Below are 55,039 nucleotides of genomic sequence, written 5' to 3'. Positions count from 1 at the left end.
CTCGCCTTCCTCGATGCGCTCGGCAAACCAGTCCGCGATCGCGTCCCGCACGGATCCGATGCGGCCCAGGCCGGGCTGCATCTCTGGCGGCAGGTGCCTGACCGTCTGCGGCTTGAGGTTCGCCAGCAGCGCCAGTTCAAAGGTCGCGACGCTGGCCGGGTCGACCAGAACCGCCCGCCAGGGACGGACGATCAGCCGCTCGGTCTCGAAACCAGAAATCTCCATTTCGCCTTCCTGACTTTCCATGCGGCCGCCGGATGACGTTGCGCGCCGGTCTTTTCCCAGAACAGATTTCACGCTAAAGACACCAACTGCATCACCTTACCGCAAGGCTCGCCATGTCTGACGATTTTACCCGCCCCGTCCTGACGGCGCCCGATGACGCCAAGAAGGTGCTGCTGCACAGCTGTTGCGCACCCTGTTCGGGTGAGGTGATGGAGGCAATGACCGCCTCAGGGATCGACTACACCATCTTCTTTTACAACCCGAACATTCATCCTGAAAGAGAGTATCTTCTGCGCAAGGATGAAAACATCCGCTTCGCCGAAACCCATAACGTGCCCTTCGTCGATGCCGATTACGACAGCGACAACTGGTTCTCGCGGGCAAAGGGGATGGAGTGGGAGCCCGAGCGCGGCATCCGCTGCACCATGTGCTTCGACATGCGCTTCGAGCGCACGGCGCTTTACGCGCATGAGAACGGTTTCCCGGTGATGACCTCCAGCCTCGGCATCTCGCGCTGGAAGGACATGAAGCAGATCAATGGCTGCGGCGAACGCGCGGTGAAGCCCTATGACGGCCTCGAATACTGGGATTACAACTGGCGCAAGGGCGGCGGTGCCAGCCGCATGATCGAGATTTCCAAGCGCGAGGAATTCTACATGCAGGAATATTGCGGCTGCGTCTATTCCCTGCGCGACACCAATCGCCACCGCCGCGAGGTCGGGCGCGGTCAGATCGAGATCGGGACCATGTATTACGGCAGGGATTCCGAGGAATAGGGCGCGAAACCCGTCCGCCCCGGCTGGGCGGCGATTGGCTGGCCGATCATCGGGAAGGCGCGCTGCGGGCAGGCCGGTCGGTCGCACAGCTTGCAGCCCGGCCCGATCGGGGTCGCGGCATCCGGCCCCAGCAGGTCCAGCCCCTCGGCATAGACCAGCCGTTCCGCCTGGGCGATGTCGCAGCCAAGCGCCACGGCGAAATTCTTCACCGGCGCGCCGAAGCGCCCGCCGCCATGGCTGACGGTGCGCGCCACCCACAGGTAACGCCGTCCGTCGGGCATCTGGGCGACCTGCCGCAGGACCTCTCCGGGCCGGGAAAACGCGTCATAGATGGTCCAGAGCGGGCATGAGCCCCCGAAGCGCGAGAAGTGGAAATCCGTCGCCGATTGCCGTTTCGAGATATTGCCGGCCCGGTCGACGCGGATGAAGAAGAAGGGCACGCCGCTTTCGCCGCTGCGTTGCAGGGTCGAAAGCCGGTGGCAGGTGGTCTCGAAGCCGACGCCGAAGCGGCGGGCCAGCAGTTCGATATCGTAACGCGTGGCCTCGGCGGCACTCAGGAACTCGGCATAGGGCAGGATCAGCGCGCCGGCATAGTAATTGGCCAACCCGATCCTGAGCAGCGGCTGATCCTCGGGCGACATGCCGGATTTCTGGCACAGCCGGTCGATGGTCGCGGCCTCCTCCAGCAAGGCAAGCTGGGTGCCGATCTGGAAGGCCTGCTGGGCGTCGCTCAGATGACTGGCGACATGCAGGATCCGCGTCTGCGGATCGAAGCGACGCAGGGTGCCGGCTTCGGCATTCATCTCGACCCGGATGCGGTGGCGGTCGGCCAGATAGGTCGTCAGTGCGTCCGCCCGGCCGGCGATGGGCAGCAGCGTGCCCAGCGGCTCGGCGGCGCGGTCCAATTCGTCGATATGGTTGCGGCGGGTATAGAAATAATCCCGCACGGCCTCGAACGCCGTCGGCGCGGCAGGCGCGTCGGGCTGGCCCGAGACCTGTTCGGCCAGCAGGTCGGCGCGTTCGGTCGCATTGCGCAACCGCCGCCGCATGTCCAGAATCACCTTCGCCAGGGCGGGCGAGTTATCGGCCAGATCGTGCAGTTCCGCCGTGCTGATCGTCACCCCCTGATCGGCAAGCGCCGCGCGCAGCCGAGAGGTCAGGCGCCCGTCGCCGGCCTCGTGGAAGGGCAGGGCCTCGGTTCCGAACAGCTCATCCAGCCGCGCCAGAACGGTCAGGGTCAGGGGCCGCTGGTTGCGCTCGATCTGGTTCAGATAGCTGGGCGAAAGCTCCAGCGCGCGCGCCAGTGCCGCCTGCGTCATGCCGTGATTTTCGCGCAGCCGCCGCAATTGACGGCCGAGATAGGCGTTTTTCATGCCCGCTCCTTTGCAATATTCGCAAAGACCCAAGCGCGCCTTTGCAACTCTGTGCAACTTCATTCTTTACGGTGAATGCGGCGATATGGGAATATCCGGCAGCAAATCTTGCGAAGGACCACGATGCAGGACGCCCCGCAGACGGTGATGGAAACGACCCAATTGGTTCTGCCCGCGCAGGCCAATCATTACGGGACGCTTTTCGCCGGGGACGCGCTGTCGCTGATGACCGGCGCCGCCTATGCGGTCGCCGCGCGCCACGCCCGGGGCAATGTCGTTCTGGCCTCGGTGGCCGAGGCGCGTTTCACCGCCCCGGTCCCGGTCGGCAGCCTGCTGATCCTGCGCGCCGAGATCCTGAAGACCGGGCGCAGCGCCATCCTGGTCGAGGTCACGGCGCAAGGCGAAGACCCGCAGACCGGCCACCGCATTCTGGCCGCCCAAGGACAGTTCAACATGGTCGCCGTGAATGATCGCGGCAGGCCCCGGAAGATCAACGCAGAGGAGAAGCTGCCATGAACAAGCACGAAGTCCGCACCTATAAATCGGCCGAGAATCTGGCCCGCGAAGACCAGCTTGCCTGGAAGATCGCCGAGGTCGCCGCCGATCCCGTCGCGGTCGAACCCGCCGTGACCGAGATGATCATCAACCGCATCATCGACAATGCCTCGGTCGCCGCCGCCTCGGTCGCGCGCCGCCCCGTCGCCTCGGCCCGCGCGCAGGCGATGGCGCATGGCTTCAAGCCCGGCGCGACCGTCTTCGGCGTCGACAGCGCCACCCGGGTCTCGCCGGAATGGGCGGCCTACGCCAATGGCGTCGCGGTCCGCGAGCTTGATTTCCATGACACCTATCTGGCCGCCGATTACTCGCATCCCGGCGACAATATCCCGCCGATCCTGGCGGTCGCCCAGCATACCGGCAAATCCGGCGCCGATCTGGTGCGGGGCCTCGCCACCGGCTATGAAATCCAGGTCGATCTGGTCACCGGCATCTGCCTGCACGAACACAAGATCGACCATATCGCCCATCTCGGCCCGTCGGCGGCTGCCGGCATCGGCACGCTTCTGGGCCTGCCGACCGAGGTGATCTTCCAGGCCGTCCAGCAGGCCCTGCACATCACCACCACCACCCGCCAGTCGCGCAAGGGCGAGATTTCCTCGTGGAAAGCCTATGCCCCGGCCTTCGCCGGCAAGATGGCGATCGAGGCCGTGGACCGGGTGATGCGCGGCGAAGGCGCTCCGTCGCCGGCATGGGAAGGCGAAGACGGCTTCATCGCCTATCTGCTGTCCGGCCCCGAGGCGCGCTATACCGTGCCGCTGCCCGGCAAGGGAGAGGCCAAGCGCGCCATTCTCAGCACCTATACCAAGGAACATTCGGCGGAATATCAAAGCCAGGCGCTGATCGACCTCGCCCGCCGCATGGGGCCGAAGATCGGCGACCTGTCGCAGATCGACAATATCGTCATCCATACCAGCCATCACACCCATTACGTGATCGGCACCGGCGCGGGCGACCCGCAGAAGATGGACCCGAAGGCCTCGCGCGAGACGCTGGATCATTCGATCATGTATATCTTCGCCGTGGCGCTGGAAGACGGTGGCTGGCATCACGAGAAATCCTATGCCCCCGAACGCGCCGGCCGGCCCGAGACCGTGGCGCTCTGGCACAAGATCTCGACCACCGAGGACCCGGAATGGACGCGCCGCTATCATTCGCGCGACCCGAAGGAAAAGGCCTTCGGTGGCCGCGTCGTGGTGACGCTGAAGAACGGCACCGTGATCGAGGATGAACTGGCCCTGGCCGACGCCCATCCCGACGGCGCCCGCCCCTTCGTGCGCGAGAATTACAAGCAGAAGTTCCTGACGCTCTCGGATGGCATCATCGCGCCTGCCGAACAGACCCGCTTCCTGCAGGCGGCGGAATCGCTGCTGGACCTGAAGGCGGGCGATCTGGCGGCGCTGAACTTCGTCGTCGAAGCCGGCAAGCTCGGCGCGGCGCGTCCGTCCGGCATTTTCGACTTCAAGGGATAAGGAGGCCCGCAAATGGCACCGAAACCGAAGAAATCCGTGGCGCTGTCGGGGGTAGAGGCGGGCAATTCCGCCCTCTGCACCGTCGGCCAGACCGGCAACGACCTGCATTATCGCGGCTATGACATCCTCGACATTGCCGAGGCCGCGACGTTCGAGGAAATCGCCCATCTTCTGGTCCATGGCGCATTGCCGACGAAGGCCCAGCTGGCGGCTTACGAGGCCAAGCTCGCGCGTCTGCGCGGGCTGCCCGCGCCGGTCAAGGCGGCGCTGGAACAGCTTCCGGCGGGTTCGCACCCGATGGATGTGATGCGCACCGGGGTTTCCGTCCTTGGCTGCACGCTGCCGGAGGCCCCGGCCCATGACAATGCCGGCGCGCGCGACATCATCGACCGGCTGATGGCCTCGATGGGTTCGATGCTGCTCTACTGGTATCACTACAGCCATAATGGCCGCCGGATCGAAGTCGAGGGCGACGAGACCACGATTGCCGAACATTTCCTGCGCCTGCTGCATGGCAGGACGCCGTCGGCGGAACATATCCGGGCGATGCAGACCTCGCTGATCCTTTACGCGGAGCACGAGTTCAACGCCTCGACCTTCACCGCGCGCATGGTCGCGGGGACCGGGTCGGACATGTATTCGGCGATCACGGCGGCCATCGGCGCGCTGCGCGGCCCGAAACATGGCGGCGCGAACGAGGCCGCCTTCGAGGTCCAGTCGCGCTACGCCTCGCCCGATGACGCAGCCGAGGATATCCGTGCCCGCGTCGCCGAAAAGCAGATCGTCATCGGCTTCGGCCATCCGGTCTATACCATCGCCGATCCGCGCAATGTGGTCATCAAGCGGGTGGCGCAGAAGCTGTCGCGCGATGCCGGCGATACCCGGCTTTACGACATTGCCGAGCGGATCGAGACGGTCATGGACGAGGAACGCAAGATGTTCCCCAATCTCGACTGGTTCAGCGCGGTATCCTACTACCAGATGGGGGTGCCGACGGCGATGTTCACGCCGCTTTTCGTGATCTCGCGCACCTCGGGCTGGGGCGCGCATGTGATCGAACAGCGCGAGGACGGCAAGATCATCCGCCCCTCGGCCCATTACACCGGCCCGGAAAACCGCAAATTCGTGCCGCTTTCGGAACGCGGCCAGGAGTGAATCATGCCCTATCTCATCGGTTCTGAAACCCCCGACCGCCCGGCGGGTGAACGCTTCCAGCAGATGCTGGACGCGCCCGGCATCCTGCGCCTGCCCGGCGCCCATAATGGTCAGGCGGCCCTGCAGGCCAAGGCTGCGGGCTTCGAGGCGCTGTATCTCTCGGGCGCAGCCATGACCGCATCCATGGGTCTGCCCGATCTCGGCATCATCACCGTGGACGAGGTCGCCTTCTTCATCCGCCAGATCGCGCGGGCCACCGGCCTGCCGCTCCTGGTCGATGGCGATACCGGTTACGGCGAGGCGCTGAACGTCATGCACATGGTGCGCACCTTCGAAGACGCCGGCGCGGGCGCGGTGCATCTGGAAGACCAGTTGCTGCCGAAGAAATGCGGCCATCTGAACGACAAGAAGCTGGCCACGGCGGCGGATATGGCCGCCAAGGTCGCGGCGGCGGCCAAGGCGCGCCGGCACCTGCGCATCATCGCCCGCACCGATGCCGCCGCCAGCGAGGGGCTGGAAGGCGCCATCGCCCGCGCGAAGCTTTATGTCGAGGCCGGGGCAGATGCGATCTTCCCCGAAGCCCTGACCTCGGTCGAGATGTTCAAGGAAGTTCGCGCGGCGCTGCCGGGCGTGAAGCTTCTGGCCAATATGACCGAATTCGGCCGCACCCCGGCGCTGACCGCGCAGGAATTCGAGGATCTTGGTTATGACATGGTGATCTGGCCGGTCTCCTCGCTCAGGGTGGCGAACAAGGCGCAGGAAAAGCTCTATGCGACCCTGGCGCGCGACGGCGCGACCACCGCCATGCTGCCCGAGATGCAGACCCGGCAGGAGCTTTACGACACCATCGGGCTGAACGCTTTCGAGGCGCTGGATGCCTCGATCGCCGCCTCGATCGCGCCGGACTGGAAAGCCTGAGCGCATTCGCATTCCGAAGCAGAACAGCGGCGTCCGGGCACCGTCCCGGGCGCCGCGTTCAATTTGCGGGCGGGGGATCGGGTGGCGCAGCAGGGTGGAACCGAATCGCATGATCCGACCCTAGAGGCGGCGGGTTAAGCAATGGTTCATGCCTGACCGAATTGCCGGGTCAAGATTGACAATCCCGCCAGGGCTTTCTAGCTGTGGGTCATTCTCAGGGCGGGGTGAAACTCCCCACCGGCGGTTACAGCCCGCGAGCGCCATCCTTCGGGATGGGTCAGCAGATCCGGTGGAATTCCGGGGCCGACGGTCATAGTCCGGATGGTAGAGAATGGGGCGAACAGGGGTTTTCCTGTGCGCTTCTGACGCTCTGGGATCTTGTCATGTTGAAAGGAACCAGAGCTGTGACAAAATCCCCCAAATTCGCTTTCATCAAGGCCGGCTGGCATGCCGAAATCGTCGATCAGGCGCTTGTCGGCTTTCGGGCGCGGCTGGCCGAACTTTCCCCCGGCGCCGAGGTCGAGGTCTTCGACGTCCCCGGCGCCTTCGAGATGCCGTTGCTGGCGCAGAAACTGGCCGAGACCGGCGAATATGACGCGGTCGCGGCGGCGGCCCTGGTCGTCGATGGCGGCATCTACCGGCACGATTTCGTGGCCCAGGCGGTTGTCTCGGGACTGATGGAGGCGGGGTTGAAGACCGGCGTTCCGGTCCTGTCCGTCTCGCTGACGCCGCATCACTTCCAGCCGACCGTGGAGCATATAGGCTTCTTCCGCGCGCATTTCGTGAAGAAGGGCCACGAGGCCGCCGAGGCTGCGGTTTCGGTCGCGCAAAGCCATGCCGGGCTGGCACCGGCCGTCAGGTCCGCAGCCTGATCCGCTGACGGACCAGTTCCGTATCGCCAAGCTAGGCCCGCCGGCTTCGGCGGGTCTTTTGCTGTGGGTCCGACTATCGACCTGGCCGGGCCGGGCCAATGTCGGGCGCCTTCGGATTGCCCAGACCGCTGCTGCGCCGCGTAAAACCTGTGCATCGCCTGCGTGTATTGACGGGGTATGTACGAAATATGCACGCGATATGAACGGGATATGACCTGCGACATCTTCGTCATGAGGGGAGGTCACACTTGACCTTTCTCAAGTCCTGTCTCACCTTTTGTTGATCTCGGGACGGGTGCGACTCGCTGCTCTCTCTCTGCTCCCCGGCCCTCATGACGACCTGATTAACCTGTCTTGACTCGGGGGATTCGCATGACCGACTTCTTTTCTGATCGCCGCCAGGTGAGTTGGTTTCTCAAGCTGATCGGGCTTGTTCTGATCGCCACAGGATTGGCCCTGCTCGGCGGCGGTGCGTATCTCGCTTCGCTCGGCGGCAGCTGGTATTATGTGCTGGCCGGCATCGGGCTGGCCGTGTCGGGCTGGCGGGTCTTTCAGGGCCGGATCGACGGGCTTTACATCTATCTGATCGTCTTCATCTTCACCATTCTGTGGAATTTCTACGAGGTCGGATTCCGCTTCTGGGCCTCGGTCCCGCGACTGGCCGCGCCGATGGTCATCGGCATGGTGCTGTTGCTGGCGGCACCGCTTTTCCGTCGCGATGATGGTCGTCAGGGCGGCAGGGGGCTGCAACTTGCCGGCCTTGCTCTTCTCGGGGCTTTCGCGGCCTATATCGGGGCGATGTTCTTCCCGCATGGGATCGTGCGCAACGATGTCCCGGTGACCGCCGGCACCGAGACCGAGCGGACGCTGGCCATGGGCGGTGAATGGCGCGAATACGGCCGCACCGGCGAGGGCGTGCGCTATTCGCCGCTCGATCAGATCACCCCGGCCAATGTCGGCGAGCTGGAGGTCCTCTGGACCGCGCAGCACGGCCAGGTGCCCAACGCGTTGCAGGGCAATGCCGACCAGAACACCCCGATCTATGTCGATGGCACGGTCTATCACTGCGCCTATAACAACGTCGTCACCGCGCTTGACGGTGCCACCGGCGAAATCAAGTGGCAGTTCAACCCGCAGGCCTCGGCGCCGATCTGGATGCGCTGCCGCTCCATCGCCTATGTCGATCCGGCGCTGCTGCCGGCCGGCACGAACGAGACCGATATGCCGGCCAATGACCCCGGCGCCTCTACCGCAGCCGAGGAAGCGGCAGCCGTCATCGACCCGGTTGCCGATGCGGTCGCCACCAATACCGAAAACGCCGGCGGCACCGAGATCGCCGATGCCAATGCCATGACCACCAATGCCGGGGTGCCGGATTACAACCAGACCGCCGTCGCCAATGAGGATTGCGGCCCGCGCATCGTCATGGCGACCGCCGATGGGCGGCTGACCAGCATCCGCACCTCGGACGGCAAGGTCTGCACCAGTTTCGGCAAGGACGGTTTCGTCGACCTGCACGAAGGGATGGGCAGCTATCCCGCCGGTCAATACATGCCGACCACCGGGGCGACACTGGCGCGTGACAAGATCGTCATCGGCGGCTGGGTCATGGACAACCAGTCCGTGGGCGAGGCCCCCGGCGTGGTCCGCGCCTTCGACGCCCTGACCGGCGAGCTGGCATGGGCCTGGGACATGGGCAATGTGGCCATCGAAAAACTGCCGCCCGAGGGCGAGACCTATACCCGTGGCACCCCGAATGTCTGGGCGCCGCTGTCCTATGATCCCGACCTGAACATGGTCTATCTGCCGACCGGCAACGCCACCCCGGATTACTGGGGCGGGCATCGCCGCGATTTCGACGACGAATACAGCTCGTCGGTGGTGGCGCTGGATCTCGATACCGGCAAGCCGGTCTGGCATTTCCAGACCGTGCATCATGACCTGTGGGATTACGACGTGCCGGCCCAGCCGGGGCTGATCGACTTCCCGAAAGCCGATGGCACCGTGGTGCCTGCCGTGGTCCAGATCACCAAGCGCGGCCAGATCTTCGTGCTGGACCGCCGCGACGGCACGCCCCTGACCGAGGTGACCGAGCAGGAGGTGCCGCAGGGCAATATCCCGGGCGAGCGTTATTCGCCGACGCAGCCCTTCTCGACCGGGATGCCGCAGATCGGGGTCGATGACAGCATTCTGGACCAGCAGCACACCTGGGGCATGACGCCGCTGGATCATCTGTACTGCCGGATCCGGACCATGAAGACCAAATGGGACGGGCTGATGACGCCGCCCTCGACGGATGTCTATTTCGAATATCCGGCCCAGACCGGCGGCATGAACTGGGGCAGCGTGTCCTTCGACCAGAGCCGCAATCTGCTGCTGGTCAATGACATGCGCTGGATCAACCGCTCGCACCTGATCCCCGAGGAAACCACCGGCGGTCAGGACATGAGCGGCGGCAGCGAAGGCGGGCCGATGCGCGGCACCCCCTATCAGATGTTCATCGACTACAACACGCTGAAGTATCTGGGCACGCCCTGCTATGAGCCGCCCTATGGCACGGTCACCGCCATCGACATGGCGACCCAGCAGGTGAAATGGCAGATCCCGATGGGCACGACCCGCGACATCGGCCCCTTCGGCCTGTCGACGAAACTGCCCTTCGACACCGGGATGCCGACGCTTGGCGGGCTGCTGACGACGAAATCCGGTCTCAGCTTCTTTGCCGCGACGCAGGATTTCTATCTGCGCGCCATCGACACCGAGACCGGCAAGACCCTGTGGAAGGACCGCCTGCCGGTGGGCAGCCAGTCGGTGCCGATCACCTATACCGACAGGAACGGCCGCCAGATCATCCTCGTTCAGGCCGCCGGCGCGCGCCATAACGTCAAGGTGCGCGGCGATTACCTGATCGCCTATGCGCTGAAGCAATAGCCGGCACAAGAAAGCGCCCCGGGCTACAACAGCCCGGGGCGCTTTTGCTTTTCCGAAGATCCTTTCCCGGATCAGATATCCATCAGCAGCCGGCGCGGGTCTTCCAGCGCTTCCTTGACGCGCACGAGGAAGGTCACCGCGCCCTTGCCGTCGACGATGCGGTGGTCATAGCTCAGCGCCAGATACATCATCGGGCGGATGACGATCTCGCCACCCACAACCATCGGACGATCCTGGATCTTGTGCATCCCGAGGATGCCCGATTGCGGTGGGTTCAGGATCGGCGAGGACATGAGCGAGCCATAAACGCCGCCATTCGAGATGGTGAAGGTGCCGCCCTGCATCTCGTCCATCGTCAGCTTGCCGTCGCGGCCTTTCTTTCCAAGCTCGGCGATCTCTTTCTCTATCTCGGCGAAGCTCTTCTGGTCGGCGTCGCGCACGACCGGCACGACCAGACCCGAGGGGGTGCCGACGGCCACGCCCATATTGACGAAGTTCTTGTAGACCACGTCGGTGCCGTCGATTTCCGCGTTCACTTCCGGCACTTCGCGCAGCGCGTGGCAGCAGGCTTTCACGAAGAAGGACATGAAGCCAAGCTTGACGCCGTGCTTCTTCTCGAACTGGTCCTTGTATTCGTTGCGCAGCTCCATGATGCCCAGCATGTCCGCCTCGTTATAGGTGGTCAGCATGGCGGCGGTGTTCTGCGCGTCCTTCAGGCGCCGCGCGATGGTCTGGCGCAGGCGGGTCATCTTCACGCGCTCCTCGCGCGCTGCATCCTGCGGGGCAGAAGGCGCGCGCGGTGCGGCGGGGGCCGGGGCAGGGGCCGCAGCGGCGCGGGCCACGTCTTCCTTCATAACCCGTCCATCCTTGCCCGAGCCCTGCACGGCGTCGCGGCTGATGCCAGCCTCGGCCATGGCTTTCTTGGCCGAGGGCGCATCCTCGACATCCTTGCCCGAGGCGGCAGGGGCCGCCGCAGCGGCAGCCGGGGCAGGGGCTGCGGCAGCAGGTGCCGAAGCCGAGGCGACACCGCCTTCGGTGATCACTGCGAGGCGTGCCTTGGCATCGACGGTCGCACCTTCCTCGGCCAGGATTTCGGCCAGCACGCCAGCGGCGGGGGAGGGCACCTCGACCGAGACCTTGTCGGTTTCCAACTCGCACAGCATCTCGTCCTGAGCGACGGCATCGCCGACCTTCTTGAACCAGGTCGCGACCGTCGCTTCGGTCACCGATTCGCCCAGGGTGGGCACCATCACATCAACTGCCTTACCGCTCATCTTCGTCTGTCCTTCCTGAGCATTCTTGGCCGGGCTTTCGGCGGCCGGTTTTTGTTCTGCAGCCTGATCGGCAGCTTGTTTCGGGGCGGCGGCGGGCGCGGAGACCGCGCCCTTGCCGGTTTCGTCGATCTGCGCCAGCAGCGCATTGGGGGCGACCGTCTCGCCCTCGGCGGCGACGATCTCGGCCAGCACGCCGGCGGCGGGGGCAGGCACTTCGACCGTCACCTTGTCGGTTTCAAGCTCGCACAGCATCTCGTCGACCGCGACCGCGTCGCCCGGTTTCTTGAACCAGGTGGCGACGGTGGCCTCGGTGACGGATTCGCCCAGTGCGGGCACGCGGACTTCGGTGGTCATGTCACTTTCCTTCGATGGTCAGCGCGTCACTGACGAGCGCTTCCTGCTCGGCCTTGTGGCGCGAGCCGAGGCCGGTCGCGATCGAGGCTGCCGCTGCCCGGCCCGCATAGCGCGCGCGCTTGGCCTTGTGGCCCAGCTTGTCCAGCACCCATTCCAGATTCGGCTCGACAAAGTTCCAGCCGCCCTGGTTCTTGGGCTCTTCCTGACACCAGACCAGATCGGCATTCTTGAACCGGCCCAATTCCTTCAGCAGCGATTGCTGCGGGAAGGGATAGAACTGTTCCAGACGCATCAGATAGACATCGGTGATGCCACGCTCGTCACGCTCTTTCAGCAGGTCGAAATAGACCTTGCCGGAACACAGCACGACGCGCTTGATCTTGTCGTCCTTGACCAGCTTGGTATCCGAATTGCCGCGCTGCGCGTCGTCATGCAGCACACGGTGGAAGATCGAACCGGTCTGGAACTCTTCCGCCGTCGAGATCGCCATCGGGTGACGCAGCAGCGATTTCGGGGTCATGATGACCAGCGGCTTGCGGAAGCTGCGATGCAGCTGGCGGCGCAGCAGGTGGAAATAGTTCGCCGGCGTGGTCACATTGGCGACGATCCAGTTGTCTTCGGCGCACATCTGCAGGAAGCGTTCCGGCCGGGCCGAGGAGTGTTCGGGCCCCTGACCTTCATAGCCATGCGGCAGCAGCATCACCAGGCCGGACATGCGCAGCCATTTCTTCTCGCCCGAGGAGATGAACTGGTCGAACATGATCTGCGCGCCATTGGCGAAGTCGCCGAACTGCGCTTCCCACAGCGTGAGTGCATTGGGTTCAGCCATCGAATAGCCGTATTCGAAGCCCAGCACCGCATATTCCGAGAGCATGGAGTCATGCACCTCGTAACGGGCCTGCCCCTCGCGGATATTGTTCAGCGGATAGTAACGCTGCTCGGTCATCTGGTCGATGAAGGCCGAATGGCGATGGCTGAAGGTGCCGCGCGTCGAATCCTGCCCGGTCAGGCGGACCCGGCTGCCTTCCACCAGCAGCGAACCGAAGGCAAGCGCCTCGCCCGTGGACCAGTCGAAGCCGCGCCCGGTCTCGAACATCTGCTTCTTGGCGTCGATGAGGCGACCGACGGTCTTGTGCAGGTTGAAATCCTTGGGCGGCGTGGTCAGGGCGCGACCGATTTCGGCCATGGTTTCAGGCGCGATGCCGGTATCGCCGGGCGTGTATTCGGCGCCTTCCTTTTCCAGCCCCGTCCATTTGCCATCCAGCCAGTCGGCCTTGTTCGGCTTGAAGTTCTTGCCGATCTCGAACTCTTCGTTCAGATGCGCCTGGAAGGCGGCCTTCATATCCTCGATCTCGCCTTCGGGGATCAGCCCGTCGGCGACCAGCCGTTCGGTGTAAAGCTGAAGGGTCGTCTTGTGACCCTTGATTTCCTTGTACATGAGCGGGTTGGTGAACATCGGCTCGTCGCCTTCGTTGTGACCGAAGCGGCGATAGCAGAAGATGTCCAGAACCACGTCCTTGTGGAATTTCTGCCGGAACTCGGTCGCGACCTTGGCGGCGTGAACGACGGCCTCGGGGTCGTCGCCGTTGACGTGGAAGATCGGCGCTTCCACCATCAGCGCGATATCGGTCGGATAGGGCGAGGTGCGGCTGAAATGCGGCGCCGTGGTAAAGCCGATCTGGTTGTTCACGACGATATGGATGGTGCCGCCGGTGCGGTGGCCGCGAATGCCCGAAAGCTGCAGACATTCCGCGACGATGCCCTGACCGGCGAAGGCCGCATCGCCATGCAGCAGGACCGGCAACACCTTGGTGCGGTCGGGCGTGTCATGCAACTGGTCGCCCTTGGCGCGGGCCTTGCCCAGCACGACCGGGTTCACCGCTTCCAGGTGCGAGGGGTTCGCGGTTAGCGACAGGTGAACGACGTTCTCATCGAACTCGCGATCCGACGAGGCGCCGAGATGGTATTTCACATCGCCCGAGCCGTCGACCTCATCGGGCTTGAAGCTGCCGCCCTGGAATTCGTGGAAGATGGCGCGGTAGGGCTTGTTCATCACATTGGCCAGCACCGAGAGGCGGCCCCGGTGGGGCATGCCGAAGACGATTTCCTGCACACCTAGCGCGCCGCCGCGCTTGATGATCTGCTCCATCGCCGGGATCAGCGATTCACCGCCATCGAGGCCGAAACGCTTGGTGCCCATGTATTTCACATGCAGGAACTTCTCGAAGCCCTCGGCCTCGACCAGCTTGTTCAGAATGGCGCGGCGGCCATTCTGGGTGAACTGGATCTCCTTGCCGTAACCCTCGATCCGCTCTTTCAGCCAGGCGGCTTCCTCGGGGTTGGAGATATGCATGTATTGCAGCGCGAAGGTGCCGCAATAGGTGCGCTTCATCAGCTCGACGATCTGCCGGATCGAGGCGATTTCGAGGCCAAGCACATTGTCGATGAAGATCGGGCGGTCCAGATCGGCCTCGCTGAAGCCATAGCTTGTCGGATCGAGTTCGCCATGATCGGGCACTTCGCGCAGCCGCAGCGGGTCAAGCTCGGCATGAAGGTGGCCACGGATACGGAAGGCGCGGATGATCATCAGCGCGCGGATCGAATCGAGCACCGCCTGGCGCATGGCGGCAGGGTCGACCTGCTTGCCCTTCTCCTCGGCCTTGGCGGCGATCTTTTCCATCGCGGCCTTGGCCTCGGGCTTGGTCGATTGCGGCCATTCGCCGGTCAGCGCCGAGATATTGTCGCCCACCGGCATCGGCGGCCAGTCGGCGCGTTTCCAACTCGGCCCGGCGGCCTCGGCCACCGCGTCCTGGGCACTGTCGCCGAGCGCCGCGAAATAGCGGTCCCAGGCGGCATCGACCGCCTGCGGGTCGCGCGCCCATTGGCCGTAAAGCTGTTCGACATAGGTCGCGTTATGGCCCTGCAGGAAGGAGGAATCGTGGAAGTCGGCGTTCTTGGGTTGGTCGTTCATGATTGAACCTCGGAAAGAAAGGGGCCGTATCTGTCGGAAAGGGTGCGGGTCGTGAAGGGGATGTTCATGTCCGCCTCACGCACAGTAGATGTCGATCATGCGGCTGCCGGGATCGTCCAGCGGCGAGACCTGCATGGCTTGCTCGACCCGGCCCACGCGGCGGCTTTCCAGCCCGCAAAGCGCGGCAGCGGCGCGATGATCGGCATCGGCGGGGGCAGAGGCGGGATGATAGATCACGCGCCAGCCGTAATCGCGGCGCGCGACGGTGCGCACGGATTCAGGTGGCAAGGCGCTGGCATGGGGCAGGTTGGTCCGCGCCGGCACACCGCCGCGCAGGACTTCGTCGGTATTGCGTGGTCCGCAGGCGGAAAGTGTCAGCGCCGCGATCACCGCCGACGGCGCAAGCAGCCGTCCCGCAGAGGCGGGGGCGCTGTTATCTCGGGCGTGGCTGGCCTCGGTCATGTCAACCTGCTGCACAAAGATTCCGCATCCCCATAGTTGGTACGGGGATGCGGTATGTCAAACATTCAGCCCTTGATGGCTTTCAGCACGGCCTCGCCCAGCTGGGCGGGGCTGTCGGCGACGATGATGCCGGCCTTCTTCATGGCCTCGATCTTCGATTCCGCATCGCCCTTGCCACCCGAGACGATGGCACCGGCATGGCCCATGCGCCGGCCCGGAGGTGCCGTGCGACCGGCGATGAAGCCGGCGGTGGGTTTCCAGACGCCTTTCTTCTTCATCTCGGCCAGGAATTCCGCGGCCTCTTCCTCGGCCGAGCCGCCGATTTCGCCGATCATGATGATCGATTCGGTTTCCGGGTCCTCAAGGAACATGCGCAGCACGTCGATATGCTCCATCCCCTTGATCGGGTCGCCGCCGATGCCGACCGCCGAGGACTGGCCGAGGCCGACATCCGAGGTCTGCTTGACGGCCTCATAGGTCAGCGTGCCCGAACGCGAGACGACGCCGACCGAGCCGCGACGGAAGATCGAGCCCGGCATGATGCCGATCTTGCATTCGTCCGGTGTCATGATGCCGGGGCAGTTCGGCCCGATCAGGATCGAGGGCGAATCCATCAGCGCGCGCTTGACGCGCATCATGTCCAGCACCGGGATGCCTTCGGTGATCGCCACGATCAGCGGGATCTGGGCGTCGATGGCCTCCAGGATCGAATCCGCCGCGAAGGGCGGGGGGACGTAGATCGCGGTCGCGGTCGCGCCGGTTTTCGCCACGGCCTCGTGGACCGAGTTGAAGACCGGCAGGCCGAGATGCTCGGACCCGCCCTTGCCCGGCGTCACGCCGCCGACCATCTTGGTGCCGTAAGCGATCGCCTGTTCGGTGTGGAAGGTGCCCTGGGATCCGGTGATGCCCTGGGTGATGACCTTGGTGTTCTTGTCTACGAGGATGGCCATTGGTGATTATCCTTTCACCGCTTTAACGATCTTTTCGGCGCCGTCTTTCAGGTCATCTGCGGCGATGACGTTCAGCCCGCTTTCATTGATGATCTTCTTGCCCAGATCGACATTGGTGCCTTCCAGACGCACGACCAGCGGAACCTGCAGGCCCACTTCCTTCACGGCGGCGACGATGCCTTCCGCGATGATGTCGCAGCGCATGATGCCGCCGAAGATGTTGACGAGAATGCCTTTGACGTTGGGGTCCGAGGTGATGATCTTGAAGGCCTCGGTCACCTTTTCCTTGGTGGCGCCGCCGCCCACGTCGAGGAAGTTCGCAGGCTCCGCCCCGTAAAGCTTGATGATGTCCATCGTGGCCATCGCAAGACCGGCGCCGTTGACCATGCAGCCGATCTCGCCATCCAGCGCGATATAGTTCAGGTCGTATTTCGAGGCTTCGAGTTCCTTCGGATCTTCCTCGGTCTCGTCGCGCAGCGCGAAGATGTCGCTGTGGCGATAAAGCGCGTTATTGTCGAAGCCCATCTTGGCGTCGAGCGCCTTGAGATTGCCCTCGGTGGTGACGATCAGCGGGTTGATCTCCAGCATCTCCATGTCCTTGTCGAGGAACAGGCGATAGAGGTCTTTCACCAGCTTCACGCATTGCTTCACCTGCTGGCCGGTCAGGCCAAGGGCGAAGGCGACGCGGCGGCCGTGGAAATCGCTGAGGCCCGAGGCCGGATCGACGCTGAAGGAGACGATCTTTTCCGGGGTGGAGGCCGCGACTTCCTCGATATCCATGCCGCCTTCGGTCGAGGCGACGAAGCTGACCCGCGACGAGCCGCGATCGACCAGCAGGGCCAGATAAAGCTCGGTCTCGATGTCCGAGCCGTCTTCGATATAGATGCGGTTCACCTGCTTGCCGGCTGCACCGGTCTGATGGGTGACCAGCGTGCGGCCGAGCATCTGGCGGGTCATTTCCTCGGCTTCCGAGGTCGACTTGGCCAGGCGCACACCGCCCTTTTCGCCGGCTTCGGCTTCCTTGAACTTGCCCTTGCCGCGACCACCGGCATGGATCTGGGCCTTGACCACCCAGAGCGGGCCGTCGAGTTCGCCGGCGGCGCGCTTGGCGTCTTCGGCACGGGTCACGACGCGACCGTCGCTGACCGGAACGCCATAATCGCGCAGCAGCGACTTGGCCTGGTATTCGTGGATGTTCATGGCAAACCTCTTTTTGATACGGTTTGCAGGAGTTTCTGGCACATTCGAATGCAGGGATGAACCTTTTTTGTGCGCTGTTCGATGGAATTGGCAAAAAACCTTCCATTGTGATCACGCCTAGAAATCATGTGATCACAAAGCCTCGTCTTATGCGGCGATCCGAATGTGCGGTTGCATCCGCCGGCCCGTGCAGGAAGGATCATGGCGAGGAAAAACGCAGCAGGAGCACGCATTGCCCGACGATGATTCCCCGCCGACGCAGCCACCGCGTTGGGGCGTGGTGGCGACGGTGGACGAGCCTGCGGCGCTTCTGGCCGCCTGGGTCGCGCATCACCTGGCCATCGGGGCGAGCGAGTTGCACCTGTTCCTCGACCGCCCGAACCCTGAGGTCGAACTGCTGCTGACCGGCATTCCGAAGGTAATCCTGCACCGATCCGGCGAGGATGGCTGGAAGGACAGGGGCGGCAAGCGTCCCGACCGGCACCAGGCGCGGCAGAGCTATAACGCGACGCGGATTCTGGGGGAAACGACGCTCGACTGGCTGATCCATTGCGATGCGGACGAGTTTCTGCGCCTCGACGCCTCTTTCGAGGACGAGTTGGCGCGGGTGCCCGAGGGCATCGAATGGCTGCTGCTGACGGTTGAGGAGCGGGTCTGGACCGGCGGTGACATCGGTGCCGATATCTTCGCCGGTGCCTTCCGGCTGCCGCTGAGCGATTTTGGCCTGATCGGGCCGGCGCTTTACGGGGCCGAACGGGCCGAGCGGTTGAATTCCGGGCTCAGCGGTCACGATGTCGGCAAGGCCTGTGTGCGGGCCGGGCGCGGCTATGTGCTGAACATCCACCGCCCGGCCAGCAGCCGCAAGGCCACAGGCTGCGACCTGCGGTCCCGGCGCAGCGAGGCGGTGCGGCTGCTGCATTTCAACGGAATGACCCGGCTGCAATATATCATGAAGATGCTGCGGCGGGGCTTGGTGGTGTTGGATGGGCTCTCCTCTCCTTCATCCAAGGCGCGCAAGCTGCAATTCGGGCATGCCATCGCAAATGCGCGGGATCCCGAGGCGATGACGACGCTCTGGCGCGACATGCAGGCCGTCAGTGCCGAAGAACTGCTGATGCTGGAGGAGTTGGGCGGCATAACCTATGCCGGGACCTCGATTCAGGCCGAGACGCAAGCGTTATTTGGCGACCGGGTCGACCTGAGCCCGGCGGCTTTCGACCGTGCTCTGGTTGCGCATGAGGCCGACGCATTGGCGCTGTTGGATCAGCGGATCGGGTTCGATCCTCGTCCCCTGATGGCGCGGTAGAAAAGAAAAACGGCGCAACCCGGGGGGCGCGCCGTTCTCGATTTTCCGTGCGAGGACGCGATCAGGCCAGCGACGGGTCGATCTGCTTGCAGGCCTCGACCAGGCCCTTCACGGCGTCGACGGACTTGTCGAACATCACCTGTTCGTCCTTGTCCAGCTTGATGTCGATGACCTTCTCGATGCCGCCGGCACCGATCACGGTCGGCACGCCGACATAGAGGTTCTTCAAGCCATAGGCATTGTCGACATGGGCGGCGCAGGGCAGGACGCGCTTCTGATCCTTCAGATAGGCTTCCGCCATCTCGATGGCCGAGGTCGCCGGCGCATAGAAGGCCGAGCCGGTCTTCAGCAGGCCGACGATCTCGGCACCGCCGTCACGGGTGCGCTGCACGATGGCGTCGAGCTTGTCCTGCGTGGTCCAGCCCATCTTGACCAGATCGGGCAGCGGGATGCCGGCGACGGTCGAATAGCGGGCCAGCGGCACCATGGTATCGCCATGGCCGCCCAGCACGAAGGCGGTGACATCCTTCATCGAGACGCCGAATTCCAGCGACAGGAAGTGGCGGAAACGCGCCGAATCGAGCACGCCGGCCATGCCGCAGACTTTCTCGGCCGGCAGGCCGCTGAACTTCTGCAGCGCCCAGACCATCGCGTCGAGTGGGTTGGTGATGCAGATCACGAAGGCGTTCGGAGCATGGGCCTTGATGCCTTCGCCGACCGATTTCATGACTTTCAGGTTGATGCCCAGCAGGTCGTCGCGCGACATGCCCGGCTTGCGCGGCACGCCTGCGGTGACGATGCAGACATCGGCGCCGGCGATATCGGCGTAATCGTTGGTCCCCTTCAGGGTGGCGTCAAAGCCCTCGGCCGGGCCGGATTCGGCGATATCCAGCGCCTTGCCCTGCGGCGTGCCTTCGGCGATGTCGAACATGACGACATCGCCCAGTTCCTTCATCGCGGCCAGATGAGCCAGCGTGCCGCCGATCTGGCCGGCGCCGATAAGAGCGATCTTGGGACGAGCCATGGTTTCCTCCGGGAAATGGTCTAATGGTCGTGGCATGGGTTAGACGGTCGCCAACGCGCTTTCAAGGCGCGATTCGCGGCTTGAGGGGGAAGAAGGGTGGAGTTATCGCAAACATCGTGGCTTCTGGCGATCCTGGCGGCACTTGCCGTCGGCATGTCCAAGGGCGGGCTGAGCATGGTCGGCACCATGGCGGTGCCGATGATGGCGCTGACCATGTCGCCGGTGGTGGCGGCGGGGATCATGCTGCCGATCTATGTCGTCTCCGACATCGGCGGGCTGATCGCCTTCCGGCGCAGCTTCGACCGGCGGGTGCTGATGACGCTGCTGCCCGGGGCGATGGCGGGGATCGGGCTGGGCTGGGCAACGGCGCATCTGGTCAATGACGACGTGGTCATGCTGATCGTCGGCCTGATCGGGCTGGCCTTCGCGCTGAACGCGCTGATCCGGCGCGATGCCGGTGTCGCCCGCGCGCCCGACCCGGTGGCGGGGAATTTCTGGGGCGGTGTCGCCGGTTACACCAGTTTCGTCAGCCATTCCGGGGCGCCGCCCTATCAGGTCTATGCCCAGCCCCTGCGGATGAGCAGCACGCTCTATGCCGGCACTACCACTGTCTTTTTCGCCATCGTCAACGCGGTGAAGCTGATCCCCTATGCGGCCCTTGGGCAGTTGAACCCGTCAAACCTGAAGGTCTCGGCCATGTTGATCCTGCCGGCGGTGCTGGGGGGCTGGCTGGGGCTGAAACTGCTGCGAATCATCCCGCAGGACCTGTTCTACAAGCTGATCACCTGGGCGCTGCTTCTGGTCTCGATCCGGCTGATCTGGAGCAGCGTCGCCGCCCTGACCGGCGCATGAGCAGAGATTGCCGCCAGCCCGGAATGATGCCACAAAAGCCGCCGAACCGATCCAGCGCGGAGTAGCCAGATGTTCCTTCTGATCCTCGGTCTTGCCCTGTGGTGGGGCGCCCATCTGTTCAAGCGCCTCGCCCCGCAGGCCCGAAAGAGCATGGGCGATGCCGGCAAAGGCGCCGTCGCTGCGGCGCTGATCCTGTCGGTGGTGCTGATGGTCTGGGGCTATCGGGCCGCGCCGATGGACGATGTCTGGTGGGGGCCTTCGGCAATGATGAAGGGAATCAACAACCTGCTGGTGCTGATCGCCTTCTATCTTTACGCCGCCTCGGGGATGAAGGCCGGTATCACCCGGCACATGCGCCACCCGCAACTGCTGGGCTTCGCGCTCTGGTCTTTTGCGCATCTGCTGGTCAATGGCGACCTGCCTTCGCTGGTGCTGTTCGGCGGGCTGCTGGCCTGGGCCATGACCGAGATCGTCGTCATCAACCGTGCCACGCCCGGCTGGACGCCGCCCGCCCATCCGGTTCCCATCCGAAAGGAGGGGATTGCCGTCCTCGCCACGCTGGTTGTCTATGGCGTCGTGGCGCTGATCCACATCTGGCTCGGCTACAATCCCTTTGGCGCCTGAAGGAGGGCCGGCATGGCGATGATTTACCGTTTCCTGTCCGAGGACGACACCTCGGCATTCTGCCACAAGATCAGCGCGGCACTGGCGAAAGGCTGGCAATTGCATGGCCCTGCCACCATGGCCTTCGATTCGGCGCGCGGCGTGATGCGCTGCGGGCAGGCCGTCACCAAGGAGATCGAGGGCGCGTATCACCCGGACATGAAACTGGGCGAGCAATAGCATCCGCCATGTCGACGCAGACACTGAAGCTGCCGCCCTTTCCGGCGATCTACATGCCACCCGACGAAACCGAGGCCGTTTGCGAGGCTTATCGCAAGGCCCGCGTCATCGGTGAATACGGCTCTGGCGGTTCTACCGCCTTTGCCGCGACCGATTGCAGCGCCCGGTTGCGCAGCGTCGAAGCCGATGCCGTTTGGCTTGAGAAAATGCGCCTCTGGCTCGATGAAAACACCCCGCAATGGCAGGCAAGGCTGACGCTCGTGCATTGCGATATAGGCCCCACGGCGCGTTGGAGCATGCCGAGCGATATGGGGAACTGGCAGAAATTCTGGACCTATCCGCAGGCGCTCTGGACCGACAAGGATTTTGCGCCGGATCTGGTGCTGATTGACGGCCGCTTTCGCATGGGCTGCCTTGCCGCATGTCTGCTGAACTGCCAGGCGCCGATGGTCGTGATGATGGACGATTACCTGGTCCGACCGGAATATCACGCTGTCGAGGAGGTGGTCGGCAGACCCGAACTCATCGGTCGACTGGCAAGATTCGAGCTTCGTCCGGGGGCGTTCGACCGAGATCAGATTCTGAAGATGATCCCGTGGTTCTTCAACGTCATGTAGGCGTAGAAGCTGTGAGAGGTATTTGTGATCACACCTGTTCGATGCGTGATCACAAAGCTAAAAATTCGCCCTGTTTCGTTGAAACTCTGGACAACTAGGCGTGACAGCGGTGTAAAACGCCTTATGAAAGTGCCAACTAGCCAGCCCGCGTGCCAGCTGCCGCCGTGGGCCCGCAATGACCGAAGGGGAATAACATGGCTGATGTGAACCGGGGCAACCGGCCGCTTTCACCTCATCTGCAGGTCTATCGTCTGCCACTGCCGGCGATCACCTCGATCGTGAACCGTGCCGCCGGGCACGCCATGGTTGCAGGCCTGCTGCTGCTCTCCTTCTGGCTGGTCGGCGCCGCTGCCGGCGGCGGCCTCTGGGACTGCGCCGACTGGCTGACCCGCAGCTGGTTCGGCTTCCTCGTCCTGCTCGGCTCCGCCTGGGCGCTCTGGTATCACTTCCTCGCCGGGATCCGTCACTTCTTCTATGACGCAGGCGAAGGGCTGGAAATCGAGACCGCCCGCAAGAGCAGCATCGCCATCGTCGCCGGCTCGGTCGTTCTGACCCTGCTCAGCCTCATCATCTATCTTCTGTAAGGGGAAGCCATGCGTTACGTCACCCCTCGTAAAGCCGCCATCGGAATGGGCGCCTCGCATAGCGGGACCGCGCATCACTGGTGGATGACGGTCAGTTCTGTCGCATTGGCGCTGCTGACGCCGTCCTTCCTGATGGTCATGGGCACCGCCCTGCAATTGCCCGAACGGGCCGAGATCCTGATGTATTTCACCCGGCCCTATCCGGCCATCGTCGTGGCGCTGTTCATGACGCTCGGGATGATGCATTTCATCAAGGGCACGCGGATCATGATCGACGATTATTTCGAACATACCGCCCGCAAGGTCGCAATCATCCTGTCCACCGCTTTTGGCTGGGTGGTCATCGCCATGACACTTTTCGCGTTGGCGCGCGTCCAGCTTGCCTTCGCACAGGCCGTCTGAGGTTCCCATGTCCGAGAATACCGAAAACCAAGCGACCGAAACGGCCGGCACGAAATATCCCTATGAGGTGCATGACTACGACGTGGTCGTGGTCGGTGCCGGCGGCGCGGGCCTGCGCGCCACGCTCGGCATGGCCGAGCAGGGGCTGCGCACCGCCTGCGTGACCAAGGTCTTCCCGACGCGTTCGCATACCGTGGCGGCGCAGGGTGGCATCGCCGCCTCGCTGTCGAACATGGGCCCGGACAGCTGGCAGTGGCACATGTATGACACCGTCAAGGGCTCGGACTGGCTGGGCGATACCGACGCGATGGAATATCTGGCGCGCGAGGCCCCAAAGGCGGTCTATGAGCTGGAACATTACGGCGTGCCGTTCTCGCGCACCGAAGAGGGCAAGATCTATCAGCGCCCCTTCGGCGGCCATACCACCGAATTCGGCGAAGGCCCGCCGGTGCAGCGCACCTGCGCCGCCGCCGACCGCACCGGCCACGCCATCCTGCACACGCTTTACGGCCAGTCGCTGAAGAACAACGCGGAATTCTTCATCGAGTATTTCGCGCTCGACCTGATCATCACCGATGGCAAATGCACCGGCGTCGTCTGCTGGAAGCTCGACGACGGCACCATGCATGTCTTCAACGCCAAGATGGTGGTGCTGGCGACCGGCGGTTACGGTCGCGCCTATTTCAGTGCAACAAGCGCCCATACCTGCACCGGCGACGGTGGCGGCATGGTCGCCCGTGCCGGCCTGCCGCTTCAGGACATGGAATTCGTGCAGTTCCACCCGACCGGCATCTATGGCTCGGGCTGCCTGATTACCGAGGGCGCGCGCGGCGAAGGCGGTTACCTGACCAATTCGGAAGGCGAGCGTTTCATGGAACGCTACGCCCCGACCTACAAGGATCTGGCCTCGCGCGACGTGGTTTCGCGCTGCATGACCATCGAGATCCGCGAAGGCCGTGGCGTCGGTGGCGACAAGGATCATATCTTCCTGAACCTGATGCATCTCGATCCGGCCACCCTGGCCGAGCGTCTGCCGGGCATCTCGGAATCGGCCAAGATCTTCGCCGGCGTCGATGTGACCCGCGAGCCGATCCCGGTCCTGCCGACCGTGCATTACAATATGGGCGGCATTCCCACGAACTATTGGGGCGAGGTTCTGAACCCGACCGAGAAGAACCCCGATGCGGTCTTCCCCGGCCTGATGGCCGTGGGCGAGGCTGGCTGCGCTTCGGTGCATGGTGCCAACCGCCTCGGCTCGAATTCGCTCATCGACCTGGTGGTCTTCGGGCGCGCGGCGGCGATCAAGGCCGGCGAGGTGGTGGATCGCGACAGCGCGGTGCCGGCCACCAACAAGCCGGCGGTCGAGAAGATCCTCGACCGTTTCGACAGCATCCGTTACGCCAATGGCGGCACCCCGACGGCGCAGCTGCGCGGCGAGATGCAGCGCACCATGCAGGCCGACGCGGCGGTGTTCCGCACCGACAAGACGCTGGCGGAAGGCGTTGAGAAGATGAAGGAAATCGCCGCCAAGCTGGACGATCTTCATGTCACCGATCACGGGCTGATCTGGAACACCGACCTGATGGAGACGCTGGAGCTGACCAACCTCATGCCGAATGCGATGGCCACCATCGTCGCGGCCGAGGCGCGCAAGGAATCGCGCGGCGCCCATGCCCATGAGGACTATCCGGATCGCCATGACGAGGAATGGCGCAAGCACAGCCTCGCCTGGGTCGATGGCAATAATGTGACCCTGGCCTATCGGCCGGTGCATCTTGAACCGCTGACGAAAGAAACCGAAGGTGGTATCGATCTGAAGAAGATTGCACCGAAGAAAAGGGTTTACTGATGCGTCTTATTGTTTCCCTCGGCCTCGCTGCCGCGCTTGTTGCCGGCTGTGTGCCCCGTGTGCCGCCCAGCCAGCCGACCTCGCCCATTCCGACCCCGCCGCCGGTGACGCAGCCGACGACGACGGTGCTGGACAATTCAACCCGGGCCGTGGCGCGCGATGTCGTGAACCGCGAGATGGCCAAGCGCCTGCCGGGCCGCAATGTCGCGCCCTATACCGATTGCGTCATCAACAATGCCTCGATGGCAGAGCTTTCGGATATCGCGGCGCGCGGCGTGACCGATACCGGCACGGCGGCGTCCTCGGTGGCGACCATCGTGCAGCGTCCCGATACGACGCAATGCATCGCCAAGGTCGCGGCGACGGCGTGATGCGACCGGCGGCAGTCCTCGCAGCGATGATCGGCCCGGCGGCACTTGCCGGTTGCGCGCCGATGTCGCTGGCGGATGCCGAACGCGTCTGCCTGAGCGATGCCCGCGCGGCGACCGGCCCGGAAGGAATGGTCGGCGTGGGTGTCGGCACCGGCGGGCGCAATGGAACGCATACATTCGGACGGTTCGAGCTTTCGGTCTCGTCCGACTATATCATGGGTCGTGACCCGGCCGAGGTTTACGCGAGCTGTGTGCAGCGCCGATCCGGCCAGTTGCCCTCGCGCCCGCTTTACGACCAGCCCGCCTGGTCGGGAAACCGCTAAGACATGTCGCGACGCAGCCCGGCGCGGCATAACCCGCAATTCGACGCCTTCCAGGTCCGCAGGGCCCAGAAGAAAGGAGCCTGACATGGTCGAGTTTTCGCTTCCCAAGAACAGCCAGATCCGGGTCGGCAAGACCTGGCCGAAGCCGGAAGGCGCGACCAATCTGCGCAAGTTCAAGATCTATCGCTGGGACCCGGATACGGGCGAGAACCCGCGCCTCGACACCTATTTCGTCGATCTCGACAAATGCGGGCCGATGGTTCTGGACGCGCTGATCAAGATCAAGTCCGAGATCGACCCGACGCTGAGCTTCCGCCGTTCCTGCCGGGAAGGGATCTGCGGTTCCTGCGCGATGAATATCGACGGCGGCAACCACCTCGCCTGCATCTACGGCATCGACGAGGTGAGCGGCGACGTGAACATCTATCCGCTGCCGCATATGGCGGTGGTCAAGGACCTGATCCCGGATCTGACGCATTTCTATGCGCAGCACGCCTCGATCAACCCCTATCTGATCACCAAGTCGCCGACCCCCGGCAAGGAGTGGAAGCAGTCCATCGAGGATCGCCGGAAGCTGGACGGGCTCTATGAATGCATCATGTGCGCCTCCTGCTCGACCTCCTGCCCGAGCTACTGGTGGAACGGCGACAAGTATCTTGGCCCGGCGACGCTGCTGGCGGCCTATCGCTGGATCATCGACAGCCGCGACGAGGCCACGCCCGAGCGGCTGGACCAGCTTGAAGACCCGTTCAAGCTTTATCGCTGCCACACGATCATGAACTGCACCAATACCTGCCCGAAGGGGCTGAACCCGGCGAAGGCCATCGCCGAGATCAAGCATATGCTGGTCGATCGCATCGTCTGAGCCGATCTGTCACAGGGCTTGCGCCGCGTTGCAGCTTGATTTTGCTGCGACGCGGCGTTATCTTTGGGTCGGGAGGAACCACGTTACCGAGGTTCGACCAATGACCAACTCCAAACCGACTCCGATCCGCAAACCTGACCCCAAGACGGCGCTTGCCGTGCTGGAGCAGATGTTTGCCTATTATACCTATGAGCCGATGCCGCAGATGCTGGCCGACGCTGCCTGAAACCAGATGCGCCGTCGGGACGGATTCGCGGCGGCGCATCTTTGAAATCTGGTTGTTCGGTGCAATGGTGACTGTATCAGCTCCGTCAGTCAGCGGCCTGATCCTCATCAGCCAGTGATCTGGCCAGATACCTTTCGAAATCGTCCAGATCGACCGGATCGAACTGCCCGAAGCCCTGCATCCAGATCGAGGCGTGGCGCAACCCCTCGGGGTCGATCTGGCACCAGGTGATACGGCCGCGGCGTTCCTGCCGGATCAGCCCGGCGCCCGCCAGCACGACGAGGTGTTTTGACACCGCCGCCAGGCTGACCTCGAAGGGGGCGGCCACGTCGCTGACGGCCATGTCGTCCTCCAGCAGCATCGCCAGGATTCGCCGCCGCGTCGGGTCGGCGAGGGCGGAGAAGATCTGATCGAGGCGCTGTTCGGGATCGCTCATCGGGGAAATCGGGGCCTTGATAGTCAACCATGCGGTTGAATTATGCGGCAAGGGTGGGGGCGGTGCAACCGGGCCCGGCCGTGGCGGGATGCAAATCTGATCCAATGATTTCAACATGTTATAGACTTCCCTGTTCTGCTTGACTCGGACGGCCCCGGCCCCTATCACCGCCCCGAGATAACAGGGGTGTGAATCTTGCCCGATCGCGACCACGGTTCGCCCGATCCGGAACGGCTGAGGCGGCTGGAAGAGCGGTTGGCGCAGGTTAAGACCCCGAAGGCGCCCTCGAATGCGAGGATCACGATGCGCCATGCCGACACGGCCTGGCGAATGGTGATCGAGCTGGTTTCGGGACTCGGGATCGGGTTCGCAATCGGCTTCGGACTGGACAGTGTTTTCGGCACCATGCCGATCTTTCTGGTCCTGTTCCTGCTTCTGGGGCTGGCGGCCGGCATCAAGGTGATGCTGCGCACCGCCGAGGAATTGCAGCGCAAGGCTGCCGAAGACGGGCAGGGCGACCTGCCGCAAGCGAGGGATGACACACGTGGCGACTGAAACCGGCCTTGCCTTCCACCCGATGGATCAGTTCATGGTCAAGCCGCTTTTCGGCGATGGCCCGATTCACTGGTACACCCCGACCAATGCGACGCTGTGGTTCGCGCTGACGCTGATCGCGGTCATCGCGCTTCTGGTCTTCGGCACCCGTGGCCGCGCCGTGATCCCGAGCCGGGTCCAGTCCATCGCCGAGATGACTTACGGCATGGTCTACAAGATGCTGGAAGACATCTGCGGCAAGGACGGGCTGCGGTATTTCCCCTATGTGATGACGCTGTTCTGCTTCATCGTCTTCTCGAACTATCTGGGCCTGCTGCCGAAAAGCTTCTCGACCACCTCGCATATCGCGGTGACGGCGGTGCTGGCGCTGTTCGTCTTCATCGGCGTGACCGTGCTGGGCTTCGTCAAGAACGGCACCCATTTCCTGGGCCTGTTCTGGGTCACCTCGGCGCCCCTGGCGCTGCGCCCGGTGCTGGCGCTGATCGAGGTGATTTCCTATTTCGTGCGCCCGGTCAGCCATTCCATCCGACTTGCCGGCAACGTCATGGCCGGTCACGCCGTGATCAAGGTCTTCGCCGCCTTCGCCGCCGTGATCTGGATCGCGCCGCTGGCCATCCTCGGCATCGTCGGTGTCTACGGGCTGGAGATCCTCGTTGCGATCATCCAGGCCTATGTCTTCACCATCCTGACCTGCGTCTATCTGAAGGACGCGCTACATCCGTCGCACTGACGGCTCGGGTCAAGGTTCATCAATCGTCAATTCCATAAGCCTCAAGGAGCAAGAAACATGGAACAAATGGGTCAGTATCTGGGCGCCGGTCTCGCATGCATCGGTATGGCGGGCGCCGCCATCGGTGTGGGCAATGTTGCCGGTAACTACCTGTCGGGCGCCCTGCGCAACCCGTCGGCTGCCGCTTCGCAGACCGCCACGCTGTTCATCGGCATGGCCTTCGCGGAAGCGCTCGGCATCTTCTCGTTCCTGGTTGCGCTGCTGCTGCTGTTCGCAGTCTGATCCCCTGCCATCCTTGCGGTTGGGTGGGGCGGAAAGGCCCCACCCGATTGTAACTTGAACGGCCAGAGGTAGGACATGTTCAGCCTATTGCAAGAGGCGGCCGTCACGGTCGTCGAAATCGAAACCGAGACGGTGGTGGTCGGCGAGAATGCCGCCCATGGTGCCGAGGCCGCTGCCGGCCATGGCGCTGAAGCCGCAGGTCATGCCGCCGAGGCTGCCCAGCATGCGGTCGGTATGCCGCAGCTGGATACCCAGTATTTCGGCAACCTGATCTTCTGGCTGCTGGTGACGCTGGCGCTGCTCTACTGGGTGCTGTCGAAAATCGCGCTGCCCCGGATCGCCGGGGTCATCTCGGACCGGCAGGGTGTCATCACCGGCGACCTGATGCAGGCCGAGGAATACAAGAAGAAGGCCAAGGAGGCCGAGGCCGCTTACGGTCAGGCGCTGTCGGATGCCCGGGCCGAAGCCAACAAGATCATCGCTGCCCAGAAGGCCGATATCCAGAAGGATCTGGATGCCGCCATCGCCAAGGCCGATGCCGAAATTTCCGCCCGTTCGGTGGAATCCGAAAGGCGCATCGGTGCGATCCGCGACAGCGCCACCGCCGATGCCCGCAGCGTCGCCCGCGAGGTTACGGCCGAACTGGTGCGCACCTTCGGGGGCAAAGCCGATGACAGCGCAATCGACGCCGCCGTCGATGCCCGTCTGAAAGGGGCCGTGTGATGAAGAAGCTCGCTGTTTTCCTGTCGCTGTCGGCGACCCCGGCGCTTGCCGCCTCGGGTCCGTTCTTCAGCCTGCACAATACCGACTTCATCGTCACCATCGCCTTCCTGATCTTCGTCGGCATCCTGGTCTATTTCAAGGTGCCGCAGATCATCGGCGGCCTGCTGGACAAGCGGGCCGAGGGTATCCGTGCCGACCTTGAGGAGGCCAAGCGCCTGCGCGAGGAAGCGCAGGAGGTCTATGCCACCTATGAGCGCCGTCAGCGCGAGGTGAAGACCCAGGCCGACGAGATCGTCGCCAATGCCAAGCGCGAGGCGATCGCCCAGGCCGACAAGGCCAAGGCCGATCTGGAAACCTCGATTCAGCGCCGCCTGAAAGCGGCCGAGGATCAGATCGCTTCGGCCGAAAGCGATGCCATCCGTGCGGTGCGCAACAGCGCCGTGCAGACCGCCGTTGCCGCCGCCGGCGAGGTCCTGCGTCAGCAGGGTGCCGCGGCGGACCGCAGTGCCGGCATCGACGATGCCATCGCAGAAGTGGCTGCGCGCCTGCACTGACAATATCCCGAGGGACAGGGAGCATGAAGGCCCGGCCGTCGCGAGACGCCGGGCCTTTTCCTTTGCTTTGCCCTTGCGCTCAGGCCGCAGCGACCTCGGTCATGTCGGACACGCCGGGGCGGCTGGTGATGAAGCCCGGCCCGAGCAGCATCGAGGGCGTGGCATAGCCCGAATGCCCCTGCTGACGCAGCGACCAGAGCGCGATCTCCAGCGAGGTATCGACGGTTAGGCTGTAGACGTTCGGGGCCGAGAAATGCAGCGCCACCCGTTTGCCATCGGGGGCTATGGCCTCGCCCCAGAACTCGGTGCGCTGATTGGCGCGGGCCTGTTCATCTGGGCCGCCGGCGAAGGATTTCTTGACCATCCGCTCCAGCCGGTTGCGGATCGCGGGTTTCGCGGCCAGGCGGCGGAAGGGCGAGGTGACGCGCATTGCCAGCGCCAGCGACAGGGGCACTGCCGCATAGACCATGCCATTCGGCACCCCGGTCGAGATGCCAGAGGTATAGACATCGCCCCAGGGTAGGGTCATCGACCATTGCGCGCCTTCCGGGAAGGGCAGGCGGCGGATGCGATAGCCGTTGCCGACCGGCACCAGCTTGTGATCGCGCCGGATCATGCCGCCCTCCTGCAGGGCGCCGATGGCGGTGGTGGCGGTGCCGACGCTCGGCTTGGTGCCGAAGGAGAAGCCGAGATTGATGGTCTCGGCCTCGGGCAGGCGTTCCTTCAGCGCGGCGGCAAGGCAATCGGTCGGGACGATATCGAAGCCCGCACCGGGACACAGGATCACCCCCGCCGCCTGTGCATCGGTGCTGCGCTTGCTGCAATATTCGAAGATCGGCATTTCGCCGGTGATGTCGACATAATGCACCCCGGCCTCGATGCAGGCGTCGATCAAGGGCGGTGCGGTGCGGGCGAAGGGGCCGGCGCAGTTCAGCAGCACGCCGACGCCCGCCATATGGTTTGCTGCATCGGCCACATCGAAGGCGCGCCAACCCAGCCCCAGTTCCACGGCCAGCGGTTTCACCTTGCTTTCGCTGCGTCCGGCGAGGATCGGGCGCTCTCCACGCTCGACCGCCTCGCGCGCGGTCAATTCGCCCGTATAGCCATAAGCGCCATAGATCATCATCTCGGTCATGTCGGCCTCCGTCCCAATGCTGTCGTGAAATCGTATCTCTTTCTGATGAACGAGACATGGGCGCGGCCTGGCTGTGTCGCAATGCCGCTGCGGGCCCCGAACCGGGGGAAGGCCGGATATGGGGGGATTCCGTTACGTCATCCGGCATCGCGCAGCAAAAAGGCCGGGCGCCTGGCCCGGCCTTTCGGTTCGTTCTGCCTTGGCGATCAGTTGGTCGGGCGGATCAGGATCTCGACGCGGCGGTTCTGGGCGCGGCCGCCTTCGCTGTCGTTCGAGGCGACCGGCTGGCTTTCGCCGCGACCGACCATGACCAGCCGCGAGGACGAGACGCCGGCGGCGGTCAGGATGCCGCCGACCGATTGCGCGCGGCGCTGCGACAGGTCCATGTTATGCGCATCCGACGCGGTCGAGTCGGTATGGCCATAGATCTCGACCCGGCTGTTCGGATACTGGTTCAGGCTCTGCGCCAGACCGTAAAGGTCGTTCTGCGCCTGACCCGAGATCGCGGCGCTGTCCGAGGCGAAGAGCAGGCCCGAGGGCATGATGACCTGCAGGTAATCGCCGTGATTGATGATCTGCACGCCGGGCGAGGTCATGACCTGGCGCAGCTGCTTTTCCTGGGCCTCGATGATATTGCCGACGACGGCGCCGGCGGCGGCACCAAGCACGGCCCCCTTCAGGAAGTCCTTGCCCTGATTGTTCTTGTCGCTGTCGCGCGTGGCGCCATAAAGGCCGCCGGCCGCGGCACCGATCAGCGCGCCCTGCTGGGTCTGGCTGAGGGTGGTGCCCGTCGAGCCATCGGGGTTGGTCGCGCAGGCGCCAAGCGCCATGACGCTCGCTGCGCCGAGAAGAAGCGAAACACGCATGTTCATTCCGTAGCCTTTCCGTATCGTTATATCGAGGTGCCGTCCCGGCATACCTTGCGCTGTAAACGCCGGCATCATTCCACAGGTTCCGGCACTTGCCTAGCGGGATGGGCAGTAATCGGCTGGAATCGGGTCACATCTTCCTGAAAAGCCGGGGCCGTCCTGCGCAACTGGGCGCGATCTTGGCTTGAACTGCCCGGACGGGCCGGGCAAGAGGCGCATATGGCCCGTCTACCCGCCCCCTTGCCCTATGCCGATCAGGTCGCGATCTTCTCGCGCCTGCGCGATGCCGATCCGGCGCCGGTCACCGAATTGCATCACCAGAATGCCTATCAGCTTCTGGTCGCGGTGGCGCTGTCGGCGCAGGCCACCGATGCTGGGGTCAACCGGGCGACCGAGGCGCTGTTTGCCGCCGTCACGACGCCGCAGCAGATGCTGGATCTGGGCGAGGACGCGCTTCTCGATCACGTCAAGACCATCGGCCTGTTCCGGCAGAAGGCGAAGAACGTGATGAAGCTGTCGCGCATTCTGGTCGAGGATTATGCCGGCGAGGTGCCCTCCAGCCGGGCGGCGCTGATGTCGCTGCCGGGGGTGGGGCGCAAGACCGCGAATGTGGTGCTGAACTCGGTCTTCGGGGTGCCGGCGCAGGCGGTCGATACGCATATCTTCCGCGTCGGCAACCGCACCCGCATCGCGCCGGGCCGCGACGTGGACGAGGTCGAGCGCGCCATCGAGGACAATATTCCCGCGCCGTTCCAGCAGAACGCCCATCACTGGCTGATCCTGCATGGACGCTATGTCTGTCAGGCCCGGCGGCCGCGCTGCCGGATCTGCCCCATCAACGATCTCTGCCCCAATGAGGAGAAGACCGAATGACCGCTTTCGAGGTGATCGGCATCGGCAATGCCATTATCGACGTGATCGCATCCATCGAGGATGACGACCTGCAATCGCTGGAGGTCGAGAAGGGCATCATGCAGCTTGTCGAGCGCGAACGCTCGGAATTCCTGCTGGCCCAGCAGGCGCGGCGCGGCAAGGCGCGGCTGGTGCCGGGCGGCTCGGTCGCCAATACGCTGGCCGGGATCGGCCGGCTGGGGCTGAAGACCGCCTTCATCGGGCGCGTCGCCGATGACGAATTGGGTCAGGCCTATGCCCGCGACACCGAGGCCGAGGGGACGAGCTTCGTCAATGCCCCGGTCGCTGGCGGCAAGCTGCCGACCTCGCGCTCGATCATCTTCGTGACCCCGGATGGCGAACGCTCGATGAACACCTATCTCGGCATTTCGGCCAATCTCGGCCCCGACGATGTCGACGAGGCCGTGTTTGCGGGCAACAAGTGGCTGTTCCTTGAAGGCTATCTGTTCGACAAGCCGGCCGGGAAAGCGGCTTTCCTCGCGGCGGCCAATGCCTGTCACCGGGCTGGCGGGCAGGCCGGTATCGCGCTCTCCGATCCTTTCTGCGTCGACCGGCATCGCGACGATTTCCGCAAGCTGGTCTCGCAGTCGATGGATTACGTCATCGGCAATGTCCACGAATGGGAATCGCTCTACCAGACCAATATCGACGAGGCGCTGCGGCTGGCGACGACGGATTGCGACACGGTGATCTGCACCCGTTCGGGCGATCCGGCGCTGCTGTTCCGGCGCGGCAAGCGGGTCGAGGTGCCGGTCCATCGCGTGACCCCGGTCGATGCGACCGGCGCGGGCGACCAGTTCGCCGCCGGGCTGATCTTCGGCCTGGCCTCGGGCTGCGACCTGGAAACTGCCGGGCGCATGGCGGTGATGGCCGCCTCCGAGGTGATCAGCCATGTCGGCGCCCGGCCCGAGCGCGACCTGCTGGAGGATTTCCAGAAGGCCGGGCTGATCTAGCCCTCCTTGGGGGGCGAAGCCTTGGCGCCGCGTCCGAAATCGGGCGCGGCGGTATCCTGACCGGCCTCGATGATGCCGCGGCGGATGGCGCGGGTGCGGGTGAAATATTCGTGCAGCTGCTCGCCATCGCCCATGCGGATTGCGCGTTGCAGCATGAACAGCTCCTCGGTGAAGCGGCCGAGGATGTCCAGCACCGCCTCCTTGTTGGTCAGGAACACGTCGCGCCACATGGTCGGATCCGAGGCCGCGATCCGGGTAAAATCCCTGAAACCGGCGGCGGAATACTTGATTACCTCGGATTCCGTCACCCGCTTCAGGTGATCGGCCACGCCCACCATCGTATAGGCGATCAGGTGCGGTGTGTGGCTGGTCACGGCCAGAACGAGGTCGTGATGCGCGGGCTCCATATCCTCGACATTGGCGCCGAGCGCGCGAATGAAGCGGCGCAGGCGCGAGACCTCGGACGGGTCGGTGTCGGGCAGGGGGGTCAGCAGCCACCAGCGGTTCTCGAACAGTTCGGCAAAGCCGGAATAGGGGCCGGAATGCTCGGTCCCGGCCAGCGGGTGACCGGGGATGAAATGGACATGCGGCGGCAGATGCGGCGAGACTTGGGCGATCACCTCCTGCTTGACAGAGCCCACATCGGTCACCACCGCGCCGGGTTTCAGATGCGGCTTGATCTCGGACATGACCTTGCCCATGGCACCCACCGGCACGCAGAGGATGACCAGATCGGCATTGCGCACGGCGGCGGCGGCGTTGTCGGTCACTTCGTCGACCAGTTTCAGGTCGCGGGCGGCGGCGCGGGTCTTGGCGCTGCGGGCGGTGCCGCTGATCTTGTCCACGACCCCGGCCTGACGCGCGGCCAGCGAGATGGAGCCGGCGATCAGCCCCAGCCCGATCAGGGCGACCTTCTGGTAGATGGCGCTCATGCCGCCCCCCTTTCGGCCATGAAACGGCCAATGACATGGGCGACGCGCCGGCAGGACGGCTCGTCGCCTACGGTGATACGCAGGCAGTTCGGCAGCCCATAGCCGGCAACCCGTCGCACGATCAGCCCATCCTGTTTCAGCGCCTCGTCGCAGGCATTCGCCGTCGCCTCGTCGGCGAAGCGGGCCAGAACGAAATTGGCATGGCTCTCGTCGCAGCCGACGCCGATATCGGTCAGCGCCTGTTGCAGCCAGGCGCGCCACTTGGCGTTATCGGCGCGACAGCGGGCGACATGGGACTGGTCGCGCATCGCGGCTTCGGCCGCCGCAAGCTGGATCACCGACAGGTTGAAGGGCTGGCGCACGCGGTTCATGACGTCGATCAGCGGACGTGGGGCGTAACCCCAGCCGATCCTCAGCCCGCCCAGCCCGTAGATCTTGGAAAACGTGCGGGTGGAGAGCACGTTCGTGAAGGCATCGGCCAGTTCGAAATCCAGTCGGAAATCATCGCCCGCGAATTCCGTATAGGCGCCGTCATGGATGAGCAGGATATTGGCGGGCAGGGCTTCGGCCAGCCGGCGCAGATCGGCCTCGGGCAGCATGGTGCCCGTGGGGTTGCCGGGGTTGGTCAGGAAAACGAGCCGGGTCTTCTCGGTCACCGCATCAAGAGTTGCATCGACATTCACCCGCCGCGCGTCCTCGGCCACGGTGATCGGGGTCGCACCGGCGGCGCGGGTCAGGATCGGATACATGGAGAAACCATGCTCGGTCATGATGACCTCGTCCCCCGGTCCGGCAAAGCACTGGGCAGCGAATTGCAGCACCTCGTCAGAGCCAACGCCGCAGATGATCCGGTCGGGATCGAGGCCGTGGACCTCGCCAATCGCAGCCCGCAGCCCGGCGTGATCGGTATTCGGATAGCGGTGCATCTGATGCGCAGCACGGGTTACCGCCTCGCGCGCCTTGTCCGAGGGGCCGTAGGGGTTTTCGTTCGCGGACAGCTTGACCACCTGATCGCGCCCTTCGACCTTTGCCGCACCACTGACGTAAAGCGCGATCTCCATGATGCCGGGTTGCGGCTGGATACTGGACTGATCGGACATGGCTGTCTCCTTCTGGCCTGCGATACTTAGCCGGGGTCAGGGGGCTTGGAAAGCGCGCTTGTCGGCTTTTGCGCCGGCGTGGCAGTGCCGCGTCACCCTGTCGCCGCGCTGCCCGGTCAGAAGGGCCAATTCAACATTGCGTCGCCGGTCCGGCGCGCCATATGGTGCCGTCACACCAAGGGAGAGTATCATGAGCGATGAACTGGGCTTCGACACGCGCGCCATCCATGCCGGCACGCCCCCCGATCCGGCGACGGGCGCCCGGCAGGTGCCGATCTATCAGACCACGGCCTATGTCTTCCGCGATGCCGATCACGCCGCGAAGCTGTTCGCCCTGCAGGAGGTCGGCTATATCTATTCGCGGCTGACCAACCCGACCATTGCCGCGCTGCAGGCGCGCATCGCCGATCTGGAAGGCGGCGCCGGGGCGGTGTGTTGTTCCTCGGGCCATGCGGCGCAGATCATGGCGCTGTTCCCGCTGATGGGGCCGGGCAAGAACATCGTCGCCTCGACCCGGCTTTACGGCGGCACCGTCACCCAGTTCAGCCAGACCATCAAGCGTTTCGGCTGGGGCTGCAAATTCGTCGATCTCGACGATCCGGCGGCGGTGAAGGCGGCCATCGACGACGACACTCGGGCGATCTTCTGCGAATCGATCTCGAACCCGGCGGGCTATGTGACCGACATTCCGGCCATCGCGAAGATCGCCGACGGGGCCGGCATCCCGCTGATCGTCGACAATACGCTGGCCACCCCGGCGCTGTGCCGTCCGATCGAGATGGGCGCGACGCTGGTTGTGCACAGCCTGACCAAATACATGACCGGCAATGGCACCGTGACCGGCGGCGTCGTCGTCGACAGCGGCAAGTTCGACTGGTCGGCCAGCGGAAAGTTCCCGTCGCTGTCCGAACCCGAGCCCGCCTATCACGGGCTGAAATTCCACGAAGCGCTTGGCCCCATGGCCTTCACCTTCCATGGCATTGCCATCGGGTTGCGCGACCTCGGCATGACGATGAACCCGCAGGGCGCCCATTACACGCTGATGGGGATCGAGACGCTTGGCCTGCGGATGCCGAAGCATGTCGAAAACGCCCAGAAGGTCGCCGAATGGCTGGAGGCCGATCCGCGCGTCAACTCCGTCAGCTATGCCGGGCTGGCTTCCTCGCCCTGGAATGCGACGGCGAAGCGGGTCTATCCGAAAGGGGCCGGGGCGCTCTTCACCTTCTCGCTGAAGGGCGGATATGACGCGGCGGTGAAGCTGGTCGACAGCCTGAAGCTGTTCAGCCATGTCGCCAATCTGGGCGATGCGCGCTCGCTGGTGATCCATTCCGCCTCGACCACCCATAGCCAGTTGACCGACGCGCAGAAGATCGCGGCGGGGGCGGGGCCGGATGTGGTGCGCCTGTCCATCGGGATCGAGGATGCGGGCGACCTGATCGCCGATCTCGATCAGGCACTGGCGGCGGCGAGCGCCTGAACCATGTATGACCCGGCCGGGGCGATCCGGCCGGGTCCTTCGGTCAATTGGCCGGGGCTGCGGGTGCCTGATCCTGCATCGGCATGGCGCAGGCCGCGCCGGCCAGCGAAAAGCTGACATCGACATCGGCGGTGAAGACCAGCTCGCCCCCTTCGACGGGGATGCTTTTCGCATCCGCTGCGGCCATGGCGCGCATGACCGACGGACCGGGAGAGACCATGTCGGCCTTCGGTTCGCCGATGCGCAGGATGGGGCCAAGCTCGACCCCGGCGGCGGCGGCCATGACGCTGGCGCGGTGGCTGGCATCGGCGACGGCGGCCTGCAGGGCGGCGTCCTCGGCTGCCTGCGAATCCTCGCGGATGAAGCGGATCCCCTGCATCTCGTTCGCCCCGGCGGCAACGATGCCGTCCAGCACCTCGCCGGCGCGGGCGATGTCGGTCACGCGCACATTCACCAGATTCTGCGCTATATAGCCGTCGATCGAGGGTGCCCCGCCCTCCGAGGGATAGTTCATCATCGGGTTCAGCGACAGGCCCGAGGTCTGGATGTCGCCATCCGCCAACCCCGCCTGCCGCAGCGCATCCAGCACCGCCTGCTGGCGGTCGGCATTGTCCTGCATCGCCTGTGCCGCCGTCTTGGCTTGGGTGGTGACGCCAAGCGAGATCATCATCTGGTCGGGTGCGACCCGCGATTCGCCGTGGCCTGAGACGCTGAGCACAGCGGGCATGTTGCATGGGCCGGGGGCGGCCATGGCCGGCGCGGCCAGCAATGCGGCAAGGGCTGCGCCGGCAAGCAGCGCGATTTGGCGGGGGGGAAGGGCTGACATCGGTATTCCTCACTGTTCATTCGTCGGGCGACAACGCCGGTTGCGGCGGATTTGTTCGATCACAACTGCGCGCGTCCTTCCCATGCGGGCCGGTTCGGGGTATTCATGAAAAAAACAACGCCGGCCGACAAAGGCAGAGCAGATGAACGAGCAGATGGTTACAGGGGCTTCGGCCCGTGGCGGGGATTTCGCATTGGGCTTTCAGCCCGATGGGGTGCTGCTTTTGCACCGCCATGGCAGCGCCTGGGCCGAGCTGGGCAAGGCGGTTTTCGACAATGGTCTGCGCGATGGCCTCGGCCAGTTCATCCGGCAATTGCGCGCCGCCAATGCGCCCGGCGTGGAACTGGTCATCCCCGAGGAACAGATCCTCTATACCGATCTCGTGCTGCCGCCCGGCGGCGATACCCGGGCTGCGGTTCTGGCCGGGCTGGACGGGCTGACGCCTTACCGCGTGGACGAGCTGGCCTTCGACTATGCCCCCGCCGATGCCGCGCCGGGGGCCACGGTCCGCATCGCCGCCGTCACCCGCCAGACCCTGCAGGAGGCCGAGGATTTCGCCGTCCGCCACGGCTTCGCCCCCAGTCGCTTCGTCGCAGCACCTTCGGACGGGCGCTTTCCGTGCGCCCCGGATTTCGGTGCCACCGGCCTTGCTGCCGAATGGGAGCTTGCCAGTGCCGAACTGACCGAACTGGCCGATACCCAACCGAAAGGGGCGGAACTTTCTGCCCCGATTGCTGATCTGCCTGCCGCCGAGCCATTGGCTGGGGTCATGCCTGCCCGGTTGCCGGTCTTGGCGGCGCCGATCCTGTCGCGCATTACCCCGCATGTGTTGGCCGATGCCCCGGCGCGCGTTGTCGCGCCGCCACCGCCCCCGACGGTCAGGGCCGAGCCTGTCGTCGGTTCCGTCAATCTCGGCTCGATCATTCTGCGCGGCGAAGAGCCGATCGGGACGGGAATGGACAATGCTGCGGCAACGGTCCCGGATCCCGTGACCGAGATCGCCGCGCCGCCTGATGCCAGGCCCAAGGCTGCCGAAGCCCGACCGAAGAAGCCGCTGCCCGAACGCGCCCGCCTGTTTCACGAGCGCGCAGCCGAGGCCCGCAAGGCCCGTCCCACCGCTGCCGCCAATCCGCGCCCTCCGGTCAAGGCTGGCCGGCGCAGCGGGCTTGGCGGGGCCTTGCCGCTGATCGGCCTGTTGGTCCTCGGGCTTGGTATCTCGGCCGTGGTGATCGGTCAGGATCCCGCGCCGGTTGAAGCGCCGGCACCTCAGGTCGCGGCACCTGCGGCAGAGGCGACGGTTGCCGCCGTTGCGGAAGCGGTCGCACCGCAGCAGGAAATGCCCGTTGCAGTGCCACCTGCCGAGCTTGCCCCCCTGGCCGAGACCGCAATTGTCGCGCCGGGCGGACCGGCTGAAACGACACCGCCCCCCGCAGAGATGCAGGTTCCTGCGCCCGCCGCCGTGGCCACGGCGGCGCAATCGCTGACCGCAGTTTCGACACCCGCTGAAACGGGACCGGCAGCGGTTTCGGACATCACGGCACCGACCGAGGCTGCCATCGCGGCAGCCGTGGCGGCGGCCTATGCGACCGCACCGCCGCCCGTCTTGGAGCCGGCGCCGCAGCCGGAGGCCTCCGCTAACGTACCCGACCCGGTGGCGCCGTCAGCGGCGACTGCGCGCGCGGCACCTGCGGTCGCGCCTGCGGTGACTGGCGCGGCCCGTCCGCCGGCGCGGCCACAGAATATCGCCCGCCGAGCGATCCAGCCTGCCTCTGCCTCTGCCTCTGCCTCTGTCGCGCCGCGTCGAGAGGCGGCGCAACCGGCGCCCTCGGCTGTCCGCCCAACCTCTCGCCCTGCGGCTTCCAGCCCGGCGCCTACCGTCAGCGGTGCCAATCCGGGCGCTCCGGCAAGCGCGACGCTCGTCCGCTCCGCCCGACCCAGGACGGCGCCGTCCCGCAATGCGCCGGTGGCAGCCTCGCCCGATCCAAGGCCCGCCGTTCCACGCAGCCCTCAGCCGTTTGAGCGGCGCGCCCAGCCCGAACCGACCGGCACGCGGCCACCGCCGAAACCTGGCACGCAATCCTCGGCCGATGGCGCCGCGCTGCAATTGCAGCCGGCGCTTCGTCAATTCGAGGCCCGCAAATTTGCGTCCCGCGAGCTTCCCCCCCAGCAGTTGGCGCTGTTCTCGATCCGTGAGCGGAACGCGATGATCGCGCATATGGATCGCCCCTGGGACGGGCTTGCGACGCCGCAGGCCCCTGTGCTGGTCCGCCTGGCCGAGGTCCGCCCGGTTCGCCGTCCCACCGCCAGCGATGCGAGCGCTTCGGCGGTCGATGCCGCGGTCAGCGAGGCGATTGGCGGCAATCGCCCTGCGGCCCGTGCGGCGACCGCCGCCGCACCGGCAGCGGTTCAGGCGGCGCCATCATCCGCCAGCCGGTCGGCTTCGCTGAAAAGCTCGGCCCGGCCCGCGCGTCGCGCCGGAACCTCGCAGGCGACCGATGCCGCAGTTGAACAGGCGATTGCGGCTGCCGTGTCCAATTCCTCTGCCGTGCCGGGGAAGGTGGCGCTGCTGCCGCTGACCAGCTCGGCCCGGCCCGCATGGCGCGGCAATCGCGGCGGCGGCGGGGCCTCGGCCACCGCGAGCGCGGCAGGCGCAGGCACCGGCAGCGAAGGCACGCTGGCGCCCGAACCCGCGCAGAATGCCGGCCAGTCCAAGGCTGAGGCAGAGGCGGCGGCGCTGGCCGAACGCCGCAAGCTGGACGACGAATTGCAGCGCCAGGCCGAGCAGCGGGTCCGTGAACGCGCCGCCTCGGATGCGCGCGCCGCCGCCCAGGCCAAGGCCGCAGCCGAAGCCCGCGCCCGCGCCCAGGCCGAGGCGGAAGCCGCCGCCGCCGCGCGCAAGAACCAGACCTATCGCCCGCCCGAGGTCGATAACGAACCCGAGGTCGCCTCGGCCGAAAGCGCGCCGACCAGTGGCTCGGTCGCGAATTCGGCGACGGCCAAGGGGATCGACCTGAACGCGACCCAGTTGATCGGCACCGTCGGTGCGGGCAAGGCCAGCCGGGGCCTGATCCGGCTGCGCAACGGGCGCATCGTTACCGTGCGGTTGGGCGACAAGATCAATGGCGGGCAGATCTCCTCGATCGGCGATGGTGGGTTGAAATATGTGAAGGCAGGGCGCGAATATAGCTTGCCGATTCTCAACGGGCGTTAATCCCGCATGTCCGATTTCCTGCTGCTCGCCACCATCTATCTGCTGACGATGATCGTCGCCGTGCCGCTGTCGACGCGGCTCGGCCTCGGCTCGGTGCTGGGCTATCTGATCGCCGGGATCGTCATCGGCCCGGTGCTGGGCGTGACCGGCGATGGCGATGTGAACGACCTGCAGCATTTCGCCGAATTCGGTGTCGTCATGATGCTGTTCATCATCGGGCTGGAGCTGGAGCCGCGCGCGCTCTGGGGGATGCGGCGGCGGCTGATCGGGCTGGGCGGGTTGCAGATCGCCGGGACCATGGCGCTGATCTTCGGTGTTACCCTGGCCCTGAACCAGAGCTGGCAGGTCTCGCTGGCGCTTGGCATGATCCTCTCGCTCAGCTCGACCGCCATCGTGCTGCAGACGCTGTCGGAAAAGAACCTGATGCAGACGCGCGGCGGGCGCGACACTTTCGCTGTGCTGCTGACGCAGGATATCGCGGTGATCCCGATGCTGGCGCTGATGCCGCTTCTGGCCATGCATCCCGGCGGCGGCGCCGACGATCACACGGTCGGCGGCGCCTTCATGGCCGGGCTGCCGGGCTGGGCGGCGGCGCTGGTGACGCTGTCGGCCATCGCCTTTGTCGTGCTGGCCGGCAGCTATGCGGTCAGGCCGCTGTTCCGCTTCGTCCATGCCGCCCGCCTGCGCGAGATGGATACCATCGTGGCGCTGTTCATCGTCGTTGGCATCGCCTCGCTGATGAGCTTTGTCGGCCTCTCGCCGGCGCTTGGCACCTTCCTTGCCGGGGTGATGCTGGCCAGTTCCGAGTTCAAGCACGAGCTTGAAAGCCAGGTCGAGCCCTTCAAGGGCCTGCTGCTGGGCCTGTTCTTCATCACCGTGGGTGCCGGCATGGATTTCGCGCTGCTGGCCGAGATGCCGGTGATCGTGCTTTGCGTGACGCTGGTGCTGATCGCGATCAAGGCCGGCGTGCTGCACCTGATCGCCCGGGTCGTGAAGATGCCGCCGCGCGACCGCACGCTGTTCACGCTGTCGCTGGCCCAGGCGGGCGAGTTCGGCTTCGTGCTGATCTCCTATGCGGTGGCGCTGAACGTGCTGCCGGACCGGCTGGCGCAGGGCTTCCTGCTGGTCATTGCGCTGTCGATGCTGATGACGCCGCTCCTGTTTATCGCCAATGACCAGATCAGCCGCCGCCTGGTGGACCCGATGGGCGATCATCACCGCCCCGACGAGATCGACGATCAGCAACCGATCATCATCGCCGGTGTCGGCCGCTTCGGGCAGGTGGTGAACCGGCTGGTGACCTTCTCGGGACTGAAGACCACGGTGCTGGATCACGATCTGAAACTGATCCAGCTGATGCGCCGTTTTGGTTTCAAGGGCTATTTCGGCGATCCGACCCGGCCCGAGATTCTCGCGGCGGCGGGTCTCGACAAGGCGCAGATCCTGGTTGCGGCGCTGGATAATCCTGACAACAACGTCAAACTGGTGCGCTATGTTCGCGAAAAGCGGCCCGATATCACCATCATCGCCCGCGCTCGCGACCGGATCAATGTCTATCAGCTTTATGCCGCCGGTGCCGATCACATCGTCCGCGAGATCTACGATTCCAGCCTGAGGGTCGGGCGTTATGTATTGGAAAACGCAGGATTTTCCGAATACGAGGCGCATGAGGCCGAGGCCATCTTCTACAAGATCGACCGGGCCAGCCTGCGCGAACTGGCCGAGCTTTGGGACCCCGAAAAGCCGACCGAGGCCAATGAAGCCTATATCGAGCGCACCCGGCGCGTGAATCAGGAGCTTGAGACCGCGTTGATGGAGCGTTTCTCGCACGGTCCGGCCGCCGGGCCGATCAAGCTGGACGACGATGAAGACCCGGAACACGGCTTGACCGACTGACCGCCCGCATCTGCCGCATTTGAAAAAGGCCGCCCGAAGGGGCGGCCTTTTCGCATTGTCTCGCGTTCGGATCAGGCAGCGCGGGCCAGAAGCACCTCGTCGACCTTCTTCTGCGCGCCGGCGGCGTCGATGCCGCCCACCGCCGCGACTTCGCGGGTCAGGCGGTCGAGTGCGGCTTCGTAAAGCTGACGCTCGGAATAGGATTGCTCGCGCTGATCGTCGTTGCGGTGCAGGTCGCGCACCACTTCGGCGATGGCCAGAAGGTCGCCGGAATTGATCTTCTGCTCGTATTCCTGGGCCCGGCGCGACCACATGGCGCGCTTCACCCGGGCCTTGCCCTTCAGCGTCGCGAGCGCCTGATCGACCAGATCGGGGCTGGCAAGGCTGCGCATACCGATCTCGGTCGCGCGGGCGGTCGGGACGCGCAGGGTCATCTTGTCCTTTTCGAACGAAATCACGAACATTTCCAGCGACATGCCGGCGACTTCCTGTTCCTCGATCGAGACGATCTTGCCCACGCCATGGGCGGGGTAAACGACGAAGTCATCGGGGCGGAATTCGGATTTCTTGGCTTTCGACATTCAGTATTCCTTCCAGTTGGCGCGGCCGACTGCTGTCTATCAGCCGCACAAAAGGCCCCACGGCAGGGGCGTCCCCTTTCCGTCAGACCGATATTTCAGAGCTTGACCCCGCCGGGCAGACGACGGATGGCCTTCCTTTCCATGCCGAGAGAAGGCGTTCGCCCGGCGTTTTGTAACAACAATGTATCACAAAATGCGGCATGAAAAAAGCCACCACGCTGAACCGCCGCACTGGCAGTCAGATGGGGGCTTTCGTCAGGTCATTCAATGGCTTGATGCAACCCGCAGGATGCCGAACACGAGCCTGTGAGCAGAGAATCAGTCGCCCTCGCCGGGATTGGGGCTGAAGTATTTCTCCAGCTTGCCGGAGACGCCGTCCATGTCCTCATAGCCCGGCATCGGGTCTTTCTTGCGGGTGATGACCGGCCAGTCCTCGGCATATTTGCGGTTGAACTCGACCCAGGGTTCCATGTCCGGCTCGGTATCGGGGCGGATCGCGTCGGCAGGGCATTCGGGTTCGCAGACGCCGCAATCGATGCATTCGTCGGGATGGATCACCAGCGTGTTCTCGCCCTCGTAGAAACAATCCACTGGGCAGACCTCGACGCAATCGGTGTATTTGCACATGATGCAATTGTCGGTAACGACATAGGTCATCGGCGTATCCCTTTCCGCGCTTCGGTTTCACCTAGACCGCAGCGCCGGGCCTTTCAAGACCGTTCTGCGCAGCCGGGTCAGTCCCGGTTGAAGGGCAGGGCGCCCCGGATCGCTGTCTCGGCGGCTTGCGACAGCGTCTTTCGGGTCTGGCCGGCAACCGGAATGGGCGGGTGCAGCACCACCTCGACCCGGCCCTGACGCGGCGCTGACAGCACGGCGAGGATATGCGGCCCCAGATCCATGTCGCCCCACCAGCCGTAGAAGCGCGGGTCCATGCCTTCGGGCGCGTGATAGATCGCGGTCACCGGCTGGATCGCCAGCCCCTCGGGCAGGCCGGGGGACAGGAAGCCCTGAAACAGCGTCGGCTTGAAGGGCAGGACGCGCTGCCCGTCGCTGGATGTGCCTTCGGGGAAGAACAGAAGCCGGTGGCCGGCGGCGGTGCGGGTGGCGAATTCCTGTGTCTGGGCGGCGGCCAGTCTGGGGTCGCGGGTGACGAAATGGGTATCGGTGACCCGGGTCAGGATATTGATGCCGGGCCAGCCCGATACCTCGGACTTGGCGACGAAGAAGACCGGCATGGCGGCGTTCAGCGTGAAGATGTCGAGCCAGCTTGAATGGTTCGCGACCACCGCACCCGGGCCGCGCATCGGCTGGCCGCGCCGGGTCCAGTGCAGGCCGAGGCAGAACAGCACCGCCTTGCAGACGCCCTGAACGAAAGGCCCGCTCAGCGGTCGGCGCGGGCCGGTGAACAGCCGTTCCGCCAGCCGAAGCGGGATCAGGATCACGACGCCCAGAAGCAGGATCAGGATGCCGGGAATGCCCCGGCGCAGGATGCGCAGCCAGCCCCGCCAGCCGGGGGCGGGGATGCGGGGCGGCGGCGCCTCGGCCCAGCCGGGTGGGGTCAGGCCCTGGTCTGCCATCGCGAGGTGTAATAATCGCGGTGTTTTTGCGACATGACGGCGGTGTCCATCAGCAGCAGCACATCGGTGGTGTTGAAGGGCCGGTCAAGGAAGGCACCTTCACCGACCGTCCCGCCAAGCCGCAGATAGGCCTTGATCAGCGCCGGCATGGCGACCATGGCCGCGCGCCGGTCCAGATCGGCCTCGGCGATCAGGTCCATGCGCTGATAGCCCCCGGGCAGGGCGGTCGGGCGAAGGTCTTCCGGCGCGAGGTGATGGTGGTGCAGCCAGCTCAGCGGTTGCGCCAGTGCCTGCGCATCGAGGCCGTGGAAGGAAGCCACGCCGAACAGGATCTCGATCTCCTGATCCAGCACATATTCCGACAGCGCGTTCCACAGCAGCAGCAGCCCCGCCCCGCCACGATATTCCGGCAGTACGCAGGACCGGCCAAGCTCCAGCAGCTTGCGGCCCGAGGCTTTCAGCTTCGTCAGATCGTATTCGCTGTCGCAATAGAACCGGCCCAGACTGGCCGCCCGGTCGCCGGGCAGAAGCCGGTAAGCGCCGACGACATGATCGAGCTGCGCCGGGTCGCGGCGGGTGTCGATCAGCAGCAACTGGTCGACCACCTCGTCGAATTCGTCACGTTCCAGCCGGGCCTCGTGATCGACAAGCGGGCCGTCGCCGCCCAGTTCCTCGACAAAGACCTGATAGCGCAGGCGCTGCACGGCCAGAAGATCTGCCTCGTCGCGCGCGATGCGGATATCGAAAAAACTGCCGTCCGGGGTCATTGTCTGCCTGTTTGCCGAAGTCGCTCGTGTCTAGGCAGGGTGGGCGACCTTTGCAACCGTTCCATGGCATCGTTGGGCGTGGGAATACCGTTTGACTCTGCCATAGGTTGAGTTAATTTCGCCCATATGCTGCTAATCCGCATCCGTCTCGACCAGTTCCAGAACGATCCGTCTGCCGTCGATCACCCGTTTCCCGGCTTCGGAGAAGTTTACCGTGATCCGGTCGCCGACCCGTGATTGCACCTGACCCAGCCCCCATTCGGGCGCGCCGGGATGGCGCACGATCATGCCCGGTTCCAGAAATTCATTCATCCGAAAGCTCCTTTGCCATGGAATACGCCTCTGCCAGGACCCCTGCAATCGCCGATGACAGCAAGGGGTTTGCCGCGCATGTCGTCGCCATGGTCGGCTCGCGACTGTGTCACGATCTGGTTTCGCCGCTTGGCGCCATCGGCAACGGGATCGAGTTGCTGCAGATGGCGGGCGACTGGCCGGGGCTGGCCGACAGCCAGGAGATGCGGCTGATCGAGGATGCGCTGAAGGCGGCGCGGGCGCGGATCAACTGCTTTCGCGTGGCTTTCGGGGCGGCGGGGCGCGCGCAGCGGGTTCCGGCTGCCGAATTTGCGGCGCTTGTCGCGGATATCCAGACCTCCAGCCGGTTGCAGATCCGGCTTGAGACCGAGGGCGATCATGCCCGGGGCGTGGTGAAACTGGTGCTGCTGGCGCTGATGTGCATGGAAACCGCGATGCCCTGGGGCGCGCGCATCACCGTCAGCCAGCAGGGCCGCGACTGGCGGTTGAGCGCCAGGGCAGAGCGGACCCGGCAGGACGCCGCGCTCTGGTCCTCGCTGGATGGCCAGCGGCGCGACAGGCTCGATGCCGCCGCCTCCGAGGTGCATTTCCTGCTGCTGCCGCTGGCAGCGGCGGAGATGCAGCGCAGCATCACCTGGGAGTTGACCGAGACCGGGGCCGAGATCGGATTCTGAGTGCCGGTCCCGCAAGGGTCGTGGCCGTCGCGGGACCGGATTTTCAGGCGCGTGTGGTGCCGTCGCCGGTGACCAGATATTTGAAGCTGGTCAATTGCTCGGCCCCGACCGGGCCGCGCGCATGCATCTTGCCGGTGGCGATGCCGATTTCCGCGCCCATGCCGAATTCGCCGCCATCGGCGAACTGGGTCGAGGCATTGCGCATCAGGATGGCGCTGTCGAGGCGCTGGAAGAAACGCGCGGCGGTGGCGTCACTCTCGGTCAGGATCGATTCGGTATGGCCCGAGCCGTTCTGCCGGATATGGGCAATCGCCCCGTCCACGCCATCGACCAGCCGGACGGCGATGATGCTGTCGAGGAACTCATGGCCGAAATCCTCAGGCCTAGCCGGGACGGTGCCGGCGATCTGGGCCAGATCGCCCTCGGCCCGGACCTCGACGCCGGCATCCAGCAGGTCGCGGATCAGCACATCGCCGTGCTTCGCGTAAAAGGCGCGGTCGATCAGCAGGCATTCGGCGGCCCCGCAGACGCCGGTGCGCCGGGTCTTGGCGTTCACCACCACGCGGCGGGCCTTGTCCAGATCGGCATCGCCATCGGCATAGACATGGCAGATGCCTTCCAGATGCGCGAAGACCGGCACCCGCGCCTCGCGCTGCACCAGCCCGACCAGCCCCTTGCCGCCGCGCGGGATGATCACGTCGATCAGCCCTTGTGCGCGCAGCATCGCCGCCACCGCCTCGCGGTCGCGGGTGGGTACGACCTGGATCGCGGCCTCGGGCAGATTGGCGGCGCGCAGGCCGTCGACCATGCAGGCATGAAGTGCGGCCGACGAATGGATCGAATCGCTGCCGCCGCGCAGGATCACCGCATTGCCGCTTTTCAGCGCCAGTGCCCCGGCATCCGCCGTCACATTGGGCCGGCTTTCATAGATCACGCCCAACACGCCAAGCGGCGTCGCCACGCGCTGGATATGCAGGCCGGTCGGGCGGTCCCATTCGGCCAGCACCCGGCCGACCGGGTCGGGCTGCTCGGCAATCGCGCGCAGGCTGTCGATAATGTCGCGCAGCCGGTCCGGCGTCAGCGTCAGCCGGTCGATCATCGCCTCGGACAGGCCCTTCTTGCGGGCATAGTCGAGGTCTTTCGCATTGGCGGCAAGAATATCCGCCTCGCGGGTTCTGACCGCGTCTGCTGCCGCGATCAGGGCTGCGTGCTTGCGTTCGGCACTGGCGAATGCCAGTTCCGACGCCGCCTCGCGCGCCGCCTTGCCCATCCGGGCAATCAGCGCATCGGAGCTTTCATGAGCGCCGTCCATAATGTCTCCTTCCCGGGGCTTGCCCGGTGAAATGGGGTCACTGCCTTGCGTCGGCAAGTGCCGCGACGCCGGGCAGGTCCTTGCCTTCCATCCATTCAAGGAAGGCACCCCCGGCTGTCGAGATGAAGGTGAAATCGCCGGCCACGCCGGCCTTGTTCAGTGCCGCAACCGTATCGCCGCCACCAGCGACCGAGATCAGCCTGCCCTCGCGGGTCAGCTTCGCCGCCTCTTGCGCCGCGGCATTGGTGGCGGCGTCGAATGGCGGTATCTCGAACGCGCCGAGCGGGCCGTTCCAGATCAGGGTCCTGCAGGCCTCGAAGACGGCGCGCACTTCCGTCACTGTCTGCGGGCCGGCATCGAGGATCATGGCATCGGCCGGGCATTGATCGGCGGGCAGCACCTGCGAGGGGGCATTGGCCTTGAACTCGCTCGCCACGACGATATCGACCGGCAGGTGGATCCGGCAGCCGGTGCGCCCGGCCTTGGCCATGATCTCGCGCGCGGTATCGGCCATGTCACGCTCGGCCAGCGATTTGCCGACCTCGATCCCCTGCGCGACGAGGAAGGTATTGGCCATGCCGCCGCCGATCACCAGGTTGTCGACCTTCTCGATCAGGTTCGACAGCAGGTCCAGCTTGGTCGAGACCTTGGCCCCGCCGACCACGGCCACCACCGGGCGCTGCGCATCGCCAAGGGCGGCATTGAGCGCGTTCAGCTCGGCCTCCATCAGCTTGCCGGCAGCCGAGGGCAACAGCCGCGCCAGCCCCTCGGTCGAGGCATGGGCCCGATGCGCGGCAGAGAATGCGTCATTCACATAGACCTCGCCCAGGGCCGCCAGAGAGGCCGCGAAGGTCGGGTCGTTGCTTTCCTCGCCCGGATAGAAGCGGGTGTTTTCCAGCAGCACCACATCGCCCGGATGCATGGCGGCAACGGCGCGCTTGGCCGGGCCGCCGATGGCTTCCTCGGCGAAGGTCACCTTCTGGCCAAGGGCGGCTTCCAGCGCCGGCACGATCTGGCCAAGCGACATGCTGTCGACGCGCTTGCCCTTGGGACGATCGAAATGGGCCAGCAGCACCGGCTTGCCGCCGGCCTCCTGAATGGCTTTCACGGTCGGGACGATCTTTTCGATCCGCGTGGTATCGGTGACCTGGCCATTCTCGGTCGGGACGTTCAGGTCGACACGGGTCAGCACGACCTTGCCGTTCAGATCCAGATCTTCGATGCGGTTGAATTTCATGTCAGCCTCCGACGAATGTATCAGCCGGTTTGTGGGCCATCCTCACGAGATCGTCAATGTGCGTGACGGCGCACCCCCGCCGTGGCACCCGTGACGGCTTCGTGCGTTGCAGGGCGCGCTGAGAGGGGTTAGCTGTAGCTGCGACCGAAATCAGAGGAGGCCCCCATGGCCGAGATCAAGGATCCCGAAAACACCATCATCGTCGAGCTGAAGGACGGCCCCGTCACCATCGAGCTTCTGCCCGACGTGGCACCCAAGCATTGCGAGCGGATGAAGGAACTGGCCCGCGCCGGTGCCTATGACAACGTGGCTTTCCACCGCGTCATCGACGGCTTCATGGCCCAGACCGGCGATGTCGAGCATGCCAATATGGAAAAGGACTATAACCCGCGTCGCGCCGGCACCGGCGGATCGGAAATGCCGGACCTGCCGGCCGAGTTTTCCAAGCTGCCGCATGACCGTGGCACGCTGGGGGCGGCCCGGTCGCAGAACCCGAACAGTGCCAACAGCCAGTTCTTCATCAATTTCAAGGACAACCATTTCCTGAACGGGCAATACACGGTCTATGGCCGCGTCATCGACGGGATGGAGCATGTCGACAAGATCGTGAAGGGAGAGCCGCCGGCGAACCCGGACCGCATGATCTCGGTCAAGGTGGCTGCCGATGCGTAAGCTGCTGCTGGTTCCCGCCTTCGCCCTGATGGCCGGCGTTGCCATGGCCGAGGGTCTGCCGGGCGTCTCGGACGGCCCCGGCCCGAATCTGGTGATCGAGGTCGCGGATGCCTCGGGCGCGTCGAAAGGCACGATCACGCTGGATCTCTATGCCGACAAGGCCCCCAATCACGTTGCCCGTCTGGTCGAGCTGGCCAAGGCCGGCGCCTATGACGGCATCGTCTTTCACCGGGTGATCGACGGCTTCATGGCCCAGACCGGCGATGTCCAGCATGGCAAGCAGGGTGGCGATACCGCGCTTGCCGGCATGGGCGGCTCTGATCTGCCCGATCTGGCGGCCGAATTCAGCGATGTCTCCTTCCAGCAGGGCACCGTCGGCATGGCCCGCAGCCAAGACCCGAACAGCGCCAACAGCCAGTTCTTCATCGACCTAGCCCCGGCGACCTTCCTCGACGGGCAATATACCGTTGTCGGTCAACTGGTTGACGGCTGGGACGTGCTGAATGCGGTCAAGAAGGGCGACGCCGCCGCCAATGGCGCGGTCGAAGCGCCCGATTACATGCTGAAAGTCAGCGTGGCCGAATAAGCCGCGAGGCATCGTCGATATTGGAAAGGCCCCGGCGAGTCGCGGGGCCTTTTTGCTAACTCAGCCCTTTGCCGTGGCGGGGATGCAGACGCTGCCCTCGAACAGGCGCCGTGCGCTGCGCAGGACGGTGGCGTGCCGGATGCGGATCTGGCCGTCTTGTTCTTCGGTCGCGGCATCGACGCTCATGGTGCCGGACGGGTGGGCAATGCGGATGCTGTCGCCGCCCGCGCGTGCCAGCCTTGCCGCGATGGTGCCGGGCACCCGCACCGCCGAGGCAAGACAAAGCGCCGCCGTCAGGGGAATCGCCTTGTGCGGCTGGCCGACAGACAGGGTGCGGGCGGTGATATCGGCATCAATGGCAGAGAGGCGCTGCCCCGACAGCGTGACCGCCTCATGCGGGGGTGCCAGCATGGCGATCTTCGGAATGCTGATCAGCTTTGCCGCCGCATCCTCATCCGCTGTCAGCCCCATCAGGACCGAGCCGCACCGCCGGATCGCCTCCAACCGCTGCATGAGCGGCGCATTGGCGCCGATTTCGTCGGGCGTCTCGTATCCGCTCAGCCCGAGGCTATGGGCGGTCAGGAAGACCACCGGATTGGCCGAATCGATCAGGCTGACCTCGACCGGGCCGAAGTCCGGCAGTTCGATCTGGTCCACGGCATTCCCGGTCGGCAGCAATCTGCCGGTTTTCGAGCCGCCCGGATCGAGGAAATCCAGCCGGATCGCCGCAGCCGTGCCTGCCACCCCATCCAGCGCGAAATCGCCATGAATGACCGGCAAGCCATCCTCGACCGGGAAGCGCGCCGCGATCAGCTTGGAAGTGTTGGTGTTGTGGATGCGAATGACCGCCTCGCCATCGGCGGGCGGTGGGACCAGCCCTTCCTCGACCGCGAAGGGCCCGATGGCCGAGGACATATTGCCGCAATTGCCGCCGTAATCGACCACGGCCATGTCGATGCCGACCTGACCGAAGGTGTAATCGACATCGGCATCCGGGTGCGAAGACGGCGCGACGATGCAGATCTTCGACAGCGACGAGATCCCGCCGCCCATCCCGTCAAGCTGGCGCATGTTCGGGTCTGGTGATCCCATCGCCGCCAGAAGCGCCGCGTCGCGTACGGGCCCCTCGGGCGGCAGGTCGCGGGCATGGAAGATCAGCCCGTTCGAGGTGCCGCCGCGCATGAAGACCGCCCGAATCCGCTGCTGCTTGGCCATCTGTCCTGCCCTCCGTTCTGCCGGGTCGATCATGGCGATTGGCCGCGCGCCGTCCAGAGCAAAAGGCCGGTTACCTCCGGGCGCGCACCCGCCTATGCTGGACCTGTCCCGATCTGACGGAAGCAAGATGACCACGCTTTACATCGACGCCGATGCCTGCCCCGTGAAAGCCGAGGCCGAGCGCGTCGCCACCCGCTTGCGCCAGCCCATGGTTCTGGTCTGCAATGGCGGGCTGCGGCCCTCTCAGAATCCCTTTGTCCGGCTGGAAATCGTCCCGGAAGGCCCCGATGTCGCCGACAAGTGGATCGCCGAGCATTGCGGGCCGGGCGATGTGGTGGTGACTGCCGATATCCCGCTCGCCGACCGCTGCCTGAAGGCCGGCGCACAGGTGGTCGAACCGAATGGCGAGGTTCTGACGCTGGCCAATATCGGCCCGCGCCTGGCGACGCGCGACCTGATGCAGGACATCCGTTCGGCCAACCCGTTCCATCAGGGCAGCGGCAAGGGGTTCTCCAAGGCCGACCGGGCGCAGTTCCTGCAATCGCTCGACCGGGTGATGGCGGCGGCGATGCGCGTTCAGCCGGGCTGAGCGCGGGCGGGGATGCGTCACATTTTCGCGCGGCATCAAATTCCGATGGTCTTTTCCGAAGAAGCCAAGATAACCTGACCCCAGTCAACCCGGAGGTCAGCCATGCAGCATCGAAACGGTTACAGCAGCACACAGATCGGGCTTCACTGGATCATCGCGATCCTGATCCTGTTCAACTACATTTATAGCGATGGCATGGGCCGCGCCCTGCGCGCCCGGATCGAAGGCAGCCCGGCGACCGAGCTTGAGCTTAATCCTGCCATCCATGTCTGGGTCGGCGTCGCGGTGCTGGTCCTGACGCTGATCCGTCTGGCGCTGCGCGAAACGCGTGGCGTGCCCGAGGCCGGCGGCACCGGGGCGATGCAGCAGGCGGCGATCTGGGGCCACCGGCTGCTTTACTTGCTGATGATCCTCGTGCCGCTTCTGGGCGGGCTGACCTGGTTCGGCAGGATCGGCGGCGCCGGCGATCCGCATGGCGTGCTGGCCAATCTGCTGATGATCGTCGCCGGCGGTCACGCGGTGATGGCGATCTATCACCAGTATTTCATCCGCGACGGGCTGATGAAGCGGATGATGCGCGCCGACGAAAGCTGACGGCAGTCGCATCGGGGCGACCGCCAGATGAAAGGCCGGGACTGATCCCGGCCTTTTTCCTTACCCGATCTGCACCATGCGGTGCTTCTTCTTGCCGACCGAGACTTTCAGCCCCTCGCCGATCAGCCCGACATCGACCTGGGTCTGCGGATCGCTGACCGGCTCGTTGTTCAGGCGCAGCCCGCCTTCGGCGATCAGGCGCTTGGCCTCCTTGCCCGATCCGGTGATGCCGGTCTGCGACAGAAGCTGGATCACCGAGACGGGCAGGGCGTCTGCGGCGATGGTCACGATCTCCAGATCGCCGCCGGCGCCGCCCTGTTCGAAGACCTCGCGGGCGGTGGCCTCGGCCGATGCGGCGGCCTCGGCCCCGTGCAGAAGCGTGGTCACCTCATTGGCGAGGCGGATCTTGCCCTCGTTGATCTCGGACCCTTGCAGCGCGCCCAGCCGGTCGCATTCGTCGACCGGAAGCTCGGTATAAAGCTTCAGGAAACGGCCGACATCGGCATCGGTGGTATTGCGCCAGAACTGCCAGAATTCGTAAGGCGACAGCATGTCGCCATTCAGCCAGATCGCGCCGCCCTGCGACTTGCCCATCTTGCGCCCGTCCGAGGTGGTCAGCAGTGGCGTGGTCAGCCCCCAGACTTCCTTGTCGAGGATGCGGCGGGTCAGATCGACGCCATTGACGATATTGCCCCATTGATCCGAGCCGCCCATCTGCAGCCGGCAATCGTAACGCCGATACTGTTCGAGGAAGTCATAGGCCTGCAGGATCATGTAGTTGAATTCGAGGAAGCTCAGCGATTGCTCGCGATCCAGCCGCGACTTGACGCTTTCGAAGGACAGCATCCGGTTGATGCTGAAATGCCGCCCGATATCGCGCAGGAAATCGAGGTAATTCAGCCCGTCCAGCCATTCGGCATTGTTCAGCATCATGGCCTTGCCGTCGCCGTAATCGAGGTAGCGCGCGAAGACCTGCTGGATATTGTCGATATTCGACTGGATCTGCTCCGGCCCCAGAAGCGGGCGTTCATCGCTGCGGAAGCTGGGATCGCCGACCTTGGTGGTGCCGCCGCCCATCAGCGTGATCGGTCGGTTGCCGGTCTTCTGGAACCAGCGCAGCAGCATGATGTTCAGCAGATGGCCGACATGCAGGCTGGCTGCGGTCGCGTCATAGCCGATATATGCCGTGACCGGCCCGTCAATCAAAGCTTCGTCAAGCGCGCTCAGATCGGTGCAGTCGGCCAGAAAGCCGCGCTCCATGATGATGCGCAGAAAGTCGGATTTTGGGGTCGGTGTCATCTCTTTTTTCCTTATCGATATGCGGCATATATCCGGGCCATGGCCGAAGGAAAAGCGTTGATGGCCAGCGTAAGGCTTGCTGCGCCCTGCAATCTGATCGCTTGCGCGACGCGCGTTCCGCCCCGATTGCGCCATGGCCGATATTTTTCCAAATCGCGCCTTGACGGCTGCGACCGGGCCGCGTAAATCCCCGCTACCCCGGCGGGCGATCATGCCGGGGTTGGTGAGCATGCGGTTGTAGCTCAGTTGGTTAGAGTACCGGCCTGTCACGCCGGGGGTCGCG

57 protein-coding genes and 1 riboswitch (1 of these 58 cut by a window edge) are annotated in these 55,039 nt (G+C 64.9%); of the genes, 34 read left to right on the top strand and 23 right to left on the bottom strand.

Annotated features, from left to right (window positions below; translation table 11 throughout):
- Window positions 1-225, bottom strand: partial view of a GNAT family N-acetyltransferase gene (locus Q0330_RS09415; protein WP_299477823.1) — the 5' end (the start) only. It extends 336 nt beyond the left edge of the window; 225 of the gene's 561 nt are visible here — the first part of the coding sequence; it begins with the start codon at window positions 223-225; the stop codon falls past the left edge of the window.
- A 113-nt stretch (window positions 226-338) separates the two neighbouring features.
- On the opposite strand from Q0330_RS09415, the gene Q0330_RS09410 reads away from it, so the two are divergent.
- Complete coding sequence (locus Q0330_RS09410) at window positions 339-1,001, top strand: epoxyqueuosine reductase QueH (RefSeq protein ID WP_299477820.1); 663 nt, start codon at window positions 339-341, stop codon at window positions 999-1,001.
- Here Q0330_RS09410 and Q0330_RS09405 read toward each other — a convergent pair.
- Window positions 977-2,374 (bottom strand): short-chain fatty acyl-CoA regulator family protein, encoded by a 1,398-nt coding sequence (locus Q0330_RS09405; protein WP_299477817.1) that lies wholly within the window; start codon window positions 2,372-2,374, stop codon window positions 977-979. The genes Q0330_RS09410 and Q0330_RS09405 overlap by 25 nt on opposite strands.
- A gap of 123 nt (window positions 2,375-2,497) precedes the next feature.
- Here Q0330_RS09405 and Q0330_RS09400 point away from each other — a divergent pair, with 123 nt between their 5' ends.
- The 6 genes from Q0330_RS09400 to Q0330_RS09375 all read left to right on the top strand — a co-directional run bounded on the left by Q0330_RS09400 (window position 2,498) and on the right by Q0330_RS09375 (window position 10,277).
- Window positions 2,498-2,890 carry an acyl-CoA thioesterase gene (locus tag Q0330_RS09400; protein WP_299477814.1) on the top strand — a complete coding sequence of 131 codons (393 nt, stop codon included), beginning with the start codon at window positions 2,498-2,500 and terminating at the stop codon, window positions 2,888-2,890.
- Window positions 2,887-4,401, top strand: coding sequence for an MmgE/PrpD family protein (locus Q0330_RS09395; protein WP_299477811.1), 1,515 nt, complete (start codon window positions 2,887-2,889; stop codon window positions 4,399-4,401). The genes Q0330_RS09400 and Q0330_RS09395 overlap by 4 nt, the downstream gene beginning before the upstream one ends.
- Window positions 4,402-4,413: 12 nt before the next feature.
- Entirely contained in the window at window positions 4,414-5,556 is a 1,143-nt protein-coding gene (prpC, locus tag Q0330_RS09390) for a 2-methylcitrate synthase (protein ID WP_299477808.1), read from the top strand.
- A gap of 3 nt (window positions 5,557-5,559) precedes the next feature.
- Complete coding sequence (prpB, locus tag Q0330_RS09385; RefSeq protein ID WP_299477805.1) at window positions 5,560-6,474, top strand: methylisocitrate lyase; 915 nt, start codon at window positions 5,560-5,562, stop codon at window positions 6,472-6,474.
- 206 nt (window positions 6,475-6,680) lie between these two features.
- A riboswitch (FMN riboswitch) is annotated at window positions 6,681-6,811 on the top strand.
- Between the two features lie 67 nt (window positions 6,812-6,878).
- A complete protein-coding gene (locus tag Q0330_RS09380; protein ID WP_299477803.1) occupies window positions 6,879-7,346 on the top strand; it encodes a 6,7-dimethyl-8-ribityllumazine synthase in 468 nt (155 codons plus the stop codon).
- Window positions 7,347-7,718: 372 nt separating this feature from the next.
- Window positions 7,719-10,277 carry a membrane-bound PQQ-dependent dehydrogenase, glucose/quinate/shikimate family gene (locus Q0330_RS09375; protein WP_299477800.1) on the top strand — a complete coding sequence of 853 codons (2,559 nt, stop codon included), beginning with the start codon at window positions 7,719-7,721 and terminating at the stop codon, window positions 10,275-10,277.
- A 71-nt stretch (window positions 10,278-10,348) separates the two neighbouring features.
- Here the strand turns inward: Q0330_RS09375 and odhB are convergent, their stop codons facing one another.
- The 5 genes from odhB to sucC form a co-directional block, all read right to left on the bottom strand.
- Window positions 10,349-11,905, bottom strand: a complete 1,557-nt coding sequence (gene odhB, locus Q0330_RS09370) for a 2-oxoglutarate dehydrogenase complex dihydrolipoyllysine-residue succinyltransferase (protein WP_299477797.1) — start codon at window positions 11,903-11,905, stop codon at window positions 10,349-10,351.
- A gap of 1 nt (window position 11,906) precedes the next feature.
- Window positions 11,907-14,876, bottom strand: a complete 2,970-nt coding sequence (locus tag Q0330_RS09365) for a 2-oxoglutarate dehydrogenase E1 component (RefSeq protein WP_299477794.1) — start codon at window positions 14,874-14,876, stop codon at window positions 11,907-11,909.
- 75 nt (window positions 14,877-14,951) lie between these two features.
- Window positions 14,952-15,353 carry a hypothetical protein gene (locus Q0330_RS09360; protein WP_299477791.1) on the bottom strand — a complete coding sequence of 134 codons (402 nt, stop codon included), beginning with the start codon at window positions 15,351-15,353 and terminating at the stop codon, window positions 14,952-14,954.
- 50 nt (window positions 15,354-15,403) lie between these two features.
- Complete coding sequence (sucD, locus tag Q0330_RS09355) at window positions 15,404-16,288, bottom strand: succinate--CoA ligase subunit alpha (protein WP_299477788.1); 885 nt, start codon at window positions 16,286-16,288, stop codon at window positions 15,404-15,406.
- A gap of 6 nt (window positions 16,289-16,294) precedes the next feature.
- A complete protein-coding gene (sucC, locus tag Q0330_RS09350) occupies window positions 16,295-17,488 on the bottom strand; it encodes an ADP-forming succinate--CoA ligase subunit beta (RefSeq protein ID WP_299477785.1) in 1,194 nt (397 codons plus the stop codon).
- Between the two features lie 232 nt (window positions 17,489-17,720).
- Between sucC and Q0330_RS09345 the strand changes: the two genes are divergently transcribed.
- A complete protein-coding gene (locus tag Q0330_RS09345) occupies window positions 17,721-18,794 on the top strand; it encodes a glycosyltransferase family 2 protein (RefSeq protein WP_299477782.1) in 1,074 nt (357 codons plus the stop codon).
- A 61-nt stretch (window positions 18,795-18,855) separates the two neighbouring features.
- Here the strand turns inward: Q0330_RS09345 and mdh are convergent, their stop codons facing one another.
- Complete coding sequence (mdh, locus tag Q0330_RS09340) at window positions 18,856-19,818, bottom strand: malate dehydrogenase (RefSeq protein WP_299477779.1); 963 nt, start codon at window positions 19,816-19,818, stop codon at window positions 18,856-18,858.
- Between the two features lie 96 nt (window positions 19,819-19,914).
- Between mdh and Q0330_RS09335 the strand changes: the two genes are divergently transcribed.
- The 11 genes from Q0330_RS09335 (at window position 19,915) to Q0330_RS09285 (ending at window position 26,750) form a co-directional block, all read left to right on the top strand.
- The gene (locus tag Q0330_RS09335; protein ID WP_299477776.1) at window positions 19,915-20,670 is read left to right on the top strand and encodes a sulfite exporter TauE/SafE family protein; all 756 of its coding nucleotides are present in this window, start codon (window positions 19,915-19,917) and stop codon (window positions 20,668-20,670) included.
- 69 nt (window positions 20,671-20,739) lie between these two features.
- On the top strand, window positions 20,740-21,294 hold the full coding sequence (locus tag Q0330_RS09330; protein WP_299477773.1) for an NnrU family protein: 555 nt from the start codon (window positions 20,740-20,742) through the stop codon (window positions 21,292-21,294).
- A 12-nt stretch (window positions 21,295-21,306) separates the two neighbouring features.
- Window positions 21,307-21,513: a DUF1737 domain-containing protein gene (locus Q0330_RS09325; protein ID WP_299477770.1), complete on the top strand. Its 207-nt coding sequence runs from the start codon at window positions 21,307-21,309 to the stop codon at window positions 21,511-21,513.
- An 8-nt stretch (window positions 21,514-21,521) separates the two neighbouring features.
- Window positions 21,522-22,130, top strand: coding sequence for a hypothetical protein (locus Q0330_RS09320; protein WP_299477767.1), 609 nt, complete (start codon window positions 21,522-21,524; stop codon window positions 22,128-22,130).
- A gap of 194 nt (window positions 22,131-22,324) precedes the next feature.
- Window positions 22,325-22,714, top strand: coding sequence for a succinate dehydrogenase, cytochrome b556 subunit (sdhC, locus tag Q0330_RS09315; RefSeq protein WP_299477765.1), 390 nt, complete (start codon window positions 22,325-22,327; stop codon window positions 22,712-22,714).
- A gap of 9 nt (window positions 22,715-22,723) precedes the next feature.
- Window positions 22,724-23,116 (top strand): succinate dehydrogenase, encoded by a 393-nt coding sequence (locus tag Q0330_RS09310; protein ID WP_299477763.1) that lies wholly within the window; start codon window positions 22,724-22,726, stop codon window positions 23,114-23,116.
- Between the two features lie 7 nt (window positions 23,117-23,123).
- Entirely contained in the window at window positions 23,124-24,965 is a 1,842-nt protein-coding gene (sdhA, locus tag Q0330_RS09305) for a succinate dehydrogenase flavoprotein subunit (protein ID WP_299477761.1), read from the top strand.
- Window positions 24,965-25,336, top strand: a complete 372-nt coding sequence (locus Q0330_RS09300; protein ID WP_299477759.1) for a hypothetical protein — start codon at window positions 24,965-24,967, stop codon at window positions 25,334-25,336. The genes sdhA and Q0330_RS09300 overlap by 1 nt, the downstream gene beginning before the upstream one ends.
- Window positions 25,336-25,659: a hypothetical protein gene (locus Q0330_RS09295; protein WP_299477757.1), complete on the top strand. Its 324-nt coding sequence runs from the start codon at window positions 25,336-25,338 to the stop codon at window positions 25,657-25,659. Before Q0330_RS09300 ends, Q0330_RS09295 begins: the two co-directional genes overlap by 1 nt.
- Window positions 25,660-25,744: 85 nt before the next feature.
- Window positions 25,745-26,524 (top strand): succinate dehydrogenase iron-sulfur subunit, encoded by a 780-nt coding sequence (locus tag Q0330_RS09290; protein ID WP_299477755.1) that lies wholly within the window; start codon window positions 25,745-25,747, stop codon window positions 26,522-26,524.
- A gap of 100 nt (window positions 26,525-26,624) precedes the next feature.
- The gene (locus Q0330_RS09285) at window positions 26,625-26,750 is read left to right on the top strand and encodes a hypothetical protein (RefSeq protein ID WP_299477753.1); all 126 of its coding nucleotides are present in this window, start codon (window positions 26,625-26,627) and stop codon (window positions 26,748-26,750) included.
- 85 nt (window positions 26,751-26,835) lie between these two features.
- Here the strand turns inward: Q0330_RS09285 and Q0330_RS09280 are convergent, their stop codons facing one another.
- A complete protein-coding gene (locus Q0330_RS09280) occupies window positions 26,836-27,186 on the bottom strand; it encodes a metalloregulator ArsR/SmtB family transcription factor (protein ID WP_299477750.1) in 351 nt (116 codons plus the stop codon).
- Between the two features lie 195 nt (window positions 27,187-27,381).
- Between Q0330_RS09280 and Q0330_RS09275 the strand changes: the two genes are divergently transcribed.
- From Q0330_RS09275 to Q0330_RS09255, 5 genes are all read left to right on the top strand, one after another.
- On the top strand, window positions 27,382-27,741 hold the full coding sequence (locus Q0330_RS09275) for an AtpZ/AtpI family protein (protein ID WP_299477747.1): 360 nt from the start codon (window positions 27,382-27,384) through the stop codon (window positions 27,739-27,741).
- A complete protein-coding gene (locus Q0330_RS09270) occupies window positions 27,731-28,471 on the top strand; it encodes a F0F1 ATP synthase subunit A (RefSeq protein WP_299477745.1) in 741 nt (246 codons plus the stop codon). The genes Q0330_RS09275 and Q0330_RS09270 overlap by 11 nt, the downstream gene beginning before the upstream one ends.
- Window positions 28,472-28,528: 57 nt before the next feature.
- On the top strand, window positions 28,529-28,753 hold the full coding sequence (locus Q0330_RS09265; RefSeq protein WP_101498791.1) for a F0F1 ATP synthase subunit C: 225 nt from the start codon (window positions 28,529-28,531) through the stop codon (window positions 28,751-28,753).
- A 75-nt stretch (window positions 28,754-28,828) separates the two neighbouring features.
- Window positions 28,829-29,476 (top strand): F0F1 ATP synthase subunit B', encoded by a 648-nt coding sequence (locus Q0330_RS09260; protein WP_299477740.1) that lies wholly within the window; start codon window positions 28,829-28,831, stop codon window positions 29,474-29,476.
- On the top strand, window positions 29,476-30,030 hold the full coding sequence (locus Q0330_RS09255; protein WP_299477737.1) for a F0F1 ATP synthase subunit B: 555 nt from the start codon (window positions 29,476-29,478) through the stop codon (window positions 30,028-30,030). Before Q0330_RS09260 ends, Q0330_RS09255 begins: the two co-directional genes overlap by 1 nt.
- Before the next feature lie 79 nt (window positions 30,031-30,109).
- Here Q0330_RS09255 and Q0330_RS09250 read toward each other — a convergent pair whose 3' ends face one another.
- The gene (locus tag Q0330_RS09250) at window positions 30,110-31,165 is read right to left on the bottom strand and encodes a saccharopine dehydrogenase NADP-binding domain-containing protein (RefSeq protein WP_299477734.1); all 1,056 of its coding nucleotides are present in this window, start codon (window positions 31,163-31,165) and stop codon (window positions 30,110-30,112) included.
- A gap of 206 nt (window positions 31,166-31,371) precedes the next feature.
- Complete coding sequence (locus Q0330_RS09245; RefSeq protein ID WP_299477731.1) at window positions 31,372-32,031, bottom strand: OmpA family protein; 660 nt, start codon at window positions 32,029-32,031, stop codon at window positions 31,372-31,374.
- Window positions 32,032-32,253: 222 nt separating this feature from the next.
- Between Q0330_RS09245 and nth the strand changes: the two genes are divergently transcribed.
- Together nth and Q0330_RS09235 are read left to right on the top strand one after the other, a co-directional pair.
- Window positions 32,254-32,907: an endonuclease III gene (gene nth, locus Q0330_RS09240; RefSeq protein WP_299477728.1), complete on the top strand. Its 654-nt coding sequence runs from the start codon at window positions 32,254-32,256 to the stop codon at window positions 32,905-32,907.
- Window positions 32,904-33,899 (top strand): adenosine kinase, encoded by a 996-nt coding sequence (locus Q0330_RS09235; protein WP_299477725.1) that lies wholly within the window; start codon window positions 32,904-32,906, stop codon window positions 33,897-33,899. The genes nth and Q0330_RS09235 overlap by 4 nt, the downstream gene beginning before the upstream one ends.
- Here Q0330_RS09235 and Q0330_RS09230 read toward each other — a convergent pair.
- Together Q0330_RS09230 and hisC are read right to left on the bottom strand one after the other, a co-directional pair.
- Window positions 33,896-34,831, bottom strand: coding sequence for a prephenate/arogenate dehydrogenase family protein (locus Q0330_RS09230; RefSeq protein ID WP_299477722.1), 936 nt, complete (start codon window positions 34,829-34,831; stop codon window positions 33,896-33,898). The two genes, Q0330_RS09235 and Q0330_RS09230, sit on opposite strands and share 4 nt — an antisense overlap.
- A complete protein-coding gene (hisC, locus tag Q0330_RS09225; protein WP_299477719.1) occupies window positions 34,828-35,931 on the bottom strand; it encodes a histidinol-phosphate transaminase in 1,104 nt (367 codons plus the stop codon). Before hisC ends, Q0330_RS09230 begins: the two co-directional genes overlap by 4 nt.
- Window positions 35,932-36,121: 190 nt before the next feature.
- Here hisC and Q0330_RS09220 point away from each other — a divergent pair, with 190 nt between their 5' ends.
- The gene (locus Q0330_RS09220) at window positions 36,122-37,408 is read left to right on the top strand and encodes an O-acetylhomoserine aminocarboxypropyltransferase/cysteine synthase family protein (protein ID WP_299477715.1); all 1,287 of its coding nucleotides are present in this window, start codon (window positions 36,122-36,124) and stop codon (window positions 37,406-37,408) included.
- A gap of 43 nt (window positions 37,409-37,451) precedes the next feature.
- On the opposite strand, the gene Q0330_RS09215 is transcribed toward Q0330_RS09220, so the two are convergent.
- On the bottom strand, window positions 37,452-38,234 hold the full coding sequence (locus Q0330_RS09215) for an SIMPL domain-containing protein (protein WP_299477712.1): 783 nt from the start codon (window positions 38,232-38,234) through the stop codon (window positions 37,452-37,454).
- A gap of 142 nt (window positions 38,235-38,376) precedes the next feature.
- On the opposite strand from Q0330_RS09215, the gene Q0330_RS09210 reads away from it, so the two are divergent.
- Complete coding sequence (locus Q0330_RS09210) at window positions 38,377-41,445, top strand: hypothetical protein (protein WP_299477709.1); 3,069 nt, start codon at window positions 38,377-38,379, stop codon at window positions 41,443-41,445.
- 6 nt (window positions 41,446-41,451) lie between these two features.
- A complete protein-coding gene (locus Q0330_RS09205; RefSeq protein WP_299477706.1) occupies window positions 41,452-43,341 on the top strand; it encodes a monovalent cation:proton antiporter-2 (CPA2) family protein in 1,890 nt (629 codons plus the stop codon).
- A 71-nt stretch (window positions 43,342-43,412) separates the two neighbouring features.
- On the opposite strand, the gene Q0330_RS09200 is transcribed toward Q0330_RS09205, so the two are convergent.
- The 5 genes from Q0330_RS09200 to Q0330_RS09180 form a co-directional block, all read right to left on the bottom strand.
- Entirely contained in the window at window positions 43,413-43,922 is a 510-nt protein-coding gene (locus Q0330_RS09200; protein ID WP_299477703.1) for a CarD family transcriptional regulator, read from the bottom strand.
- Window positions 43,923-44,240: 318 nt separating this feature from the next.
- Window positions 44,241-44,579: a ferredoxin FdxA gene (gene fdxA / locus Q0330_RS09195; RefSeq protein WP_299477700.1), complete on the bottom strand. Its 339-nt coding sequence runs from the start codon at window positions 44,577-44,579 to the stop codon at window positions 44,241-44,243.
- A 77-nt stretch (window positions 44,580-44,656) separates the two neighbouring features.
- Complete coding sequence (locus tag Q0330_RS09190) at window positions 44,657-45,499, bottom strand: lysophospholipid acyltransferase family protein (RefSeq protein WP_299477697.1); 843 nt, start codon at window positions 45,497-45,499, stop codon at window positions 44,657-44,659.
- Window positions 45,481-46,266 carry a GNAT family N-acyltransferase gene (locus tag Q0330_RS09185; protein WP_299477694.1) on the bottom strand — a complete coding sequence of 262 codons (786 nt, stop codon included), beginning with the start codon at window positions 46,264-46,266 and terminating at the stop codon, window positions 45,481-45,483. The genes Q0330_RS09190 and Q0330_RS09185 overlap by 19 nt, the downstream gene beginning before the upstream one ends.
- 132 nt (window positions 46,267-46,398) lie before the next feature.
- The gene (locus tag Q0330_RS09180; RefSeq protein ID WP_299477691.1) at window positions 46,399-46,578 is read right to left on the bottom strand and encodes a DUF3553 domain-containing protein; all 180 of its coding nucleotides are present in this window, start codon (window positions 46,576-46,578) and stop codon (window positions 46,399-46,401) included.
- A 17-nt stretch (window positions 46,579-46,595) separates the two neighbouring features.
- Between Q0330_RS09180 and Q0330_RS09175 the strand changes: the two genes are divergently transcribed.
- On the top strand, window positions 46,596-47,252 hold the full coding sequence (locus Q0330_RS09175; protein ID WP_299477688.1) for a histidine phosphotransferase family protein: 657 nt from the start codon (window positions 46,596-46,598) through the stop codon (window positions 47,250-47,252).
- Window positions 47,253-47,295: 43 nt separating this feature from the next.
- Here the strand turns inward: Q0330_RS09175 and Q0330_RS09170 are convergent, their stop codons facing one another.
- Both Q0330_RS09170 and Q0330_RS09165 read right to left on the bottom strand, forming a co-directional pair.
- On the bottom strand, window positions 47,296-48,597 hold the full coding sequence (locus Q0330_RS09170; protein WP_299477883.1) for a glutamate-5-semialdehyde dehydrogenase: 1,302 nt from the start codon (window positions 48,595-48,597) through the stop codon (window positions 47,296-47,298).
- A gap of 4 nt (window positions 48,598-48,601) precedes the next feature.
- Window positions 48,602-49,801 (bottom strand): phosphoglycerate kinase, encoded by a 1,200-nt coding sequence (locus Q0330_RS09165; RefSeq protein WP_299477685.1) that lies wholly within the window; start codon window positions 49,799-49,801, stop codon window positions 48,602-48,604.
- A 165-nt stretch (window positions 49,802-49,966) separates the two neighbouring features.
- Here Q0330_RS09165 and Q0330_RS09160 point away from each other — a divergent pair, with 165 nt between their 5' ends.
- Both Q0330_RS09160 and Q0330_RS09155 read left to right on the top strand, forming a co-directional pair.
- Window positions 49,967-50,473 (top strand): peptidylprolyl isomerase, encoded by a 507-nt coding sequence (locus Q0330_RS09160; protein WP_299477682.1) that lies wholly within the window; start codon window positions 49,967-49,969, stop codon window positions 50,471-50,473.
- Entirely contained in the window at window positions 50,466-51,059 is a 594-nt protein-coding gene (locus Q0330_RS09155; RefSeq protein ID WP_299477679.1) for a peptidylprolyl isomerase, read from the top strand. Before Q0330_RS09160 ends, Q0330_RS09155 begins: the two co-directional genes overlap by 8 nt.
- A gap of 60 nt (window positions 51,060-51,119) precedes the next feature.
- On the opposite strand, the gene Q0330_RS09150 is transcribed toward Q0330_RS09155, so the two are convergent.
- Window positions 51,120-52,307, bottom strand: coding sequence for a PrpF domain-containing protein (locus tag Q0330_RS09150; RefSeq protein WP_299477676.1), 1,188 nt, complete (start codon window positions 52,305-52,307; stop codon window positions 51,120-51,122).
- Window positions 52,308-52,401: 94 nt separating this feature from the next.
- On the opposite strand from Q0330_RS09150, the gene Q0330_RS09145 reads away from it, so the two are divergent.
- Both Q0330_RS09145 and Q0330_RS09140 read left to right on the top strand, forming a co-directional pair.
- Entirely contained in the window at window positions 52,402-52,863 is a 462-nt protein-coding gene (locus tag Q0330_RS09145; protein ID WP_299477673.1) for a YaiI/YqxD family protein, read from the top strand.
- Window positions 52,864-52,965: 102 nt separating this feature from the next.
- Window positions 52,966-53,457: a cytochrome b/b6 domain-containing protein gene (locus tag Q0330_RS09140; protein WP_299477670.1), complete on the top strand. Its 492-nt coding sequence runs from the start codon at window positions 52,966-52,968 to the stop codon at window positions 53,455-53,457.
- A gap of 60 nt (window positions 53,458-53,517) precedes the next feature.
- Here the strand turns inward: Q0330_RS09140 and tyrS are convergent, their stop codons facing one another.
- Entirely contained in the window at window positions 53,518-54,756 is a 1,239-nt protein-coding gene (gene tyrS / locus Q0330_RS09135) for a tyrosine--tRNA ligase (protein WP_299477667.1), read from the bottom strand.
- Between the last annotated feature and the right edge of the window lie 283 nt (window positions 54,757-55,039).

It is taken from the genome of uncultured Paracoccus sp., assembly GCF_937873615.1.
Lineage (GTDB): Bacteria > Pseudomonadota > Alphaproteobacteria > Rhodobacterales > Rhodobacteraceae > Paracoccus.
Note: the sequence above shows the minus strand (reverse complement) of the source record. Positions and strands in the feature narration are given on the sequence as shown.

Bases quoted from the DNA above. Each gene is read 5' to 3' on its own strand.
- Q0330_RS09290 (WP_299477755.1), top strand. From the start codon at position 25,745: ATGGTCGAGTTTTCGCTTCCCAAGAACAGCCAGATCCGGGTCGGCAAG.
- Q0330_RS09325 (WP_299477770.1), top strand. From the start codon at position 21,307: ATGGCGATGATTTACCGTTTCCTGTCCGAGGACGACACCTCGGCATTC.
- Q0330_RS09220 (WP_299477715.1), top strand. From the start codon at position 36,122: ATGAGCGATGAACTGGGCTTCGACACGCGCGCCATCCATGCCGGCACG.
- sucD (WP_299477788.1), bottom strand. From the start codon at position 16,288: ATGGCCATCCTCGTAGACAAGAACACCAAGGTCATCACCCAGGGCATC.
- Q0330_RS09185 (WP_299477694.1), bottom strand. From the start codon at position 46,266: ATGACCCCGGACGGCAGTTTTTTCGATATCCGCATCGCGCGCGACGAG.
- Q0330_RS09300 (WP_299477759.1), top strand. From the start codon at position 24,965: ATGCGTCTTATTGTTTCCCTCGGCCTCGCTGCCGCGCTTGTTGCCGGC.
- Q0330_RS09250 (WP_299477734.1), bottom strand. From the start codon at position 31,165: ATGACCGAGATGATGATCTATGGCGCTTATGGCTATACGGGCGAATTG.
- Q0330_RS09190 (WP_299477697.1), bottom strand. From the start codon at position 45,499: ATGGCAGACCAGGGCCTGACCCCACCCGGCTGGGCCGAGGCGCCGCCG.
- Q0330_RS09145 (WP_299477673.1), top strand. From the start codon at position 52,402: ATGACCACGCTTTACATCGACGCCGATGCCTGCCCCGTGAAAGCCGAG.
- prpB (WP_299477805.1), top strand. From the start codon at position 5,560: ATGCCCTATCTCATCGGTTCTGAAACCCCCGACCGCCCGGCGGGTGAA.
- fdxA (WP_299477700.1), bottom strand. From the start codon at position 44,579: ATGACCTATGTCGTTACCGACAATTGCATCATGTGCAAATACACCGAT.
- Q0330_RS09175 (WP_299477688.1), top strand. From the start codon at position 46,596: ATGGAATACGCCTCTGCCAGGACCCCTGCAATCGCCGATGACAGCAAG.
- Q0330_RS09215 (WP_299477712.1), bottom strand. From the start codon at position 38,234: ATGTCAGCCCTTCCCCCCCGCCAAATCGCGCTGCTTGCCGGCGCAGCC.
- Q0330_RS09365 (WP_299477794.1), bottom strand. From the start codon at position 14,876: ATGAACGACCAACCCAAGAACGCCGACTTCCACGATTCCTCCTTCCTG.
- tyrS (WP_299477667.1), bottom strand. From the start codon at position 54,756: ATGACACCGACCCCAAAATCCGACTTTCTGCGCATCATCATGGAGCGC.
- Q0330_RS09410 (WP_299477820.1), top strand. From the start codon at position 339: ATGTCTGACGATTTTACCCGCCCCGTCCTGACGGCGCCCGATGACGCC.
- sucC (WP_299477785.1), bottom strand. From the start codon at position 17,488: ATGAACATCCACGAATACCAGGCCAAGTCGCTGCTGCGCGATTATGGC.
- Q0330_RS09320 (WP_299477767.1), top strand. From the start codon at position 21,522: ATGTCGACGCAGACACTGAAGCTGCCGCCCTTTCCGGCGATCTACATG.
- Q0330_RS09330 (WP_299477773.1), top strand. From the start codon at position 20,740: ATGTTCCTTCTGATCCTCGGTCTTGCCCTGTGGTGGGGCGCCCATCTG.
- Q0330_RS09205 (WP_299477706.1), top strand. From the start codon at position 41,452: ATGTCCGATTTCCTGCTGCTCGCCACCATCTATCTGCTGACGATGATC.
- Q0330_RS09310 (WP_299477763.1), top strand. From the start codon at position 22,724: ATGCGTTACGTCACCCCTCGTAAAGCCGCCATCGGAATGGGCGCCTCG.
- Q0330_RS09255 (WP_299477737.1), top strand. From the start codon at position 29,476: ATGAAGAAGCTCGCTGTTTTCCTGTCGCTGTCGGCGACCCCGGCGCTT.
- sdhC (WP_299477765.1), top strand. From the start codon at position 22,325: ATGGCTGATGTGAACCGGGGCAACCGGCCGCTTTCACCTCATCTGCAG.
- Q0330_RS09140 (WP_299477670.1), top strand. From the start codon at position 52,966: ATGCAGCATCGAAACGGTTACAGCAGCACACAGATCGGGCTTCACTGG.
- Q0330_RS09245 (WP_299477731.1), bottom strand. From the start codon at position 32,031: ATGCGTGTTTCGCTTCTTCTCGGCGCAGCGAGCGTCATGGCGCTTGGC.
- prpC (WP_299477808.1), top strand. From the start codon at position 4,414: ATGGCACCGAAACCGAAGAAATCCGTGGCGCTGTCGGGGGTAGAGGCG.
- Q0330_RS09400 (WP_299477814.1), top strand. From the start codon at position 2,498: ATGCAGGACGCCCCGCAGACGGTGATGGAAACGACCCAATTGGTTCTG.
- Q0330_RS09155 (WP_299477679.1), top strand. From the start codon at position 50,466: ATGCGTAAGCTGCTGCTGGTTCCCGCCTTCGCCCTGATGGCCGGCGTT.
- Q0330_RS09265 (WP_101498791.1), top strand. From the start codon at position 28,529: ATGGAACAAATGGGTCAGTATCTGGGCGCCGGTCTCGCATGCATCGGT.
- Q0330_RS09260 (WP_299477740.1), top strand. From the start codon at position 28,829: ATGTTCAGCCTATTGCAAGAGGCGGCCGTCACGGTCGTCGAAATCGAA.
- Q0330_RS09285 (WP_299477753.1), top strand. From the start codon at position 26,625: ATGACCAACTCCAAACCGACTCCGATCCGCAAACCTGACCCCAAGACG.
- Q0330_RS09210 (WP_299477709.1), top strand. From the start codon at position 38,377: ATGAACGAGCAGATGGTTACAGGGGCTTCGGCCCGTGGCGGGGATTTC.
- Q0330_RS09375 (WP_299477800.1), top strand. From the start codon at position 7,719: ATGACCGACTTCTTTTCTGATCGCCGCCAGGTGAGTTGGTTTCTCAAG.
- Q0330_RS09395 (WP_299477811.1), top strand. From the start codon at position 2,887: ATGAACAAGCACGAAGTCCGCACCTATAAATCGGCCGAGAATCTGGCC.
- Q0330_RS09180 (WP_299477691.1), bottom strand. From the start codon at position 46,578: ATGAATGAATTTCTGGAACCGGGCATGATCGTGCGCCATCCCGGCGCG.
- sdhA (WP_299477761.1), top strand. From the start codon at position 23,124: ATGTCCGAGAATACCGAAAACCAAGCGACCGAAACGGCCGGCACGAAA.
- mdh (WP_299477779.1), bottom strand. From the start codon at position 19,818: ATGGCTCGTCCCAAGATCGCTCTTATCGGCGCCGGCCAGATCGGCGGC.
- Q0330_RS09165 (WP_299477685.1), bottom strand. From the start codon at position 49,801: ATGAAATTCAACCGCATCGAAGATCTGGATCTGAACGGCAAGGTCGTG.
- Q0330_RS09150 (WP_299477676.1), bottom strand. From the start codon at position 52,307: ATGATCGACCCGGCAGAACGGAGGGCAGGACAGATGGCCAAGCAGCAG.
- Q0330_RS09160 (WP_299477682.1), top strand. From the start codon at position 49,967: ATGGCCGAGATCAAGGATCCCGAAAACACCATCATCGTCGAGCTGAAG.
- hisC (WP_299477719.1), bottom strand. From the start codon at position 35,931: ATGTCCGATCAGTCCAGTATCCAGCCGCAACCCGGCATCATGGAGATC.
- Q0330_RS09405 (WP_299477817.1), bottom strand. From the start codon at position 2,374: ATGAAAAACGCCTATCTCGGCCGTCAATTGCGGCGGCTGCGCGAAAAT.
- Q0330_RS09280 (WP_299477750.1), bottom strand. From the start codon at position 27,186: ATGAGCGATCCCGAACAGCGCCTCGATCAGATCTTCTCCGCCCTCGCC.
- nth (WP_299477728.1), top strand. From the start codon at position 32,254: ATGGCCCGTCTACCCGCCCCCTTGCCCTATGCCGATCAGGTCGCGATC.
- Q0330_RS09200 (WP_299477703.1), bottom strand. From the start codon at position 43,922: ATGTCGAAAGCCAAGAAATCCGAATTCCGCCCCGATGACTTCGTCGTT.
- Q0330_RS09235 (WP_299477725.1), top strand. From the start codon at position 32,904: ATGACCGCTTTCGAGGTGATCGGCATCGGCAATGCCATTATCGACGTG.
- odhB (WP_299477797.1), bottom strand. From the start codon at position 11,905: ATGACCACCGAAGTCCGCGTGCCCGCACTGGGCGAATCCGTCACCGAG.
- Q0330_RS09230 (WP_299477722.1), bottom strand. From the start codon at position 34,831: ATGAGCGCCATCTACCAGAAGGTCGCCCTGATCGGGCTGGGGCTGATC.
- Q0330_RS09295 (WP_299477757.1), top strand. From the start codon at position 25,336: ATGCGACCGGCGGCAGTCCTCGCAGCGATGATCGGCCCGGCGGCACTT.